General features: G+C 60.6%; 44 protein-coding genes (2 of these 44 running past the window's edge). 16 read left to right on the top strand and 28 right to left on the bottom strand.

Annotated features, from left to right (window positions below):
- From ACXAC3_RS20355 to ACXAC3_RS20340, 4 genes are all read right to left on the bottom strand, one after another.
- Positions 1-8588 carry the 5' portion of a Tc toxin subunit A-related protein gene (locus ACXAC3_RS20355; protein ID WP_475164260.1) on the bottom strand. 295 nt of this gene lie to the left of the window's left edge, so the window shows 8588 of its 8883 coding nt (coding positions 1-8588); its start codon is at positions 8586-8588; its stop codon lies beyond the left edge, outside the window.
- 196 nt (positions 8589-8784) lie between these two features.
- Positions 8785-17025 carry a SpvB/TcaC N-terminal domain-containing protein gene (locus ACXAC3_RS20350; RefSeq protein ID WP_475164258.1) on the bottom strand — a complete coding sequence of 2747 codons (8241 nt, stop codon included), beginning with the start codon at positions 17023-17025 and terminating at the stop codon, positions 8785-8787.
- 350 nt (positions 17026-17375) lie between these two features.
- The gene (locus tag ACXAC3_RS20345; RefSeq protein WP_475164255.1) at positions 17376-18614 is read right to left on the bottom strand and encodes a S41 family peptidase; all 1239 of its coding nucleotides are present in this window, start codon (positions 18612-18614) and stop codon (positions 17376-17378) included.
- A gap of 205 nt (positions 18615-18819) precedes the next feature.
- Positions 18820-20415, bottom strand: coding sequence for a GMC family oxidoreductase (locus tag ACXAC3_RS20340; RefSeq protein WP_475164253.1), 1596 nt, complete (start codon positions 20413-20415; stop codon positions 18820-18822).
- Between the two features lie 108 nt (positions 20416-20523).
- On the opposite strand from ACXAC3_RS20340, the gene ACXAC3_RS20335 reads away from it, so the two are divergent.
- The 4 genes from ACXAC3_RS20335 (at position 20524) to ACXAC3_RS20320 (ending at position 24643) form a co-directional block, all read left to right on the top strand.
- A complete protein-coding gene (locus ACXAC3_RS20335; RefSeq protein ID WP_475164252.1) occupies positions 20524-21762 on the top strand; it encodes a TRAP transporter substrate-binding protein in 1239 nt (412 codons plus the stop codon).
- A gap of 66 nt (positions 21763-21828) precedes the next feature.
- Positions 21829-22494 (top strand): TRAP transporter small permease, encoded by a 666-nt coding sequence (locus ACXAC3_RS20330; protein ID WP_475164249.1) that lies wholly within the window; start codon positions 21829-21831, stop codon positions 22492-22494.
- Positions 22494-23852: a TRAP transporter large permease gene (locus ACXAC3_RS20325; protein ID WP_475164247.1), complete on the top strand. Its 1359-nt coding sequence runs from the start codon at positions 22494-22496 to the stop codon at positions 23850-23852. The genes ACXAC3_RS20330 and ACXAC3_RS20325 overlap by 1 nt, the downstream gene beginning before the upstream one ends.
- Before the next feature lie 11 nt (positions 23853-23863).
- Positions 23864-24643, top strand: a complete 780-nt coding sequence (locus ACXAC3_RS20320; RefSeq protein WP_475164246.1) for an IclR family transcriptional regulator — start codon at positions 23864-23866, stop codon at positions 24641-24643.
- Between the two features lie 52 nt (positions 24644-24695).
- On the opposite strand, the gene ACXAC3_RS20315 is transcribed toward ACXAC3_RS20320, so the two are convergent.
- From ACXAC3_RS20315 to ACXAC3_RS20280, 8 genes are all read right to left on the bottom strand, one after another.
- Positions 24696-25373: a hypothetical protein gene (locus tag ACXAC3_RS20315; RefSeq protein WP_475164242.1), complete on the bottom strand. Its 678-nt coding sequence runs from the start codon at positions 25371-25373 to the stop codon at positions 24696-24698.
- 6 nt (positions 25374-25379) lie between these two features.
- Positions 25380-26780: a selenium-binding protein SBP56-related protein gene (locus tag ACXAC3_RS20310; RefSeq protein WP_475164240.1), complete on the bottom strand. Its 1401-nt coding sequence runs from the start codon at positions 26778-26780 to the stop codon at positions 25380-25382.
- A 72-nt stretch (positions 26781-26852) separates the two neighbouring features.
- On the bottom strand, positions 26853-27611 hold the full coding sequence (locus ACXAC3_RS20305; protein WP_475164238.1) for an IclR family transcriptional regulator: 759 nt from the start codon (positions 27609-27611) through the stop codon (positions 26853-26855).
- A 169-nt stretch (positions 27612-27780) separates the two neighbouring features.
- The gene (locus tag ACXAC3_RS20300) at positions 27781-28458 is read right to left on the bottom strand and encodes a DUF1194 domain-containing protein (protein WP_475164236.1); all 678 of its coding nucleotides are present in this window, start codon (positions 28456-28458) and stop codon (positions 27781-27783) included.
- 37 nt (positions 28459-28495) lie between these two features.
- A complete protein-coding gene (locus tag ACXAC3_RS20295) occupies positions 28496-29353 on the bottom strand; it encodes an SDR family oxidoreductase (RefSeq protein WP_475164233.1) in 858 nt (285 codons plus the stop codon).
- Between the two features lie 72 nt (positions 29354-29425).
- Complete coding sequence (locus ACXAC3_RS20290) at positions 29426-29989, bottom strand: TetR/AcrR family transcriptional regulator (protein WP_475164231.1); 564 nt, start codon at positions 29987-29989, stop codon at positions 29426-29428.
- 218 nt (positions 29990-30207) lie between these two features.
- Positions 30208-30876 carry a cupin domain-containing protein gene (locus tag ACXAC3_RS20285; protein WP_475164228.1) on the bottom strand — a complete coding sequence of 223 codons (669 nt, stop codon included), beginning with the start codon at positions 30874-30876 and terminating at the stop codon, positions 30208-30210.
- A 39-nt stretch (positions 30877-30915) separates the two neighbouring features.
- On the bottom strand, positions 30916-31536 hold the full coding sequence (locus ACXAC3_RS20280) for a glutathione S-transferase family protein (protein WP_475164226.1): 621 nt from the start codon (positions 31534-31536) through the stop codon (positions 30916-30918).
- A gap of 294 nt (positions 31537-31830) precedes the next feature.
- Here ACXAC3_RS20280 and cysK point away from each other — a divergent pair, with 294 nt between their 5' ends.
- A complete protein-coding gene (gene cysK, locus ACXAC3_RS20275) occupies positions 31831-32910 on the top strand; it encodes a cysteine synthase A (RefSeq protein ID WP_475164225.1) in 1080 nt (359 codons plus the stop codon).
- An 89-nt stretch (positions 32911-32999) separates the two neighbouring features.
- Here cysK and ACXAC3_RS20270 read toward each other — a convergent pair whose 3' ends face one another.
- Complete coding sequence (locus ACXAC3_RS20270) at positions 33000-33638, bottom strand: glutathione S-transferase (RefSeq protein WP_475164224.1); 639 nt, start codon at positions 33636-33638, stop codon at positions 33000-33002.
- A 113-nt stretch (positions 33639-33751) separates the two neighbouring features.
- Complete coding sequence (locus ACXAC3_RS20265; RefSeq protein WP_475164222.1) at positions 33752-34642, bottom strand: LysR family transcriptional regulator; 891 nt, start codon at positions 34640-34642, stop codon at positions 33752-33754.
- A 113-nt stretch (positions 34643-34755) separates the two neighbouring features.
- On the opposite strand from ACXAC3_RS20265, the gene ACXAC3_RS20260 reads away from it, so the two are divergent.
- Entirely contained in the window at positions 34756-36306 is a 1551-nt protein-coding gene (locus tag ACXAC3_RS20260; RefSeq protein ID WP_475164221.1) for a proton-conducting transporter transmembrane domain-containing protein, read from the top strand.
- A gap of 13 nt (positions 36307-36319) precedes the next feature.
- A complete protein-coding gene (locus ACXAC3_RS20255; protein WP_475164220.1) occupies positions 36320-38728 on the top strand; it encodes a YbcC family protein in 2409 nt (802 codons plus the stop codon).
- An 82-nt stretch (positions 38729-38810) separates the two neighbouring features.
- On the opposite strand, the gene ACXAC3_RS20250 is transcribed toward ACXAC3_RS20255, so the two are convergent.
- The 3 genes from ACXAC3_RS20250 to ACXAC3_RS20240 all read right to left on the bottom strand — a co-directional run bounded on the left by ACXAC3_RS20250 (position 38811) and on the right by ACXAC3_RS20240 (position 40181).
- Positions 38811-39323: an outer membrane beta-barrel protein gene (locus ACXAC3_RS20250; RefSeq protein WP_475164219.1), complete on the bottom strand. Its 513-nt coding sequence runs from the start codon at positions 39321-39323 to the stop codon at positions 38811-38813.
- Between the two features lie 136 nt (positions 39324-39459).
- Positions 39460-39957, bottom strand: coding sequence for a hypothetical protein (locus ACXAC3_RS20245; RefSeq protein WP_475164217.1), 498 nt, complete (start codon positions 39955-39957; stop codon positions 39460-39462).
- 62 nt (positions 39958-40019) lie between these two features.
- On the bottom strand, positions 40020-40181 hold the full coding sequence (locus ACXAC3_RS20240) for a hypothetical protein (RefSeq protein WP_475164216.1): 162 nt from the start codon (positions 40179-40181) through the stop codon (positions 40020-40022).
- A gap of 195 nt (positions 40182-40376) precedes the next feature.
- Between ACXAC3_RS20240 and ACXAC3_RS20235 the strand changes: the two genes are divergently transcribed.
- Entirely contained in the window at positions 40377-41102 is a 726-nt protein-coding gene (locus tag ACXAC3_RS20235; protein WP_475164215.1) for a TetR/AcrR family transcriptional regulator, read from the top strand.
- An 83-nt stretch (positions 41103-41185) separates the two neighbouring features.
- Here ACXAC3_RS20235 and ACXAC3_RS20230 read toward each other — a convergent pair whose 3' ends face one another.
- On the bottom strand, positions 41186-41386 hold the full coding sequence (locus ACXAC3_RS20230) for a hypothetical protein (protein WP_475164214.1): 201 nt from the start codon (positions 41384-41386) through the stop codon (positions 41186-41188).
- A 472-nt stretch (positions 41387-41858) separates the two neighbouring features.
- Between ACXAC3_RS20230 and mscL the strand changes: the two genes are divergently transcribed.
- Positions 41859-42293, top strand: coding sequence for a large conductance mechanosensitive channel protein MscL (gene mscL / locus ACXAC3_RS20225; RefSeq protein WP_475164212.1), 435 nt, complete (start codon positions 41859-41861; stop codon positions 42291-42293).
- A gap of 134 nt (positions 42294-42427) precedes the next feature.
- Here the strand turns inward: mscL and ACXAC3_RS20220 are convergent, their stop codons facing one another.
- Positions 42428-43339: a PhzF family phenazine biosynthesis protein gene (locus tag ACXAC3_RS20220; RefSeq protein WP_475164211.1), complete on the bottom strand. Its 912-nt coding sequence runs from the start codon at positions 43337-43339 to the stop codon at positions 42428-42430.
- 138 nt (positions 43340-43477) lie between these two features.
- Here ACXAC3_RS20220 and ACXAC3_RS20215 point away from each other — a divergent pair, with 138 nt between their 5' ends.
- The 4 genes from ACXAC3_RS20215 (at position 43478) to ACXAC3_RS20200 (ending at position 47909) form a co-directional block, all read left to right on the top strand.
- Positions 43478-44380: a LysR family transcriptional regulator gene (locus ACXAC3_RS20215; RefSeq protein ID WP_475164210.1), complete on the top strand. Its 903-nt coding sequence runs from the start codon at positions 43478-43480 to the stop codon at positions 44378-44380.
- Positions 44381-44515: 135 nt separating this feature from the next.
- Entirely contained in the window at positions 44516-44848 is a 333-nt protein-coding gene (locus ACXAC3_RS20210; RefSeq protein ID WP_475164208.1) for a YegP family protein, read from the top strand.
- Positions 44849-45207: 359 nt separating this feature from the next.
- Entirely contained in the window at positions 45208-46182 is a 975-nt protein-coding gene (locus ACXAC3_RS20205) for an adenylate/guanylate cyclase domain-containing protein (RefSeq protein ID WP_475164206.1), read from the top strand.
- 41 nt (positions 46183-46223) lie between these two features.
- Positions 46224-47909, top strand: coding sequence for an alkaline phosphatase family protein (locus tag ACXAC3_RS20200; protein ID WP_475164205.1), 1686 nt, complete (start codon positions 46224-46226; stop codon positions 47907-47909).
- 58 nt (positions 47910-47967) lie between these two features.
- On the opposite strand, the gene ACXAC3_RS20195 is transcribed toward ACXAC3_RS20200, so the two are convergent.
- The 4 genes from ACXAC3_RS20195 to ACXAC3_RS20180 form a co-directional block, all read right to left on the bottom strand.
- Complete coding sequence (locus tag ACXAC3_RS20195; protein ID WP_475164204.1) at positions 47968-48858, bottom strand: sigma-70 family RNA polymerase sigma factor; 891 nt, start codon at positions 48856-48858, stop codon at positions 47968-47970.
- Positions 48855-49316: a carboxymuconolactone decarboxylase family protein gene (locus ACXAC3_RS20190; protein ID WP_475164202.1), complete on the bottom strand. Its 462-nt coding sequence runs from the start codon at positions 49314-49316 to the stop codon at positions 48855-48857. Before ACXAC3_RS20190 ends, ACXAC3_RS20195 begins: the two co-directional genes overlap by 4 nt.
- Positions 49317-49768: 452 nt before the next feature.
- Entirely contained in the window at positions 49769-51097 is a 1329-nt protein-coding gene (locus ACXAC3_RS20185) for an MATE family efflux transporter (RefSeq protein ID WP_475164200.1), read from the bottom strand.
- A 221-nt stretch (positions 51098-51318) separates the two neighbouring features.
- Positions 51319-52083, bottom strand: a complete 765-nt coding sequence (locus ACXAC3_RS20180) for a helix-turn-helix domain-containing protein (RefSeq protein WP_475164198.1) — start codon at positions 52081-52083, stop codon at positions 51319-51321.
- Positions 52084-52188: 105 nt separating this feature from the next.
- On the opposite strand from ACXAC3_RS20180, the gene ACXAC3_RS20175 reads away from it, so the two are divergent.
- Positions 52189-52617 carry a hypothetical protein gene (locus ACXAC3_RS20175; RefSeq protein WP_475164197.1) on the top strand — a complete coding sequence of 143 codons (429 nt, stop codon included), beginning with the start codon at positions 52189-52191 and terminating at the stop codon, positions 52615-52617.
- Between the two features lie 39 nt (positions 52618-52656).
- Here ACXAC3_RS20175 and ACXAC3_RS20170 read toward each other — a convergent pair whose 3' ends face one another.
- Together ACXAC3_RS20170 and ACXAC3_RS20165 are read right to left on the bottom strand one after the other, a co-directional pair.
- On the bottom strand, positions 52657-52887 hold the full coding sequence (locus ACXAC3_RS20170; RefSeq protein WP_475164196.1) for a hypothetical protein: 231 nt from the start codon (positions 52885-52887) through the stop codon (positions 52657-52659).
- Positions 52888-52984: 97 nt separating this feature from the next.
- On the bottom strand, positions 52985-54577 hold the full coding sequence (locus ACXAC3_RS20165; RefSeq protein WP_475164195.1) for a tetratricopeptide repeat protein: 1593 nt from the start codon (positions 54575-54577) through the stop codon (positions 52985-52987).
- Between the two features lie 163 nt (positions 54578-54740).
- Here ACXAC3_RS20165 and ACXAC3_RS20160 point away from each other — a divergent pair, with 163 nt between their 5' ends.
- Together ACXAC3_RS20160 and ACXAC3_RS20155 are read left to right on the top strand one after the other, a co-directional pair.
- Entirely contained in the window at positions 54741-55052 is a 312-nt protein-coding gene (locus tag ACXAC3_RS20160; protein ID WP_475164194.1) for a hypothetical protein, read from the top strand.
- Between the two features lie 20 nt (positions 55053-55072).
- Positions 55073-55672, top strand: coding sequence for an HdeD family acid-resistance protein (locus ACXAC3_RS20155; RefSeq protein ID WP_475164193.1), 600 nt, complete (start codon positions 55073-55075; stop codon positions 55670-55672).
- Here ACXAC3_RS20155 and ACXAC3_RS20150 read toward each other — a convergent pair.
- The 3 genes from ACXAC3_RS20150 to ACXAC3_RS20140 form a co-directional block, all read right to left on the bottom strand.
- Positions 55669-56235 (bottom strand): DUF6653 family protein, encoded by a 567-nt coding sequence (locus ACXAC3_RS20150; RefSeq protein ID WP_475164191.1) that lies wholly within the window; start codon positions 56233-56235, stop codon positions 55669-55671. The genes ACXAC3_RS20155 and ACXAC3_RS20150 overlap by 4 nt on opposite strands.
- A gap of 93 nt (positions 56236-56328) precedes the next feature.
- On the bottom strand, positions 56329-56706 hold the full coding sequence (locus tag ACXAC3_RS20145; RefSeq protein ID WP_475164190.1) for a nuclear transport factor 2 family protein: 378 nt from the start codon (positions 56704-56706) through the stop codon (positions 56329-56331).
- A gap of 39 nt (positions 56707-56745) precedes the next feature.
- Positions 56746-57671: the 3' portion of a DMT family transporter gene (locus ACXAC3_RS20140; RefSeq protein ID WP_475164188.1), read on the bottom strand. Its footprint extends 4 nt past the window's final position; only the last 926 of its 930 coding nucleotides appear in the window; its start codon lies beyond the right edge, outside the window — the gene reads right to left on this strand; its stop codon occupies positions 56746-56748.

Here is a 57671-nt window from a genome sequence, read left to right as displayed (position 1 = left end):
CCGCGCAGCGGGAAGGGCAAGGCGCGCTCGTCCAGGGTGACAACCGCGTCCACATTCGCAGGTCCGGTGGTCAGTTGATGGAACGCAGTGCCAAACTCCTGTCGCAGACTGTAAGCCCGTGGCAGGCCAGTGTTTTCCAGCACACCGATCAGCGCCCCTTCGAGGGCGGCGTTTTCGGCTTCGACCCGTTCCCGCAGGACCCCATCGTTCTCGGCGGTGTAGGACAGGTGCAGAACGACATCCGTTATCGTGTCATAGTCGAACGGCGCAAAGGTCTTGGGCAGGGTCAGCTTCCATGTGCTGTCCACGGCCCCGGCTCCTTCGAATGGCATGTAACGCGGGTCCGAGAAGCTGAAGTCGAACGTGCCCGAGTCATTCTGCGCGGTGCTGGTTGCAATCTGCACCGTGTGTCGCAGCACTGAATCCGACAGTCCGGCTGCACCGTCAAGCGTTGGCTCGACCCGTATTTTTGCCCCGGTCAGCGTCAGCGTCACCGGAATGTTGACATACGGCCCCGTGACACAGGCGACCGACAGGCGCGCCGACCGGATGCGACGGCGGTACTGGCCGGGATAAAGCAGGTCAAAGGCAAGCTCGGGTACGGTGAATTCACATTCGCCGTCTTCGCGCAACGCCATCAAAGCAGCCGGATTCAGCTGGTTCAACGAGAAGGGCTGAGTGATTTCCAGCGTCCTGTAGTTGGTTTCGAGATAGCGTTTTTCCATCTCGATCAGGTCGATGGCCAGTTTTTCACCTGACAGCAGCCCGGCCTGTCCGGGTTCCCAATATGTCAGCTCCAGCAGCTGCGCCTGATCGCTGGGTCGCTCAAAGCGATAGGCCTGTTCCGCCAGCCGCGCCATCGACATGGCCGCGTTGAAGGCCTGCCGGAAAATGGTCTGGAGCGTGGACGCCATCCAGGAATACAGCGCCTCGCCGGCGAACTTGGATTCGTAGAATTCAAGCAGTTCTTCCTGATCTTCTATAGCCTGCTTATGGTTGGAAAGCGCCTTTTCGGTAATCTCGACACGGATTTTCGCGGCCTTGATACGCTTTTCGATCTGCTTGAGTTCAAAGCCTTCAAGCTTGAGCCCGTGCTTCCACTCCTTGCGCAGTTTGGCGTATTTGGCCTCAAGCGATGCGGATTTGGCGGCGATCATCAGCAGATCGCCGGTGTCCTTGAACACCTTGGCCCATTTCTCGCCCGAAAGGCCCAGTTCCTGACCACCATATTTCATCGCAAACGGCGATCCGAGCTGCGGGATCAGGTGCAGAATGCCCGAGGTTCCGTTCAAAATGGCCGCCAGAATTTTGCTGACGCCGGCACCGTGGGTCAGGACCTGTTCAGCCCGATCCCAGGGCAGCAGATCATCGTCGATCTTTTGCTGGAAATGGCTTTCGCGGTATTCGAACATCTCTTTGCGTTTTTCCAGCTCTGCCAGACTTTCCTTGGCGCTCTTGACCTCGTTTTCACGGATCTTTGTCACCAGATTCTGCATGTTGATCGCCTGGGTGAGCCTCAGCTTGGCCAGTTCCTCGGCATCGCGTTTTTCCAGCGCCGACTGAAGTTTGGAGCCAAACCCCTGAACCAGCCCCACATAGTCGCGCGCCTTGGCGACCAGATAGGTAAAGCGGTAGGGGGGCAGGTTGCCCGCAGATGCGCCCAGAATGTCGCTCAGGCTCAGCCCGGCCGCGCGGGCGCGAACCAGCGCCATGGGGTCGATCTCGGGCGCGAACAGGGCCAGATCGACGCGCTCGCCCTCGATATTGCGGCAATTATGGATCTTGTAGAGCCGGTCTTCGACCCGGTTCCAAAGCTCCAGCAGGTCCTTGTTGCGCGGGATGCAAAAGACGGGACCGACCTGGCGCACGACGTGCCAGGTAAACCGGTCGGGCCGTATGCGCCCCCAGACGCGGCCGTTGCGCCCGCCGCCCCCGATATAGCGAAGGTTGGCGCGTTCGGCATCGACGCGCCCGGTCCGCTTCCAGTCAAGCTGCTGTCCGGGCCGGCCATCGGTGGCAACCGCAAATTCGAACCGCTGCGCCTCGGCGACATGGGCCGACACGGCCTTGGGCGCGGGCTTGGCGGTTGCGGAATCCGGCAGGTTGGCGACCGTCTTGTCGTCGCCCAGCATCAGCTCGGTCGCGCCCAGGCTGGCCATTTCGACCTTGTCTGCCGCCAGCGGGGGCCGCGATTGGTCAAAGCGCATATCCAGATTGGCGGCGGATTCGACCTTGCCGCGCAGTTCGGCCCCCAGTGAATCGGATCTTTCGTAGTTCACATAAGTGCGGTTCGCGATGACAAGATCATTGGAGCCGACCCAGTAGGGCCGGTTCGGGATGATCCAGTTTTCGACTTCGATCAGGAAGTCCTGACCCTTTTCCATATGCGGTTTGATGCGTTCGTAGGTGCGGGGGCGCACGATGCCCTCGCCACAATCCCCTGCATCCGCGGGGCGCGGCCCCAGAATCTGGCGGACCAGATCGTAAAGGATATGGGCCTCGTCCACCGTTTCGCGCGTGAATTGCCGGAACAGGCCGTCCGCCCAGTCCAGAATGTTGTCGCAGTAGCGCATGACGATATTTTTCTGGAACGCCGACAACCTGAGCCGTCCGATTGCATAGGGATTGAACGGATCCTTGCGATACGCCTCCTGTGCGTCCTCGTCCGTGAGAATGGCGCGCAGGCTTGGCGGTGCGACGCCCTGAAACTCGTAGTACTGCCAGACGCGATCCCGCTCGGCCTGCAACCGGGCAGAATCCGACAGGCTGCCAAGGTCCACGCCGCTGTCGAACTTGGCGGTGGGATCAAAGATCGTCTGATACCATCCCTGTGCGGCGGCAAAATCCCCCCGGCTGTTCTGATGTGCGGCCAGAAGGGCGGGGATGTGAAAGAAGAGCTCGCGGAAATAGACCCCAAGAGGCCCGGTGAAATCCAGACGTGTGGTCGGCCCGACCACGCGGGTGCGGTTGTTTGCGCTGGTGATCAGGTGGGATTTCTCGGCGTAATCCGCCTGTGCTTTCTTGTCCAGAAGACCATCGACCCCGCCATAGAACAGCGTCCGGCTCAGGTCACCCAGCACGGTCGTTCCCAGCCGCCGCGCCTCGTACGGGCGCCCGGACCAGTCAAAGGACCAGTGAAAGAAGCTGACATCCGAATCCTTCTGAACCAACGCGGCGGGAAAGCCCCAGTCTGACACGGGAACCACCACATGCGGTTCCTCATCGTTGACCCGGGCCACCGAGGCACCAAGGTCACTGGAATCGAGGTTCCAGGAATCATCTGCCACATCCACGCTGCCCTGGCTGTAGGACAGGCCATAGATGTTGCTTTCGAAATTCCACCGCGCAGTGGTGAAATCCTGTCTTGCGGCCGTCGAACCGGGCAACCAGAAAGCGCTCCCCTCAACCGATTGTTCATAGATACGCCGCGCGTTGCGAGACCCGGCGATGTGCATGATCGTCGGATCCTGGTTCCAGTAGATGTCCAGCCCGCTGCGCTCGGCCGCGGTCGGCGGATAGCCGATGCGTTCGAACATATCGATGCGGTAGGGAACATGATGCCCGCCCACGCTGAGGTACAGGTCACCGTCCCGAAGGCCCGGATACACCTTGTTCCAGGCCGGCGTCACCAGCGTGTGACCGTCCTGGGCCTCGGTATGGCTGGTCGAGAAATCATCCGACCAGGCCGGTACGTCCCAGGATGTCCCGCGTTCGTACACGCCTTCGAAAAGGACGCCCTGATCATGCATCGTGAAGTAGCGGCCCTTCAGTTCGATGGTTTGTGGCGTGCTCCAGGTGCCATCCAGTTTAAGGAAGGAGAAGCGCGGGCGCAGCGTGTGTTTATAGCCCCGGAACTCGTTTTCGCCGTCGCGGACGCGGGTCCAGGGGTTGGTGCTGACCTCCAGCCAGAAGACGTGCAGCCGGTTGTTGTAGATGATGGGCGACACGTCGCGCACAGGGATGGCGATCCCCAGCTTTTGCCGGGCCGAATAGGAAACGCGCCGGTCATCCCTGAGCTTCGAAAAGGTCAGGTTCTCGACGGTCCAGTAGTAGTAAGTTGGCGGGTCATCAGACGTGCACCCGAACATGTGCAGCACATCGCGCCCGTCGCTCCAGACATGTTCGTGATAAGCCCCGGCGATCCGCAGGCCGGCAACCTCTTCGAAGCCACGCAGATAGGTGGCATAGGCATCCAGCACCGTTTGTTCGGTAATGTCCTGCTGCAGAAGTGTTTTTTCCAGTTCCTCGAACTGCGGCGTCTTGTTGTCGCGCAATTCCGGCAGCATGTAATTCTCGGGCCACAAAAAGACCTTCCGATTTGCTTCCCAGACCCGGTAATTCTTGCGCCATTCCCATTCATCGGCGGGAATGCGGGTTGGGCTGACATGGACATGGTTGCCCGCATCCGGGTCGCGCCTGTCCTGTTCAAGGTTCAGTACCACCCGATGCACATAGCTTTGCAGCGATCCGATCGCCGAAACCACGCGCGAGGTGCGGGCGCAGCCCTCCATATCGGGGTCGATCAGGTAGTAGTTGTAAAGGTCGCCGCGGTCCTCGAACCGACCATTGCTGTCGCGGATGATATAGTCGGTCAACGCGTCCCGCCGCCGCCCGCGCAGGGCGTCTTCGTGCACCTCCATCGCTTTGCTAAAGCTTTCGGCGTCGACCAGCCGCAGTTGCAGGGCGGCCTTCAGGCTTTCGGCGGCTTCACCCAGTGCTACGGGATCGGGCGAAGACAGCAGCGCAATGGCGTCGGCGGCCAGGCCGCGGTCGTCAGCGAATGAGACGATCCGGCGCAACCGGTCCAGCGCACCAAGGGCGTTTGCCGGCAGGTCGGCCCCGGCCTCGAACACGCGGATCGTGGCGACATCGCCCCCGGCTGCGCGTGCGAATTGATCTGTATCTGCGGCCGCGAACCCGCCGACTGGCGTATGGGCGAGCAGAACCGTTTCAACCGTTTCGGCATGATCCGGCAGATCGTCATCGTCCAGCAGCGCGTCCAAATAGGCCGCAAGCGACAGGATGGCGTCGCGCGAATAAGGCGCGACCGGATCAGCCAGATCAAACAGTCCGCGGTTGGCATCGACAAAGACCACACGATCTGCGGTCAGAACCTCGTGCTGGAACGCGGCCAGCGCCCGGACCATCGGGGCCACCGCATCCCTAAGCGGAATGTGGTCCGACACAATGATGCCGTCAATCACGGCTTGCGCGACGATGTCCGCACCGGTCAGCGTCGCGATTGCGTTCAGCTTTTCGGTGGTCATGTCCAGTGCGGCGGCTGTGACTTCGGGGATGACAAGGCGCAGATTGTAGGGGTCAAGCACACCCTGAAGGTCCGCCTCGGCAATGCCGCTGGGGAAACCGCCCGCGGGGGCGGCGATGGCAGGTGCCAATCCCACATCGGCGGCCAGCCGCAGCATGTCGCGCGGTGCCGCGTCGAACAACGCCGGGTTTGCCGCGACGATGGCGCGTGACTGGTCTTCGCTTACGCCGTCGAGGAAGGCAAAGACCGTCGGGGCGAAGATCGTGCGCTCTTCGGTGGCGATCTGGTCGGTTACATCAAGCGCAAGGACGTCCGCATCGGCGAACAACCCGTCTTCGACGGGATCATCCAGCAACCCCATCAGGGCCGCCGCCACTTCGAGATCGACGGAAAGCTGGCCGAACCGTTCGTGAAGGATCACAAGCTGCAACAATTCCGCAGCGTTGGTCACGGCGCTGCCGCCTGTGGCGATGCGAATGGCAAGCCAAAGCTCGCCGAAACTCAGCCGCAGTGCATCCGCCAGCAACGCGTGACGATAGAGCAGGCTCAGCGCATCGCCGGACAGCAGAAACCCGCGGTCCTCTTCGGCTGCGGCCTCGGGGTCGATACCAAGATCTGTTGCAAGCATCAGGATCAGTTCCAGAAGGTCCTCATCCGAAATGCCAAAGGCGACCCGCAGACGCTGTGAGACAAAGACGCCCGCATTCGGGCCGGTTTCCGGCAGAGCGGCATCGTCGCGCAGCGCCGGATGCACGAAGCGCAGCGCCGGGGCCGGGAAGGGGGCCGCGCCAACGCCGGCGGCCGCGCCGTTGAACAGCCGGTCCATCAATCCCGGCTCGTCGGGGTCCGGTCCGACCGGATCGGTTGGAATTGGGCCCGACAAGGACAGGACCTCATCGGTATCCAGGCCGAGGCTTTGACCCAGGCGCGCGATTGCCACGATGCGTGACAGCGTTGCATCGTTCAGTGTTCCGCCAAGCCGTTCCAGAACGACCCCCAGCGTGCGCGGATGCCAGCCAACCGCGCGCGCCAGCCGCCAGAACCGATGCATCCGGTCCAGCGCATCCCGGGTCATGCCGGTCACGCGTTCTATGTCGTTCTGAACACTGTCTATCGACCGTTTCTGCGCCACGATGCGAATATTGTCGCTGCCCTGCACAAAGTCCGTCTCGATCATCGCACCCAGCGTTTCCCGGTCGACCTCCATGACGGGCAGCAGCTCCTGTACGTCGAAGGGATCGGCGGTGTTGCCCGATCTGGGGAAGCTGTTGCGGTAGAGCGCGCGCAGATAGGCCCATTGGCTGCGGCGCGTCGTGATCATCTCGTAGGACGCAACCGACAGGCCGAGGGCGGCGCTGTTTCTGGCCGCCGGACCGGCATCCGGGTCCGTCAGCAACACGATTTCCGCGCGGTCCGTATCGAAATCCCTGAGATTGAGGTCGGCCGAAGCGACACGGCGGTCGAACGGCGTCACGAAGGATCGGATCGCTGTGGGCAGAAGATCGCCATAGACCTTGTCCAGTATGGCCGGAACGTCGGTACCGCCAATGGTGGCATCCGCACGTGTGGCGATTGCGGCCTCAAGTATCTCGTTGATGATTTCCAGCGTCGGAACGAGATCATGTGTGGCGTCGCAGGTCAGCGGAACCGTCCAAAGGTCGGGCCGCCGGTTCTGCAGCTTCAGGGCGTGATCCGTCTTGGCGCCGGTGAATTCCTTTTGAGTGACCTTCTCATCTACAAAGGTCATCAGATCCACGAAATAAGCTGCGGGGCTAAGGATCGAGTCACAATGCGCGCAATCGCAATAGCTTTGATCGCCAAACAGGTCGGCATATCCCGGCAGGTCCTTCAGGCCGTCGGTGACATCTTCCAGAAGCGGTCCGATCCAGGTCCAGTCCGGCCGTTCCCACCGCAACTCGTCGGCCAGGGCTCCGACAATGTTGCTGACGCCCAGCCGCATGTCGCGGGCTGACGAGATGATGATGCTCGCCTCGGCATCGGTAACGCCGGCCTTGGCAACAAGCTCGTCGGTGTGCATGTCCGCAATGTTCAGCCCGGAATGCAGGCCACTTTTCATCAGCGCGGCACTGGTGCGGACCGACCCGCCGACACTCAGGGTCCGCGCGCGTGCTTTCAGAACGCCGACAACAGCATCCTGATCGGCGGCTGACATGGTGCCGAATTCCAGCGTCTTCATGTCTTTCGAACCGGGCGTGAAATCCATGCTGCGCAGGTCAATCGAGTCGTTGGTTTTGGCAAAGTCCTCGAATACGGCAACCCTTTGATTCAGTTTGGTTACCGTGGACTGAACCGCCGCGCCCTGTGCCACGATCTCGCGCATGCCAAGACCGGGATACGCGTTGACCGTCGCGCGGACCTCCGACAGCCTCCGGGCGGTGGCCTCGTCCGTGCCGGGAGGTGTGGTGTCCAGCGCCGCGGGATCGTCCTTGAGCAGCGCGCGTACGCTGCCATATGCTTGCCGAAGCTGGTCGGTGGGCGGGGTCTTTAGCCGCGCCGCCAGACCTTCGGTGGGGTATCTCTCTTCGATCCTGACCTTGATCGACTGGGCGCGGGCCACCGCTTCGGCCCGGTCGCTGGCGGCCAGTTTCGGGTCCACGGATTTGGCAAGTTCTTCGTCCTCAACGCGCAGAACATCCGTCAGTTTCTTGATCCGCCCGCGCAGGGCGGAATAGTCGGTTCCGATCACCCGTTCCACGGCGTCGGTGTCATCGCCCAGAACCTTGGCCATTCCGGCAACCAATCCAATCCGTTCCCCTTCCGCCTGCGTCAGCGCCTGATCGATGACCAGCGTGCCCACCCGCTGATCGGTCAGCAATTCGCTGTTCGGCACGGCCGCCACAAGCGCCTTGGCCGCGCCGTCGCGCAGCCCGGCAATGCCGGTCAGTTTCGCAACGTTGGCGCGCGCGATCTCGGCCTTTAGTTCCGGCAAATCGGCAATCGCCACAGCCGCGGGATCGGTGATTTCAGGGCCGAACACACCGGCCAGCCTGCCACCGTCCAGCAAGACAGATTCGGCCCTTGCCCGTGCTTCCTCTTCAAGGCCCACGGTATCCAGAACGGTGCGCGCAATCTTTTCGGGGGTGCTGTTTGCCAGGTCTTTGGGCTTGATTTTTTTCAGCGCATCGCGAACGGCGTCCTCATTCCCGGGTGTCGCGTCGGTCATGGCCTGCAACAGCCCGTTGAGCCGGATCCCCGCCAATGCAGCGATCACTGTTTTTTCATCCTTCAACTCGTGCAGCGTGCGGTCGCGAAGTCCGGCCAGCGTACGAAGGTTCTTAAGATCTAGGATGGGATCGGGCATGAGGAGTCCTCCGTCTGGAAATCAGGTTCAGCCGCCGAAATCCGGGCACTGAACGAAAAGCACCGCAGCGAATGGCCGCTGTGGCGTGGGCCGGTGAATTGGGTAAGGGTCACGCAACTCACGATTTGCCCCCAATGTTCCGGCGCTGTTGTCGCCGGAGTGATGATCCGCCGGGCGCGTGCCGACCGGCAGAGTTTTAAAACGGTGCGCCGCCCCGGAAATTCAGCCCCAGCGCCCGCAAAACGCGGCGCGTGCTTTCCGAATGGCACCAAGCAAGTACAACGTCGTCAGAATGTTCCAGTATTGCCGTCAGCTGGCTGTCGGTCAGGCGCGTGACGTCGTGAATATCAATGCGTGCGCTGGACGGCAGATTGACGAGGTCATCCACAAAGAATTTCATCTCGCGCTGCGCCAGATCGAACCCTGCCGGCGTGCCGTGCCGGCCTGTCAGAACATTGATCACCCCGTTTCCGGGCATGTTGTCCAGATGCCGGACAAGGTCGTCCACGTGGGAATGGGCAACGGTTTCTGCCGAAGTCCAGATACGGCTGCCCGTGGGGCTGGAGAATGCGCGCCAGTTCACGACCTTGCTTTTGACCATCGACCAGAGTCGCGGAATGATGTCGATGCGATATGCGCCCGGCGAAAGCCGGCTGGCCACCTGTGGAAAGAACTCGCGCAGCATCCGGCTGCGGAAGGGGTTCCAGTTGATGCCGGAACGTAAACCCGTGCGCATCGCCAATTGGCGCAGATTCTTGAGGCTGAGCGCAGCCATGGCCCGGCGGCCTGCTGATGCCAGCGCCCGCATGCCCGCCTTGAGCGCCAGTTTCAGACTGACCTTGAGCGCTGCCAGACTGCCGAAGGATGCCACCGTCAACACGATGTCGACGACGGTCAGCGCCAGAAATGCCGCCTGACCCCAGGACCCCAGATTCAGGCTGCCCATTCCGCCCGGGATGCCGCCGGACTCGCCGGGTTCGTCCGATCCGAATTCAAGGTGCCACCAACCGGCGGCCCGCACGACGTGGTCCATCACCGTTGCGGGCTCCTGACCGCCGGGGCCATCGCCGCTGCCCGGACCTTCCTGATCCGGCGGCCGGTTGCCGCCCGGATTACCCGAGCCGCGGTTGCCGTTCTGCCCACCCGAGTTTTCGGGCGGCGCGTCGCCGGGCGGGGCGCTGCGGTCGCCACCGTTGCCACCGGATCCGTTGCCTTCCTCGCCGGCTGGCGCGGTTGTTCCGTCGGGGTCACCCGAGGCGCTGCCTTCGCTGCCGCCACCGGGACCACCGCCCTCACCACCGCCCGGTCCGCCTCCGGGGCCGCCGCCCGGTTCAGTTCCGGTCCCGCCTTCGGCGCCACCGGGTGCGGTGCCGGTCGCATCGGGGTTTGTTCCGGTCGCGTCGGGATTGGTGCCGCCGCCCTCGGTCGCAGTACCGCCCTCGGTTCCACCCGGTTCGGTTCCGGTGCCACGACCGGTGCCGCCTTCGCGATGTGCGGGGCTGTCTTCGTGGCCGGTGCCGTGGCTTTGCGGATCACCGGTTCCACCACCGCGGCCCGCGCCTGTGTCGCCGCGGCCCAAGGCGTTGGGGTCTTCGGAATCGCCGCCACCGCCGGGGCCCTGCTGGTCCGAGCCCTGCACCGTTCCGGTGCCGTCGGGATCGCCATCCTCGGCACCAAGCTCGTTCTCACCGGTTCCATCAGGGCTGGTTCCGGTGTCAGAGCCTCCGTCCTGCCCGCCGGTGTCCGATGGGGGCGTGTCGGTATCCGTATCGGTTCCGGTGCCGTCGGCCTGTGCACTTCCGGTTCCGCCGCCGGGGTCGGGCGGCGCATCCGGTGTGTCGCTTGCCGGATCGCCGGTCGGTGCCTCGGGATCGCCGCCGCCCGGGCCGCCACCGCCCGCCTGACCCCCTTCGCCGCTGTCGCCTTCGCCCCTGCGACCGGCCGCACCCAGCACAAGGATATCGGCCCCGTTGGCCTGATCGCGCGAGACAATTCTTTCCAGATCGGCACGGGTTCCGAAATGAACCGCTCCTTCGCTGTCTATATACCAGGTGATCTGCCCCATCGCGTATTTCAGCTGAACCGCCGCGGATTGTCGTCCAAGCGCTGCGGTCACGACCGGGGGATCGGGCCGCGCCGGAGCCGCGATGCGCCGCCCGCGACGGGTGCGCGTTGTCTGCAGCCCCGATCGGTCAAAATGCGAAACCGGGTTGGCGCGCGCGTAGATATACAGGTTGAGGCCATCAATCGCGCCTCCGGGATCGGGCGAGATCCATCGACAGAGCCAGCTTGCATAATAGCGCTGTCCGATATGGTGGAACCCAGTGGTCCCGTCCTGTTCGCGCTGAATGAAGCCATAGGCCTTCAACGCGGTTTCGCGGGCGCTGTCGGCTGCGGCAAAAGCGGTTTGCCCATAGGGCATGAATTCTTCATAGCTGACGACCCGCGCGGCCTCATCCAGCCGAAGGGTTGCTGACCCTAAATGATCGCTCAACGTATAGCGCAGCCGGACGGCGTTGGGGTCAGCGGTTTCGCGGGCAGTTGAATCAATGGTCCAGCGATGCAGTTCGGCAAACTCGGATATTCCATCTGACAGGCGGGTGACCAGCCGTTCCAGGATCAGAGTGTTGCCGCGATAAATCCTGCGACGCTCTGCCCCGCCCAGATAGGTCACCTCGATCCGCTCAACACTGCCGTCACCCAGCATCCTGCGGGTGATCTTGCGCAGGCGTGTGCCGCCACCGTCATACAGGTATATCTCGTCATCATCGGGTTGCGACTGGGCGCTGCGGTCAATGATGACGGCGCGTCGCAAGCGCTGATCGTGCCGCCAGCTGAGGCTTTGCAGATGATCGACCACCAGAAGTTCCCCGCCCGCACCGAACTCGGCAGCGGCAGCAGCGGGGCTGACGGGCGTACCATCGGGGCGCGTTGTTGCACGGGACCGGTTGCTGGCGGGGTCGATCCAGAAATCGGTGGTGAAATTGGCGATCGTCCCGACATGGCGCAGGCGCGTCAGATTTCCGGCCGCGTCGTAGGAATAGGTCTGCACAAAGCGTTCGGTGCCGGTTCCGTCCGACAGCGGCAATACGGGTCTTGGCCCCGGGTTTGCCGTCAGGGCGCCATGCGCGCGCCCTTCGGCCCGGGTCAGGCGGTATTGCGCATCGTAAGTATAGCTGCGCGCCGCATCCGCGCCGGCCGTGGCCGAGAACACAGCCCTTGTGCCGGTGGTGTGCGCCAGATCGGCGCTGCCGGTGACATTGCCGACCGGATCGTAGGTCAGGCGAAGATCCTGAAGCACGGGTGGCCGGCCCCCGGCGGCGGATCGGGTTGCGTGGATGCGCCGGACCAGCCGCGTTCCACCGTCGAATTCCCGCGCGACAGTGACGCCATTGCCGTATTCGACCCGCTCGCGCTCGCCATAAATGGAATGTCGGACGTCGCTCAGAACCTGAGTCTCGCTGATCTGCCCGTCTGCTGTTTCAACGCTGAGCCGGGCAATCGCGCCGCCTTCGGAATAGGCCGTGCGCACCACCGACCCGTCGGCGTTGCGCAACTGCACCTGCCGGCCCTGTGCGTCGTGGCGCGCGGAAATCTCGAAGACTTCACCATCCAGCGCCACCCCGCCGGTCCAGTCCACATCCGCGACCGGGTCGGACACCAGTTCCCATGCGGTTCGGTTGACCTGACCAGTGGGTAGGGCATCAAGAATGCGGTGCCGACCGCCCTCGTCACGCGTCTCGACCGCCAACCCGTAAAGGTTGCGCCTGATGGCATCCACATCGGCGGGATCGTCCGCATAGTCGATCCCTTCGATCCGGCGCACACCCGTACCGGTATCGACGGTAACGAAAAGCGGGCGGTCCAGCGCGTCATATTCGGTGGTTCGCGTGATGTTCCCCGGTGTTATGGTTTCCACCGGGTTGTCGCGGGCATCGAACAGCACGCGCGTCTCACCGGCATCGGCGGACCATTCGACGACTTTCCGGCCTGCCATGTCATAGACATGCCGGGCCAACTCGATGCCCCGGGCATCAATGTCACGCGCGCTTTCACCGGTTTCCAGCAGGATTGACCGGGTTTCATGCACCCCACCCAGCCCGTCCGCCTCGCGGACCCGGACCTGCCGTCCTTCGCTGTCGAAGATGCGTTCAACAGGTGTGTCCGCATGGGGCAGGGTGACGTCCAGCGCATGCCGGTCCGGATCGCCAATGGGCAGGATTCCCCGCGAAAGACGCCAGGCCGAGGTCGCAACCGTATCGTTGGCGTCGAAAAAACGTTCGACCCATGCGCCGTGATCCACCCGTTCGACCGTACCGCCGGGCAGCAGGGTCTGCGCCAGACGCCCCGCCGCATCGTAAAAGCGGTGCGTGGCGCGGCCATGGGTGCGCAGGGCGTCATCATCTTCGTAGTCCGGGCCTTCGCCAAAATAGGGTTCAAAGCTTTCGATAGGCTCGCCCTTGGCATTTCGCCGTGACCAGCCAGAGCTTCGCCAGCGCGTCGCGGCAGGTCGCGTCGCCGGTGCGCCATCCGGGCCCATGGACAACGCCCCTGTTCCGTCGCGGAAGAACGCGTCTCCGGCTTCGGCGCGGATCTTGGACAGGGCGCTCTGGCCGAACCCGTCGAAATAGGTCACTTCGACCGCAGCGTGCCCTCCGGTCTGGTTGCCGCCGGTGCCATCATGCGCAAGATCGGAAGCCAAAACGCTCACGACAGCGGGCGGGCTGCCATCGCGCTGGAACGCGTCGATGTCATGGGCGACGATCTGGCTCTGCGCCGCCAGTGCGGCGTCCGGGTCCGCTATTGTCGCGGCAAAGGTTGGGGCCGCCCCCGGTGCCAGAGGGTCGAACCCCCACGGTTGATCGATGCCACCCGCGTCCAGCACGGTTCCGCCATGGCTGGCTCGCACGGGAAGGCCCAAAGGATCATAGGCGGTCTCCGTCCACGCGCCTGTCGGGCTTTCGGTGCGCCGGGGCGCAAGGGAAACATAATCTATTTCCGTTGTAGCAATTGCGCCAAATGCGTCCGTAACACGAGTGGGATAGAAGGCGGAAACATCATAGGCGATATCGACTGTGCGTCCGTCCGACAGCCGGTGTCCCGCAGGCAGGAAAAACCGGTCGGCGGCATGATAAAGCTGGACTTCGGACGCGTTCCACCAATAGCCGTCATCAAAGCTGTACCCCAAGCCCGGCAGCCGGACGCTGATCCCGGCTCCGAATTGGTTCGAAGCGAAGGCATCCGTAAAACAGGCGGTTTCCGTATGGTGCAAACGCGCAGGCTGCGCGGCATCACCCAATGGCGCGGGATCAACGCCGTTTGCGCCCACATATATCCAGCGGGACCGGCTGGTGCGGATGGCCCGTCCGGGCACTGGCGCGGCGTCGTGGTTCAGCGGTGACACAAGCGCGCCGTTTACGATGGGCGCAATCTCGTCAAACAGGAACCAACCGCGACCCGGGGCCGAAAGCCCGGTTATGGCAAATTCCTCTTGCGACACCGGCCGATTCAAAGCCCATAGATCGGTATCCGTGTCGTGGGCCATTTCAACCCGCTTGATCAGGCAGCCCAGACGATCCTGCCCGGGGTCCTCGCGCGCGTGGCCCGGACGGCGTGGATAGGATATCTGCGCGGCCAGTTGCATGGCACCGTGCGCATCGCTGTCCAAAACTATGTCATGAGAAACGCGCGGATCGACCGCGACGCCCTCGTAGAGCGACCGGGTGGATTCGCGGTCGATCACGGAAAACGCCACCCTGTCCAAAGGATGCCGAATGCCGTCGCTGCCCGCAGGCCCCGCCGCCTGTTCGATCCGGACAACATACCCCTTCTGTTCCACAACGATCGGAGCCGGTTCCGGCCCGGTTTCCGTCATCGCGAACAGTTCGGTCCGAACCTCGCGTCCGCGCAGCGCGGTTCTTGCATCAAGGGCGCTGTCCGAATCCAGCGGCATCGCGATGCCACTGGCGTCAAGCGTATGAACATCCAACGAAATCGCTTCGCTGTCGCCCTGCCAGAACCGGCCTTGGACATCCTGACCTGTCCCGTGATCAAAAAACGTACGGGTCAAAAGCGGGGCGGTCGCAACCATCCCGGTTGATGCGTCCTCAAGGTATTCGGCGTCAATCGCATCAACTTCGCCAAAACCTGCGAACACGCGTTGCCGCCCGTCGAACGCACCGTTGCGGTATTCCAGCCGCGTGTCGACCGTAAGGCCGGTGATCAGATCTTCCCGCGCGATACTGTCGACCGTAACCACATGCCGGGGCAAGGCGGTGGTCCAGCGACGGGCAGAGCCCTGATCGCGCAGATAATGCGCAGCCGAGTTGCCATAAGTCACGCTCTCACGCCGGCCCATGCCGTTCTCAATCGTTTGCATCAGGCCCGGCGGAACGGGTCCTGACAAAGCAAGGGATTGATAACTGGCAATGCGGCCCGCCCGTTTTTCAGCCCACACCAGGGACAAACGCCCGTCGCCCTGTACATCCCGGATGTCGAGAACCCCGGTGGTGTCGATCATGGGCAGGCCGCTCAGGACACGGGGCTGGGAAAACCGGTTTCCGGATTTATTGTAAAAGATGCTGATTTCGCCCGCGCCGATATGGATCAGATCGGCGGTTCCGCTTCCGGTCAGATCCGCAAACAGAATCCTGTCGATTGCGAAACGCCCCTGCGTCGACGTCCGTGGCGCATTCTCCATCGTGACCGGTGCCCCGAACCGGCCGTGCCCAAGCCCGGGCCAATAGACGACGGATCCGTCCCGAACCATCACGTGATCGGACAAGCCATCGCCCGTCATGTCGGCAAACAGGAAGTCCGTTTCCGTGTCCGTCTGCAAAGGCGGCGCACCGCCGGGCCCCCGGGCCGAACTGGCGGCCAGATGCACGTCTTTCGACCGGGGCGCGAAGCCCTGTGCGCCGCGGGATTCGTATATCCTGAGGCCGTTATCAGTCCGGCGCACCAGATCCGAGCGCCCGTCGCCGGTCAGGTCCAGCCGCTCGCCGCCGCCAAGCGCGGCCTCGGCTGGCATTGCCTCGAACGGGTGAAAGGCGCTCCAACTGTCCGTCTCGGCATCAAAGCGGTAATGCCCGGCACCCTGACCCGACATGACAACCGCATCCATCGACCCATCGCCGTCAAAATCACCAATCGAAACCGCAGCAAGGCTGTGGGCCGGACGGGTCTGGAGGCTGCGCGGCGCGGCAAAGCGACCGCCGCCCAGATTGCGCTGAAAATTCCAGCCAGTGCGGTCCTCGTGCAGAATGCCCGGCAGACCCTCGCCATAGAGATCCACCAGACGTGCCCCGGCCGGGGCGACGCCCTCGGGGGCGGTGGCCTGGAGTTCTGCCGTAACTGGGGTGAATACTTCGGCCAGATCAGGTTGGGTATAGGTGAATGTCAGCGGCGGAACGGACCGCTCCTCGCGCGCGGGACCTGTGCCCCGGTACCCGGTCTTGGTGACCGAGAGCAGCCGGGTGCCATCGGTGCGTTCATCATAGTTCAGCCCTATCGCGCGGGTCAGGACCGGGTCTGGTCCCAGCGCATCAAACCGGTGGAATACAAGCAGCCGGCGGCACAATCGCCAGGTGCGCAATTCGAATCCGGCTGCCCCGTTGGAAAACGGGTCGGGTCGGGCCGGCCAGGCACCGTCAGGTGCAACCCCGGGCGCAACAGGATCATGGTCGCCAAAGTCGAACACGGCGGTAAAGGCCCAGTCGATTGCATTCGGGTCCGTCGCAGCGGCATCGGCAACCGGGACCGCATTGCCCCAGCGCAGGCTTTTGGGGTGACGTTGCGCGCCCGTGGGTCGGCCAGCCTCGTAGACGCGGCTGTTATCCCGATTGCGGGTGTCCTCGGCGGCATATTCATAGGCCAGCGCGTCGCCGCGACCATTGGCGGTGATTTCAGGCAACCACTGATAGACCCGTCCGGGCGTATCCGGGTCGGCCACTCGGGTGGCACCGGACCGGCCATAAATCGTCAGGACATTGCCGGTATCGCGTGAGCGCCAGTGCACATCGCGTGTGGCTGTCTCAGTCCATTTTTCAAAGCGCATCCGAACGCTGTCATTACGCGCCCGGAACCGCTCGACCACGAACCCGCCGTCGGTTCGGCGCACCGGATTGCCCGCGCCGTCCCGCTCGCGCACCAGTGATCCTGCGACCGAGGATGCAAACCCATCCCGCCCATCATAGGTTGGCAACCCTTCTGAAGTATCAACGCCGATGACCGGCAAGCCGCCCAGTGACCAGCCGCGTCCAAAAATACCCTGCCGCCGCGCCGACCCGTAAATCAGGGACAGAGCAGGCCCAAAACCGTTTCTGGAGGACGGAAGATCCAGTGTCACGCTGACCGACGCCGCCCCGGAAAACCTGTCAGCGGCAATCGTGTAATCCACCGCAGCACTCAGCGGTGAGGCTTCCTGGACCTGCGACACTTTGAAAAACTCCCAGGGGTAGGGGCTGGCTGAGAGACTCGCTTGACAAGTGTGCGCCTGAATTGACGTTGAGTAAAGTTCTTATCTGGGATCGGCGGAAGCGTGCTGTTTTGTTGCGAAAATTCGGACGGGTTTGGATGGTCAATGCGCGTTCCTGCATGATCCAGCCCAGCGATCCGGGCATGCCAGATTGCCCCATCGTGTGAACCGATTGGGAAACGAGCATTGTGAAGACAGTCGCTCCAAGGTTCCGGGTTGTCTTGGGTCCGTAAGGTTGTTCCTGCCCATCCTCCGAATGGAAATTCGAACGTGGGATCCGGAGGCGGAGTTCACCCGCCAAAAGGTGAAACTTATTCAAACAACCCGATTGCGGCGGCCAGAACCCTGTCCTGCCCGGACAGCAGGTTGGCGCCATCCGTCGCGATCCACTTATCCGGCGGGATGCCCGTGCCTTCAAACTGGTCGCCGTCCACTGAACGGTATTCCTGAAAAGACAGGCCAAGCGTCCATCCGTTCGGCAAGGTAAATTCCAGAATGTCGGACAAGCCGCCGGATGTGCGGCTACCCATGGTCGTGACCTGTGGCAGGCTGCGCATCGCGAGGGTGAATATCTCAGCCCCGCTTCCGGTCAGCTCGCTGGTCAAAAGAACGACCGGCTGCTTTAAACGGCGATCTGGCGCAGGCGTCAGAACATAATCGAACGGCTCTGTAAGCCCCTGCGGTGTCCAGACGGCTTTGTGAAACGCGGCGGTGGGCGAGGCGGCGAAATGCCCGGCAATAGCCATTGCGACGCTGTCTGATCCCCCGGGATTGTACCGCACGTCCACGATAACTGACCCGGCAGTTTCAATCTGTTCGGCAATCAACGCCATTGCCTCAGACGCGACATCGCCAAGCATCCGTCCCGGGCGCGTCTGCACTTCCATCTCTCTGATCTGAATATAGCCGATGCCGTCCGCGCGAAGCCCGTACCAGAACGGGGTGCCTTCGACATTCGTCAAGTCCACCCCAATCGTATCCGCGGCCACGTCCCACAGCGCGTGGCGGTTGAGGCCGGGGTTTTCCTGCCACCATCCGGGGGAACGTTCGGGCGAATGAAACCCTTCTGCCCCCATGGTCAGTTGCACATGGCCGTCATCCAGGCCCTGCATGGCCGCGACAAGTGTCGCCGCCAGTTCGGCATCACTGATGTCATCCGCCTTGGGTGCCAGCGAACGCCGATCAGGCCAATTGACCCCGTGCAGGTCGAAAAACGGATAATGTTCGGCCATCGCTGTCCAGAAAACATCGAACGTGTGCCGTGCCCCGCCGTCTGAATGGTCGGGATTTTCGCACAGGCGTGGAAATTCGGCGCGGTCATGATTGATGGGTTCCAGCGCGCCATCCACGCGAAGGGTCAGAGTTCCTCCTTCCCGCTTCAGGGTCGCCCCGGCCAATAGCTGAACCAGACCAAGATGGGCGGGGAATGTAAGCTCGCGAAAGCAGCTGACAGATGTCACCCGGTAAAGCTCGGCGCGCAGTCCCGATATGCGAAGGACCTGCCCGTATGCCGGGGCTGCCCAGACACCGCGCATGGCTTTTGTGGGCATGAAAATCACCCAGGTCACGGCGAAAATCAAAACAAGGACAGCGACGCCTGCGGCGCACTTTCTCAACAGCCGGAACCCCATTGTGTTGCCCTTGTTGGTGATGATCGATTCGACGCATCCTGACGCCGTCGGGCGAAGACAAGCCTGCCGGACGAGGGCCGTCAAGCCAGCGGATTACCGGAGTGGCGAACGCGGTCACCTGTAATCAGGGTTTTGCCAGAACCAGATCGCTCGCCTTTTCCCCGATCATGATCGCGGGTGCATTGGTGTTCCCGCTGACGATCTCGGGCATGATCGAGCAATCGGCAACCCGCAGGCCATTGATGCCGATCACTTTCAGGCCGGGATCGACAACAGCGGCATCGGACGTGCCCATCGCACATGTTCCGGTGGGGTGGTAGATCGAAACGGAGTTTGATCGCGCCCAGTCCAGCGTGCCCTCGTAATCAGAGCTGGACAGTTCGGCATTAGGCCGGAACTCCTCGGAAATCTTGGAGGCAAGCGGATTATGCCGCGCGATATCCCGCGCGATGTTCACGCCGTCGACGATGGTCCGGCAATCTGTCTCGGTCGACAGGTAGTTGGGGAAAATCCTGACATATTGGGACGGGTCTGGCCCGTTCAGGCGCAGATCGCCGCGGCTTTCCGGGCGGAGTTGGCACACGGACATTGTGAACGCCGAAAACGGGTGCACGCCTTCGCCGGGGCTGTCGGCCGACCAGGGCTGGACGTGGAACTGAATATCCGGGGTTTCCATTTCGGGGCGGGTCTTGAGAAAACCGGTCGCAAGGCTGGCTGCCATCGTCATCGGACCGGCGCGGAACAGCGCGTATTTCAGGGCGATCCTTGCCTGATTGAACAGGCTGCGCACTTCGTCATTCAGCGTTGGTTCGTTGCATTTGAAGACAAGACGGGCCTGCAGATGGTCCTGCAACCCTTTCCCTACGCCGGGCAGGGCATGGCGCGGTTCGATGCCGTTGTCTTTCAGGTGATCGGGGTCGCCGATTCCCGACAACATCAGAATCTGCGGCGAGTTTATTGCGCCGCCCGACAGGATGATCTCGCGCCGGACGCGGATCGTCTTCTGCTCGCCCGAGCGGTCGCGATAGACGACCCCTGTGGCCTGTTTGCCGTCCAGCTCAATCCGGGTCACCAGCGCGTGCGTAATGATATTCAGGTTCTGCCGGTTGCGGATCGGCTTGAGATAGGCAACCGCCGCACTGCATCGGCGGCCGTTTCGTGTGGTCAGCTGAAAGTAACCCACACCTTCCTGATTGGCCCCGTTGTAATCGGGGTTGAACGGATAGCCTGCCGCCTGTGCCGCTGCGACCCACGCGTCGCAGATTGGTCGTTGAATGCGCATGTTGGAAACGGAAAGCGGGCCGCCGATACCGTGAAAATCGTCTTCGCCGCGTTCCTGATCTTCGCTGCGTTTGAACAGGGGCAGCACATCGTCCCAGCCCCAGCCGACATTGCCCATCTGCCGCCAGCGGTCATAGTCTTCTTTCTGGCCGCGCACGTACAGAAGGCCGTTCAGGGAAGAGGACCCGCCCAGAACCTTGCCGCGCGGCCAGTCGATCGAACGCCCGTTCAAACCCGGGTCGGGTTCGGTGCGATAGCACCAGTCGACTGACGGGTTATGCATGGTTTTGAAATACCCGACGGGGATGTGAATCCATGGGTTGGTGTCGCGGCCGCCGGCCTCAAGCAAGGCCACCGAAGTGTTGGGGTCCGCGCTCAGTCGATTAGCAATGACACAGCCCGATGAACCGGCCCCGACGACTGCATAATCTACCTCCATGACGGTCTCCTTCCGCGATTTGTAAAAAAAACCTATGCAAATTGCTCGAACTATACTAGCTTTTTTTGATACAAAACGTCTCAATAATAGCGAACTGGGAGGAAAGCAATGGAGATCGGTCGAAAACTAAGCGGGATTTCGCGGCGGGATTTTTTCCGCGTCGCCGGACGCTATGGCATGAGTTCAACTCTGCTGGCGGCGGGTGGATTTGGCGGTGCGATGAGCCTGGCAAATCTGGCGCAAGCCGCTGAATCAACGTATGAAAAGAGATTCTCGAAAGAACCGAAGCATACTCTGAAATTCGGCGCATCGGGGTTCAATACACGCAACCTGCTGATCGAACGGGCAGGGGCCATCGAATTCGCCCGCGACCTGGAAGAACGGACAGACGGTGAGATTCGCATCGAGTTCATCGGCGACAACCAGATCTGCGGTCAGCTGAGCTGTGTTGAGAAGACTCAGCAGGGAATCGTCGATATCTATGCCGCCTCGACCCAGAACTCGGCCGGGGGCGCGCCCTATCTGAACGTGCTGGACTACGCCTACATGTTCCCCAGCCGCGCGGCGCAGTATCACTTCTTCTACAGCCCCGCAAGCCAGCGGATTCTGCGAGAGCCGTTGGAAAAGCGGCACGGTCTAAAATTCCTGTTTACGCATTGCGAACTGCGCGGTCTGCAAATGGGGTCGACCTTTGCCGACAAACCCACAGTGACCAAACTGGAAGAGCTTTTCGGCACCAAAAACCGCGTGACGGGCACGCAGCTTGGTCGTATCGCCATGCAGTTGCTGAACCTGAACCCGGTTCCGGTCGCGTGGGAAGAAACGCTGGACGCGCTTAAAACCGGTCTGATTGACGGTGCCGAAACCTGGGCGTCTGCCGTGGCTTATGCCAACATGTCGCCGGTGGTGTCGCAATCGGTGAACCTGAAATTCTTCTGTGGCACCGAACATACCTCAATGTCGGCCAAGGTCTTCGACAGCCTTGGTGGCGAGTTGCAGGATGCAGTCATGGAGTCGTCCTACTTCACGCAGGCCCTGATTCAGGGTGCCAACGAAGCGGCGCTGCTGAACACGGTCGGTTTCTCGAATCCGCAACTGCCGGGCACGATCTTTGCCGAAAACGGTGTGCGACCGGCCTTCCTGGCGGACGATCAGATCAAGCTGGCCGAAGAGATGTGCGCCCCGAACTTCAACCCCGAGCCCTGGGCACAGTGGCGCGAGCGGCTTAACAAATGGGCTGGCGGCATCGACACGTATCAGGAAATCTATGATATTGCGCGGGAAATTCCGGCAGATACCCTGCCGGAAAACGTCGAGCCGCGCCGCTGGTGGATGGGTCAGGCCTGATAAACAAAACGAACCGGCCCCGCGTGGGCCGGTTCACCAAGAACACCGACTGGGAGGACGGGATTCATGTCATTTTGGGCCGATATCGGCGCGATCTTCAGCGCGTTGCTCAGCCAGGATTTATTTGAAATTCAACTGGCATTGGAGTCCGACGCCGCATGGGTTGTTGGCACTGTTGTCGCCGCGCTTGGCGGTCTTCTGGTCATGCTGATCTATCGCAAGGTGCCTTTGATCGAGCGGCATCTGGAACGCTCGGTCATGGTGTATTCGTATCTGGCGATTGCTCTGATCATCTTCTGGGGCGTGATCGACCGTTTTGTCTTCAATGATCAGGAACCCTGGTCCACTACCATTCCTCCGCTTCTGTTCATGGTGATGGCCTGGTTTGGCGCCTCATATAACGTTCGCCTTCGCACCCATCTGAGTTTCAGCGAATTCCGCACTTCGATGCCGCGTGGCGGGCAGTTGGCCTGCCTGATCCTGGATGCAGTGCTGTGGTTCATCTTTGCTGTCATTGTCATCGTTACGACAACGCGGCTGGTGGCCCTGTCGGCATCGAACTTTCAGATCGTGCTGGGGACCGACAATATCATGCAGTGGTGGTTCCTGCTGGCGGCGCCGCTGTCCTTCTTTCTGATGGTCGGGCGCGTGTTTCAGAATCTGGCAGACGACCTGCACAACTGGAAAACCGGAGAGCCGCTGATCCAGCAGGCCGTGATAGGGGCAGACTGATGGCAGACGGAACGCTGGTTACATTGATTTCGCTGGGCGTCACGTTCCTGTTCATGCTGGGCGTACCTGTGCTGCTGGTCATCGGCTATTGGGTCATCGGCTGCTCGTTCGTTCTGGGCCTGACGCTGGACAACATGGGCGCTGAACTGCTGAACGTTTTCAACAAGGGTTTCGCGCTGCTGGCGATGCCGCTGTTCATTCTGACCGGGGACCTGATCAACAAGTCGGGCATAGCGCGCCGCCTGAGCGACTTTGCCTATGCCTGTCTGGGCTGGATTCGCGGCGGGCTGGCGATGGCCTCGCTGGGGGCCTGTGGCCTGTTTGCGGCGATCTCGGGGTCGAACTCTGCCACCACGGCCACTATCGGGTCGATGCTGCACCCCGAAATGGTCAAGGGCGGCTATGACGAACGGTTCAGCGCGGCGACCGCCGCTGCCGGCGGTACCGTCGGGATCATCATCCCGCCTTCGATCATATTCATCGTTTACGGCTTCCTGATGAACCTGCCTATTTCCGAACTGTTCGTCGCGGGCATTCTGCCCGGTGCGCTGATGGTTTTCGGCATGCAGTTTGCCTGCTGGGTCATTTGCCGCATGAATGGTTGGGGTCACCTGATCCCGTTGCAGTTGAACCGCATCCTAAAAACCGCTTTTGGAGCGTGGCTTGGCTTTTTCGCCATCGGGCTGGTGCTCTGGGGTATCTATACGGGCAAATTCTCTCCGACCGAAGCCGCAGGCGTCACTGTCGGGTTCTGTGTCATCGCAGGGCTTGTCAGCTATCCCATCAACCGGATCATGGGCGCACGCGATGACATTTCGCCTACGGACAAGAGCTATGCTGAAATGCTGGTTGTCGAAGGATTCACGATCCCGGAGATACCGTCGATTGTCATCCGCTCGGCCCAAATCACCGGTATTCTTGCGCCTCTGATCGCAATATCCGTTGTGATGCAGCAGATCCTGTCGCTGCTGGGCGCCCAGCAGACAATCGGCGATTTCGTGACGTCGATGGGCGGGTATTATGCGGTGCTGTTTACATCAATGGTGATCGTCTTTTTCTCGGGCATGGTGTTAGAGAGCTTACCGGTGACAATCATCCTTGCGCCGATCCTTGCGCCGATTGCGGCCTCGGTCGGGGTTGATCCGATCCATTTCTCGGTGATCTTCCTTGTTGGCGCTTCGATCGGGTTCATCACGCCACCTTACGGCCTGAATCTGTATGTGGCTTCGGGTGTGACCGGCGTGCCGTATTTCCGCCTTCTGCGCTATACCGTGCCGTATCTGGCTGCGCTGCTGTCGGTCTGGATTTTGGTGTCACTGGTTCCTGATCTGGCCTTGATCCTGCTGCCAAACAGCTAGAATGTAGCGGGATGGCCCATACGGACGCATCAGTCAAAGAAACTCAGATACCGACAAACCTGCGCCTGTTGCTGATCCTGGAAGAGGTCGCCCAGCGCGGGGTCGCCGTAAAACCGTCAGACCTGATTGATGCGTTGGGTCTGGCAAAGCCCACGGTCCATCGTCTGCTGCAAACCGCTGAGGCCGAAGGGTTCCTGCAACGCGATCTGGACGGGCGGTCCTATGGTCCCGGCCCGCGCCTGCGCAAGCTGTCCGTTGATACCGTGTCTTCGGAACATCTGCGCACTGCGCGCCTTGCGATCCTGCGTGGCGTCGCGGATGAAATCGGAGAGACGTGCAACCTGGCCATTCCGGACCGCGAAGGCATGATCTATCTCGACCGCGTGGAAACCAAGTGGCCGCTGCGGATTCAGTTGCCCATAGGCACGCAGGTCCCCTTTCACTGTACGGCAAGCGGTAAGATGTATCTGTCGACGCTGCGCCCGCAAACGCTGAGCGGGTATCTGTCGGCGCGCAGGCTGCACGCCCATACCGAGCGGACCCTGACCGATCCATCAGGGCTACGCGACGAAATCGGGCGCATTGCACAAGTTGGCCATTCGACAGATGACGAGGAATTCATGCCCGGGATGACGGCGATCGCGGTTCCGGTCGTCGACGGGCAAGACAGGCTGGTCGCCACGCTATCCGTGCATGCGCCGACCCAGCGCCACGATTTACGCAGTCTGATGCAGTTTCTGAGTGTTTTGCAGGATGGGGCAAAAAAACTTTCGAGCCTGCTTGCCTCCTGAACCCGGTTGATCTTCTGCTTCCGGCAAAAGGCGCATGGCCCGTCGTGTGGGGTCAGTGCCCGGCATAGGCGGAATACATGCCGAATCCTCCGACGATGATCAGGCTGAGCGCCCAGACTACATCCAGATTGAACCAGCTTTTCGAGATGAACTTCAGCCCCAGCCAGTGGTAGACGATCACCGCGATGGCGGCACCGGCGACTGTCATGGCCAGCGTGTGAACGGCAGCGACGCGGAACGCGGTCATGACATCGCTGTTCATCAGGGTCTGCGCCGCGGCGTGTCCCGTGGCGGCGACACCGTCCAGCGTCAGCACGCCGCAAATTCCAAGATAGATCGGCACCAGCATCAGCCCGGCCCCATGGGCCATGGCCGCAAGAAACGACCACAGGACCAGCCGCGCCGGGTGGATGCGGGCCAGTATTCTAGGATGTTTGCGGTTGATCAGCAGATAGACGCCCATGGCGACAACTATGAAACCTGCCCCCAGCCGGATTTCTGCCTCGCGCTCGACCAGTAGGATCATCATCGAGAACGGCAACAGGATGCCGATCATCGCCAGAAAATGCCCCAGCGCCAGCATTGCCAGCGCCCTGACCATGGCCGCCGGCCTGCGTTCCATCAGAGCGGCGGATACGGCCAGTGGCCATCCCATGCCGGGATTGATGCCGTGATAGAACCCAGAAAAAATGACGGCCCACCAAAGGGCCGTCAGGGACAGTCCATCCATCACGTGTCAGACCGAAGGATAGCAGAAACTGTCGGTCGAGCAGTCACCTCCCTCCAGACGGATCTGGTGGGCGCGGGTGCCTTCGGGGAAGTTGATGTAGAAATCGGGGTCCAGCGCGAAGCTGCCGTCTTCGCCGACATTGGCCATCACCATTTGCCCGCCTTCCTGATGCGGGTAGAACTGGTTGTCCCAGGTCGAGTACAGCGAGTTTGTCCAGTAGACCCGCTTGCCGTCACGGCTGATCTCGACCATTTGCGGGCCATAGACGAAATCCTCGCCGTTGGGGTGTTTGGTCTCACGCGCGATGCCTCCCAGATCAACCTTGCCATTCAGCACCGGGTTGAACGGGTCCGAGACGTCATACTGGTGCATCTCGCCCAGACCCCAGCAGGCGACGTAAAGGTATTTGTCGTCGAGGCTCAGGTCGATATCCGTCACCAGCGGCGGCACCGCGCTGAACCCCTTGAGCAACTCTGGCAGGTTTTCCGGATCTTCGGGGCGCGGGTCGATTGTGATGACCTTTTTCGACTGCCATTTGCCGTCATCGTCGCGCCACCATGTAAAGATCGCGCCCTGCAGATTGGTGGTATCGACGACGACGCCACAGAACCCGTAGGATTTGGTCGGGTCGTGCGCCGGACGGATCTCCAGCGCCATCTGGTAGTTGTCACCGAAATCTATGGTCTGGATGTTCTTGCGCGCGCGCAGGTCCCAGAAATGGATCGAGTGACCGTATTTGTTGCTGAGCAGATCCTCGGGTACAACGCCGTTTTCGAATTGTGGCGGCAGGCCCCACTCCGAACTGACCATGTAGTCCTGCGGCAGGTTCCACCAGAAATCGTAATGCTTGTCTTGTTTGCCCCGGTCCATTTCGTACTGGCCAATGATCTCGAAGCTTTCGCAATCCATGATGAAAATGCCCGGAGGGCCGTCAGTCCCGTCCGGTCCGCGCCCGCCCAGCGTGGACACATATATACCCTCGGGGCCACAGTGGATCGTGTGGGGGCGGGAATACCCGGTCTTTGCAAAGACTTCTTCGGGCTCGATGATCTTGTGGATCTTGGCCTGCAGCGGGTCCTTGACGTCAAAAATGTAGACCCGGCTCGACCGGATGCCCGGCACGATCAGATAGCGGCGTTCCAGAAACGCGTGGCCTGACAACGGGGACAGGGATGACGAACATGCATTCCAGCCGAAATGGTGAAACTCGTCGCCGGTTGTGGGGGTCATGACCGTGTGCACGATCTGGCCCCTGGTATCGGAATCAGGGCGCAGGTCGATAACGGCCAGCCCGTCGTGGTGGCTGGCGTCCTTGCCCAGCATCACGGTGAAGGCAAAGTTCTCGACCGGCGCTTCCATTGCCAGTTTGGGCGACGCGTGAAACGTCGGATCTGGTCGTAAATTCATTGCATTCCTCCCTAAGGTGATTTTGCCCCACCTCCCTGGGGCGCGCCTGCAAGCGTCGCAAAGATGTCTCTGCTACACGTTCCCGACGTTGCAAAGTTGTATAGCCCCGCTGACCTTGGTCGCCAGTTCCTTCAGCTGGGTGCCGATTTCCTTTCTGTATTCGGTTCCAAAACGCCGCACCGGGCCGACGGCTCCGACGCTGAATGTCACTCCGATCCTGCCAACTGCGACAGGCGCGGCAACGCTTGAGATGCCGATGTCGATCTCCTGATCGCAATCGGCATATCCCTGGGCCTGTATCCGGCTGAACTCGGCCTCCAGCTCCTCACGCGTGGTTTTCGTGTGCTCCGTAAACGCCCTGAGCGTACCGTTCAAAATCGTATCCCGGAACCCGGGTTCGGCAAAGGCGGCAATCGCCTTTGAGCAGGAGCAGGCGTGCATCGGGCGTTCGCCGATGCCGGGATGGATGAATGCGCGACCCGGATCCTCGGGTGTTTCGACATGGATGATCTCGATCCTGCTTTCCCGGAAGCGGGCCAGAAACACAGTCTCGTTGAACGTGGTGGCCGCGGCCTTCAGCAAGGGCGCCGAGACTCGTCTGACATCAACATCGGACTTTCCCAGCAGCGCTATGCGGATCAACCGGTCGCCGATCACATATCGCCCATCGCCATTCGGGTCTTCGACCAGCCCCTGATCCAGCAATGTCTGCACCAGCCGGTAGCAGGTAGGTTTTGGAAGGCCGCTGGCCGCCTGAACCTCGCCCGCAGTTACCGGCCGCCCGACGACGGCGATGACTTCGAGAATGGTTATCAGGCGCTCAAGGTGCATCGTGACGAGAATCCGTCATATTCATGAGACGATATCTCATAGGATGAGAATGTATGAGCAAAGATCAAGTGTTATTCTTCGCATGGGCGACAAAGCGCGTGCTCTGGAGATTTGTTGGTGGGTTGGCCGCGAACCGGTCAAGTCGCGGAACCGCGCGCGAAAAAGGTTGTCAAAACAGGGGCGTGCCGGAAATCTCGCGTTCCAGCTTGAGCCGAATGGCCCAGGCGAAGTCTGCGTAAGAATTGACGACCAGCACGAAGTTACCCGGTCCACCGATCACGGACTCTCGAAAATAGGTTTCCAGGTCCTGAGCGTCATCGAGTATAGCCAGCCCGTTGATCGTCACACCAGCGGCTACAAGATCCCTGCGGACAGAGCGGGGATGCGGGCCGGAATTTGAACGCTCATCCGAGGTGATGTCGATCACCCGGCGTTTTCCGGAAAAGCCATTAGCGCCCATGCTTTGAAACCCGTAGATAAGGGCGCTGCCGGTTGCTGTCCCAAAGCTGAAGACCTGCCGGGCCTGCGATTCTATTGCCGACGCGAATTCCTGTGCGCTGGACGTGTCGTAAACGCGGCGCCATGGAACGATGTCAAATTGCTGAAACAGTGCGCTCCACTGAATGAAAGTGACCGCGATGCCGTTTCCGCCAAGGTTCCGGACGGCCTCAATGACTTCGGGGTCCCGGAACGCGCTTGAATACCCGTTGATCTGCAATTCGAACTCATCGCCCTTGATGCTGGAGGAGGCGTCCGCCAGCAGAACAAGCTCCAGTTCAACCTCGGTTTGTGCCGCTGCGGCGAACGCTGTCAGGCCGGATAGCAGGACCAGGGCAAGGAAGCGCATTCGAAACTCCTGCAGGCCGTGTTCAGGGTCGGGCTGGTCAACTGAGAAACTGCTCGATGACCGCGGCCTGCTGTTTTTTGCCATCAGGGTCCAGTTGGGTTTTCAACTTCGTAAAATCCTCGGCCCAATTGGACGTGCGCAGGCGAATGGGCGGGTCGGCGGCATCGACCACGCTCATGACAACGGCAGCCACCTGTTCGGCGGTCTGGTAGATATCACCTCCGCCCATCCGGCTCTGCGCGCCACCAACATATTTCTGAAGAATGGGCAGGTACTCGTCGTCCAGCATCCCACCGGTCGCTTCGACATGTTTCATGACATTGGCGGCAAAATCCGACTGAATCCCGCCCGGCTCGACAGCGGTGAAGTTGATGCCGAAATGCGGGGTCACATAACAGGCCAAAGCCTCGGTATATCCTTCGACCGCAAATTTCGCGGCGCAGTAGACCTCGTTAAACGGCTGGCCGACCAGCCCGCCAACCGATGAGATTGTTATCACATGCCCGGCGCGCGCCTGGCGCATATGAGGCATCACCGCCTTGGTGCAGCGGGCCACGCCCATGAAATTCACATCCATGACCCAGGCGATGTCCGCCTCGCTGGCCTGTTCTGTCGTGCGCACAAAACCGGCACCGGCATTGTTGATCAGCGTGTCGATGCGTCCCTCGGCCGAAATGATCCGGTCAACCGCCGCGTTCACGCTGTCACTGTTCTGAACGTCCAGCTCAAGGACGTTGAGCGTCACGTTGGCTTCGCTGGCGGCGGCGTCGAGTGCGCCGCGCTTGGACAGGTTGCGCATGGTGGCATATACGCTGTGGCCGGCCTGCGCAGCCTGCACCGCGATCTGAATGCCCAGACCCGTCGACGTGCCGGTGATCAGAATGACTTTGGACATTGGAATACCTCCATGTTGCAAGGATGCGCGTTGACCGCACGCCGGTAACGATCCGATCCCTCAGGCACCGCGTCAACAGCGGGATTTCAAAACCTCAACCGCCGCGTCGAAAACCTCGCTGTCTTCCTCGGCCCGTGCCGTCAGTTGCGCCCCCTCCAGCAAGGCCAGCGCTGCGCGGGCCTCGGACGCAGGGCGCATCACGCCTGCGATGGACTGATCTTGTTTGCCTTGCTCGAATATCGCCTCGATCTGATCAATCATCATCGCACGGAAGGCTTTGATCTTTTCGATCACCATGTCTGACAGGCTTTCACGACTGCTGATCAGTGACACGCACAGGCACAGCGTTTTGCCGTTGTTCAGCGCGTCCCGGTAGACAGCGATCAAGGCCCGCAGACGTTCAGCCCCGGTTTCAGAACTGGCCGCGATGCGGTTGCATTCGCTTTCAAGGGCTGCGTGATATCGATCCATCAACGCGGCGGACAGGTCGGCCTTGGTAGGAAAATGATAATGAATCGAGGCTTTGCGGATGCCGACTGCCTGCGCCAGATCAGCATAGCTGAACCCGTCAAACCCCTGTGCCCGCGCCGCGCGTTCGGCAACATCCAGCAGGGCGGTTTTGGTGTCGGTCGTCATCGTCGTTCAACCCTTATCATTCCGGATGAGCGACAGGGCGCGTTCTGCCGCTTCCAACGCTACCTCAATAAGGCCGCCTGAGTGTTCCGCAACTTCGGTTCCGGCAAAGATCAGGCGGTTGTCCCAAATCCGCTGCAGCGCATATACCTGATGAGCATATACCGGCTGCCGATCGCTTTCGCGTCCTGAATAGCAGATACAATTCGGTCCGACATCCGCTAGACCGCCGGCGGTTGCGCAAAAGGCAGGTGGCCCGTTTTCATCCAGACCTTGGCGCCCTCGGGTCCGGCGGTGGCGGACAGCGGTTCCCCTTCGGGCAGACGCAACCAGTCGTTTCTGGCCAGATCGTCATCCCCGGTCGTGATCGACCCGTCGATGACCAGAAGTTCGATGCCGCCCACGGCATCCGATGTGAACGCCGCGCCCGGATCGATGTGGCTGTAGCTGACGATCTCGCGCGCGTCTTTGTGCAGAGTTGTGGTCGCGACACCGTTCACCGGGTCGGCAAGTTCATCCGCCATGTTCTTGCGGAACTGGGTGCGGTCCTGCATGTCGAACTGCCATAGCTTGACGAAAATTGTGCAGCCCGGCTCTGATCCGGGGGTATGTTGGGTGGTCGGTGGATTGCGCACATAGGTGCCCGCCGGGAAATCCCCGTGCTCGTCCTGAAAAACGCCGTCCAGCACAATGAATTCCTCACCGCCTGTATGGGTGTGCGCCGAAAACTGGCTGCCGGGCGCATAGCGCACAATGGTGGTGGCGCGCGCCACCTCGCCGCCAATTCGGTCCAGCATGCGCCGGTCCACGCCCTTCATGGGCGAGGCCTGCCATTCCAACTGGTCCGAGTGGACGACGACGCGGGCGGAAAAGTCCGAGTTGAGTTCCATGGGTTCATTTCCTTTTCGGCTGTGGCGGCGCGGACTTGGTCAGGCGGCAATCGATGGGCGGGCGGACATTCTTTCCCGCCATGCAAGAAGGTTCGTCAGGTTAGGCGGAATTTCAACCTTTGCGAAATCGGCGAAAATCAGCCCGGCAAACGCTGTGATGTCCGCCATCGAGAAATCGTTACCCGCCAGATATTCGTTTTCTGCCAGCACCGAGTCCAGATAGACCATTGTCTCGCCGGCGACCTCTTTCTGTTTTTGGCCCCATTCTGCACATTGAAAGGTTTCCAGATCCGGACCCAGACCAGGGGTGGCATGGTGGAAATAGGCCCCGACCGCATTCAGCAGACCGTTTTCGGCGCGCAGGTTCATCATCGAAATTTCCGCGCGCGCTCTGGCTGTTTCACCGGTCAGCGACGGGCCGTCGAACACTGCGTCGATATATTCGGTTATCGCGTTGCATTGGGAAATGTGCGAGCCATCGGCCAGTTCGAGACATGGCACAACTGCGTCGGGGTTTTTGGCTTTGAACTCGGGGCTACGATGTTCGCCGCCCATCACGTCCACGGGGACGAATTCAACCTGATCCGACGCGCCTTTTTCGGCCAGCGCAATGCGAATGCGAGCAGGATTCGGGAACCCTTCGACATCATAGATTTTCATTGAGGAACCTCCGTTAAGAATCATGTGTCAGGAAGCAACCTACTAGTAGGTAGATAAAATTGCAACCGGCAATCCCGATCTGGTTTCCAACGTTGCGGAAACGTGAAAGGCGCAGGGTTTCCAGGATTGATCCAGGCTAACCATTCAAAGGCGGTTTCGGCACAGATGCCAGCGGTAAAGGCGATCACGACTTTAGCGTGGGCGCGTGTTAAAGATGGCGGGTGAGACCTCGTATGGCTGGCGCGTCGCCGGGCATGTGACCGTTGCGATTATTCGACAAGGTAAGGAAATCCAATGACCGACCAGAAGCTCAGAACCACATCGGGAAATGGCCGCGTATTTGACAGTGTTCTCGACACAATCGGAAACACACCTGCGATCCGCGTCAATAATCTGGGTCCGAAGGATGTCGATCTCTTCGTGAAATTTGAGGCGTTCAATCCGGCCGGTTCGGTCAAGGATCGTCTGGCAGTCAATATCATCGAAGCGGCCGAGCGCAGCGGTGCGCTGAAACCGGGTCAGACTGTTGTCGAGGCCACAAGCGGCAACACCGGGATCGGGCTGGCAATGGTCTGCGCGCAGAAGGGGTATCCGCTGGTGGTGACCATGGCCGAAAGCTTTTCCACAGAACGTCGTCAGCTGATGCGGATGATGGGGGCCAAGGTTGTCCTGACCCCCAAGGCTGAAAAGGGTTTTGGGATGTATCGCAAGGCCGTTGAACTGGCCGAACAACATGGGTGGTTCCTGGCGCGTCAGTTTGAAACGCCGGCCAATGCGGAAATCCACGCCTCGACGACGGCGCAGGAAATCCTGAGTGACTTCGACGGTCGGCGGCTGGACTACTTTGTTACCGGGTATGGAACGGGCGGAACAGTGACCGGCGTCACCCGCGTTCTGCGAAACAAGCGTCCGGATACTCGCATTATCCTGTCCGAACCCGCCAACGCACAGCTCGTCGGGAGCGGTGTTGCCACCGACCGGGGCGCGGATAACGATCCGCTGTCCAGCCACCCGGCGTTCGAGCCGCATGTGATTCAGGGTTGGACGCCGGACTTTATCCCCGCGGTTTTGCAGGAGGCGATTGACGAGGATTATTTCGATGAACTGATCCCCGTGTCAGGCCCGACCGGGATTGAATGGGCCCGGAAACTGGCAAGTCAGGAGGGGATTTTGACGGGTGTTTCCGGTGGTGCCACCTTCGCGATTGCGATTGGCGTCGCCGAACAGGCCGAGGCGGGCTCTGCCGTGTTGTGCATGCTGCCTGACACCGGCGAACGATACCTCAGCACGCCGCTGTTCGACGGTATCGCCGTCGAGATGACGGACGAAGAGAACAACATCTCGCAATCGACGCCGGGCTACCACATCACCTGACTGGTGAGCTGACTTTACCTGATCTGCCTTGATCCGGACCCTGGGTTTGGGCTCGCCACCTCAGGGTCGGGGCAGGGCAGCCTGCGCCTTTAGCGGTTGCCGAACCAGATTTGAGAGTCGCCTGCCGCCCAGCGTGCGTATTTGCCCATGACCCGCCCGAATGCGTCGCTGTCCAGAAACCGATCCAGCCAGGCTATCAGGTTTGGCCAGTCCTGCGCGTCGAACCACGCCCTGTCGATATGGGCAAACTGACGCACAAACGGCAATAATGCGAGGTCAGCCAGCGTCGGGCGCTCTCCGAACAGCCAAGTCTGGCCGCGCAGGTGCTTGTCCAGCCGGGACAAATGCTCGGCGGCCTTTGCGCGCTCGGATTCGGTGTCCAGATCCGGGTAACGCGTGGCATATTTTGTATGATCCAGCGCCTCCTTGAAGGGCCCGTCATTGGTTGCAATCAGGTCCCAGCCTTCGTCCGGCATGTTCAAAAGCTGTTGCGGGTCGTTCAGTTCCAGCGCCCAGATCATGATGTCCAGGCTTTCGTCCAAAACTTGATCCGGCAGGCGCAGCGCGGGTACTGTGCCGGTCTGAGAGGTTTGCAGAAATGCGTGCGGTTTGTCTCGGAGCACAACTTCCCGCAATTCCACCCTGACCCCGGCGCTGAGGATGGCCAGGCGCGCCCGCATCGCATAGGGGCAGCGGCGAAAACTCCAGAGGATCGGGTGATGGCTCATGTCCGGATCAATCCTGTTTTTGGACAGTGAACGAAATTGGCTGTGGTATGGCCGTTGTCGCGGACAACAAAGCATATCCGCAACGCAATATCCAAGGCCCTCATGGCACCTGCTCAGGTCATGAACGCCGGATCCTGGCTGAGCGACAGCAGGTCCCGGACCAAAGGGTTGGGAAAGCGCCGCCGCAAGGTTACAGCGTAAAAGGTTTCCTTGATCTTGGGATGTTCCTTCGCCTCGACCAGCCGGCCGGAGGTCAGTTCGTCAGTCACCACAATCGGCGCAACCAGCGCCAGCCCGATATCTTCCCGCGCCATAAGCCGCATCATCGCCATGTCGTCTACTTCGGCCGCAATCTGCGGCCGTTCGGAAAGCCGGCTCGCCATCGCGTCAAAAGCCGTGCGCACGCTGCTGTCGGTTGTGGGCAGCACGAAGGGTTGCGTGCTTAGAAGTTCCTTGACCGAAAGGTCGGGGTCGAGGCGCTGTGGTGTTCCGACAATGCTGACGGCCTGCTCGGCGATCTGATGCGTCTCATATGGCGTCAGGCTGTCATCCGGTGGCAGGCGGTTCATCAGAGCGAGGTCGAGGTTCAGCGTCTCCAGACCCTCCAGCAGTTCGGTGGGACTGCCGGAACGCAGGATCACCTCGACATCCAGACGTGACAGAATTGGGCGCAGGAAACCGATCTGAAAGTTGCGCGACAGGGTGGCAAGAGCCCCCACGCGCAGCGCCTTTCGGTTCCGCACCGATTCATTCAATGTGGCGACAAGCTCCTGACCGGTGGAAAATATCGCATCCGCGTGGTCAAGGGTGATGCGCCCCGCCTCGGTCAGATACAACTGTCGGCCGCGGCGTTCGAACAGCGCGTGACCCAGCCGTTCTTCCAGTTGCTTGATCTGCACCGACAATGCCGATTGTGACAGGTTCAGACGCTGCGCCGTACGCGTCAGGTTTCCGTCATGCGCGACAGCCCAGAAATAGCGCAGGTGGTGATAGTTGAGCGGCATATCGTTTCACTTAGTAGAACGATTACTGAATAACAATGAATTTTTAATGGCATTGGTTCTGTCCTAACTGACGGTCCAGCGGCGTTTGCCCATATGACCAAGGAAACACTATCATGTACTACCTCTATCTGCCATTTCTCAGCCCACTGTTCCTGATCACGGCCGCTCTGCTTGCGGCGCGTTACCCGGGTAAGCGACCGGGCCTGGTTCCGAGGCTGACGGAAGCGGCTGCTTTTGCAGCCTTTTTGGTCGCGGCAATTTCGGGCGTCCTGATGGTTCTTCATGGTCCGGGCACATCGGGTCTGATCGGGTTCTCGGGGGTTGGGCTTTCCGTCAGGCTGGACGCAGTCAGTGCCGTCATGCTGGTTCTGGTCAGCTTCATTGGCTGGATCGTGTTGCGTTACGCGGCGACCTATATGGATGGTGAGGACAAGCAGGGGATGTTCACCGGCTGGATGGCGGCGGCGCTGGCATCGGTTCTGCTTTTGGTGATGTCCGGCAATCTGATCCAGCTGCTGGCAGCCTGGATCGCGACCAGCCTGGCTCTGCACCGGTTGCTGCTGTTCTATCCCGACCGCGCGACGGCGAGGCGGGCAGCGCGCAAAAAGGCCGTCGTGGCACGCCTGAGCGAAGTAGCGCTGGCCGGAGCGGGCCTGCTGCTGATCGCGGCCACCGGCACCACCGACATCCACACCATCCTTGCCGCCGCCGAACCCGATTGGCAATGGATGGGGGCCGCCGGGTGCCTCGCCCTTGCGGCGGTCCTGGCCTCGGCGCAGTTTCCGGTACATGGCTGGCTGACCGAAGTGATGGAGGCACCAACGCCGGTATCCGCGCTGCTGCATGCCGGTGTCATCAATGCCGGGGGATTTCTTCTGATCCGGTTTGCCGATGTGATGCTGGCGGCACCGGGCGTCATGGCCATTCTGGTCATGCTGGGCGGGTTCACGGCACTGTTCGGGGGGCTGGTCATGCTGACGCAGCCCGCGATCAAGACCTCGCTGGCATGGTCCACCATCGCGCAGATGGCGTTCATGGTGATGCAATGCGGTCTGGCCCTGTTCCCGCTGGCACTGCTGCACATCGTTGCGCATTCGCTCTACAAGGCGCATGCCTTCCTCAGTTCCGGCGAGGCGGTCAGACAGGTCGCGGCCATCCGAAGGCCCGGACCGATTGCCGTCCCCAGTGCGGGCAATGTTCTGAAGGCCTTTGCCACGGCCATCGTGATCTATGCGCTGGTTGGTCTTGTGCTGGGTTTTGACGGAAAGTCGGTACAGGCCATCGCGCTTGGGGTGATTCTGATCTTTGGCGTCGCATACCTGCTGGCGCAGGGCTTTGCCGATGCCGCGCCGCGCAGGTTGACGCAACGCACCGTGCTCTACGCGTTGGTGACCTCGGTCAGCTATTTCGCCCTGCAGATCATTGCGCAACAGATCACTGCGGGAACGCTGCCGGCGACCCCGGCCCCCGGGGCGCTGGAATGGGCGCTGATCCTCCTTGCCTTGCTCAGCTTTGGTATCGTTGCCGTGGCGCAGGCGACCTTCCCGCTTTGGGCGCAGCATCCGGCGGCGGCGGGTTTGCGGGTACACCTGTCCAACGGTCTTTATACCAATGCAGTTTTCGACAGGCTTCTGGACGGTTGGTCCAGGCGGTCTGCTACCTGAAAGGAGTGATCTGATGTTTGCGAAACTCGAATCCTATCCCGCGCCTCTTCTGGAACTGGTGACCGAAACCAGAGAAGCGGCCCTTGCCATCCCGCCGCTGTTTCCGCTGGCGTCAAGTGTTGCCGTCAACCCCTTCCTCGGTCAGACTGCCGAGCCGTTACCGGTTGCGGCCGCACGCCTTGCAAGGGTCGCGGGCGCGCGGATCATGCCGGCGCGGGCCGACTGGGCGCAACAGCTGGACGCCGGTGAAATCACCGACGCCGACATTCTGGGTGCGCTGTCATCGCTGAAGGGACAGTTCAACATTCCGGACCTTGCCGCGATCCAAGCTGCGGTGCGTGCCGAAGCGGATCAGCCCCGCGCCTTGCCTACGGTGGCTGAACTGGCGGCCGAGGTTTCGGGTGTCGACTGGCCGGGGCTGATCGAAGACCGGATCGGGCAATGGGCCGCCAGCCATTTCGATCAGGGTCAGGCCCTGTGGCAACCGGCGCGCGCTGGCGGCGCGTTTGCGTCCTGGCGCGAGTTCGCATCGCGCGATCTGACCCCGGAAATCCACGGGCTGGCCGGCTTTGGCGCGTTTGTCGCCGCCACCAGCCGGTCGCATTGGCGGGCACTGGGACGCGCGTCAGAGGCGTTGGGGCTGACCACCAGGGGCGCGACAACCGCATTCCATCGCTGGCTGATCACGATGAGAGGATGGGCGCAATACGCACGCTACCTGCAATGGCAGGCCGAGCTGGGTGGTGAACAGGACAATACGGTGACCGAACTTTTGGCCATTCGCATGGTGTTCGACGAGGCGCTTTTCCACCTGTATCGCGATCAGATCGCGGCGCGCTGGGCCGATGTGGTCGCGGCCCACGAAGCGCCCCTTGCACCATCACCTGATCTGGTGATTGATGCTGTGCTGCAAGAGGCCGCCGAACGCGCGCAACAGCGCCGATTGTCTCAGAAGTTGGCGCAGGTCGCACCGCGAGGGGCCAATGGGCGCCCGGCCCTGCAAGCCGCCTTTTGCATCGATGTACGGTCCGAGATTTTCCGCCGCGCGCTTGAGGCGCAGGACAGCGCCATTGAAACCATCGGTTTCGCCGGGTTCTTTGGCCTTGCCAGCGCGCATCGGACCGCAGGCTCGGACATGGTGGAACTGCGCGGTCCGGTGCTGTTGCAGCCGGGGGTGACCTCGCAGGCGGCTGAACCGGTAAAAGCCGATCTTGACCGTCGATACGCGGCCCGCGCCGGTCGCGCATGGGGACGGTTCAAGCAGGCGGCCGTCTCGTCCTTTGCCTTTGTCGAAGCGACGGGACCGGTCTATGCTGGCAAACTTGTCCGGGACGCGATGGGATTGGGTGGAACGGCCGGAACCGATCCTAAGCCGCGACTGGATATGGATGTCGATCTTGAGACTCGCGTTGGATTGGCCCGGTCCGTTTTGACGGCGATGTCCCTCACCAACAATTTTGCTCCTGTCGTACTGCTCGCCGGGCATGGTGCGGATGTGACAAACAACCCGCATGAGAGTGCATTGCAATGCGGGGCCTGTGGCGGCCATGCAGGCGACGTGAACGCGCGTTTACTGGCCGGTTTGCTGAATGACGGCGAGGTGCGGAAAGGGTTGCGGCAAAACGGGATCACGATCCCGGAAGACACGGTTATTCTGCCAGCGATGCACCACACGACAACCGACCGGATCACCCTTTACGATCAGGACCTGCCGAAATATCGGCCCACGCCGGATCTTGCCCGTCTGAAGTCCTGGCTGGATGCCGCGGGGAGGTTGGCGCGCGCTGAACGTGCGGAGCGCCTGCCGCGCGCCGATGCCGCATCTGACATCGCCCGGCGCGCGCGGAACTGGGCCGAAACCCGCCCGGAATGGGGTCTTGCCGGGTGCCGGGCTTTCGTGGCAGCCCCTCGCCATCGGACGCAGGGGGCCTACCTGTCCGGTCAGGCGTTCCTGCACGACTATGATTGGCATTGCGATGAAGACTTTGGCGTTCTCGAACTGATAATGACGGCTCCGGTGGTCGTCGCCAGCTGGATCAGCCTGCAATATTACGGATCGACCGTGGCTCCGGACCTTTGGGGCGGGGGCAACAAGTTGCTGCACAATGTCGTCGGAGGCATCGGCGTGCTGGAAGGCAACAACGGAGCCCCGCGCCCCGGTCTGCCATGGCAATCCGTTCATGACGGTGACGGGTTTCAGCACGACCCGCTGCGCCTGTCGGTCATTATCGAAGCGCCACATCAGGCAATGTCCGACATCCTGAAACGCCACCCCTCCGTGCGCGCGTTGTTTGACAACAATTGGTTGCATCTGATTGCAATGGATGGCGACGGCAGGCTGTCCTGGCGCTATCGGGGCAACCTCACATGGGAAAGGATGGTTGCAGAAACCTGCGAAACCGGTGCAATCGCGGCTGAATAAAGGGGGCGCGTGGCGCATTCTGTCGCCGCAAGGGAAGGGCGCGGGTCCGCCGCTCCCTTTCCTTACCATCATGCAATCAGGGTCAAAACCGGTAAGTCGCCCGTAACGCAACAGAGTCGGCGGTTACGTCATTATCGGATGAGTTGTAGGAGTCCCGCAGGTATTCCAGCCCCAGCAGTATCCTGTCCGTTGCGCGGAAGGTGGCACCGATACCTGCGGAATACCCGCCCTCATCTATCGAGCCACCGTCAATTCTTGCGTAACCGATCACCCCGTAGAGGTAGGTTCTGCCGATCACGTGGCCGCCTTTGAATTTCAGGCGGACGGTGTCCACCTTCTCGGTTTCGTTATAGGCGACAAGCTCGGCACCCGCGTCATAAGTCAGTTCGCCACCAAACACGTAACCATTGAAGTCGTGAAGATATCCCACGTGAAGGCCCAGCGACGCGTTTCCGTTGTCGTCATCGCGTTGAGAGACATCTATGGACGACAGCTGCATCCCTGCGTTGAACCCTGTCCAGCTTTCATCTGCAAGGGCCAGAGAGGGCACCATCGCAGCCAGCATGATCATCGTGATCGTTTTCATTGTTTTCATTCGCTTTCTTGTTTGTGGACAAAGGGGGTCCGTTCGCTGGCCGTACGTGACGTGCCAGCGGTAGTGATCAGGGGTCGAGGGTGTCAGTGGGCTGGCCGTGGTCCCGTTGCGGGCCGCCAACTTCACGGGATTCCGATCAGAGGATGGGCTTCGGTTTGCTGGTCATCTGAAGCAGGTTTCCCGCCTGATCATATCTGGCGGTAACCAGCACCCTTCGCGCATGTGCCATTTCCGCCGGGCCACCAACAACTTCCCACAGCCCGAAGGTAAACAGATCAAGCGTTCCGTGACCCGCAGCGCGTGCCAGGCTTGGTTTCGTCCTGGGTTCGACCTCATAGACCGCCACCCAATCTCCGTTGGCTTGTTGCTGCAGCTTTTCGGGTGAACCCAGGCTGCGTTCGACGTTCAGACGGGTGGTCTCTTGCCCCACAACGTTCAGGTCTGGCCCGTTGCTGCCGGTCGCGGCCATGTTGGCGGCGCATCCGCTCAGCGCGGCACCACAGGCAAGTGCCGCGACCATCCTGCGTAAATGCCGGAAACAGGTCCGGACCGGTTGGTCCGCGCGATGGTGCAAAGGGTTGATTTCGGCGGCTTCGACATAGGCCGCCACCGTTGGTATTCTGTTCCGTTTCATGGGTTTTCCACAAATTTTGAGAGTTGTGTTTTGGTCAATGGGGCATGGAGTGAGAATGGCAGTCAGACACGCCGCTGCACCTTTACCGAGGTCACCGCATGCGAAACTCCGACCTGTTTCAGCGACCCTGCGCGCATAAGCTGCAGCAGGTCCCACAGTCCGTTCAGCCGAGACATGCGCCGCAGTTGCGACGGCGAAACGGGTCCAAAAGCAAGCGCATACATGGCATTCCATCCTGTTTGGTGGACACAACCCGACCGGGTCCGTAAAGCATGGAGCCTACGGTTTCGGGCTGCGTCAGCGCGTCGTATTAATCGGGTCGGCAGGGGAATTGCGTTGCCCTGCCCGGTGAGTCGGAGTATAAACCGACCGTGGGTCTGTATTTACAGACTGTCGGTCGGTTTTCAAGAGGAAAGTGGATGAAAACTACGAAGCGCAAGAACATGCAACCCGAAGAACGGCGCGCCCAGTTGCTTGGTTGCGCGCAAATGCTGTTCTTTTCCAAAGGCTTCGAGGATACAACCATTCAGGATGTGCTTGACCTGGCCAGCGTGTCGAAAGGCGGGTTCTACCATCACTTCAAATCCAAGGACGAGTTGCTGTTCGGTGTTTTGGATGGAATGGCCGAAGCTGTCTTGTCGCAGATGACGGTTGTCGCCGCTGATGAGACGTCCTCGGCACTGGATCTGCTTTTCAACTTTATACACCTGCGGGCGAACTACCTGCGCGAACATGATTACCCGGGTCAGGTCGAGTTTTTCCGGGTCATGAATCAGGACAAGAACCTGGTCCTGATGGAACAGTTCAAGCGCCGGGTCAGGGCGGGCGCGACGCCCGTGCTGACCAAAATAGTGCAGAAGGGCTGTGATGACGGGACGTTTACCGTCGCCGATATCGATACCGCCGTTGAACTGATCCTGTTTCTGAGCACCTTCCTGGATCTTGCGCTGATCCGGGCGATTGACGCACGGGGCACCGATGCGGCGGATCATGCCGCAAAAAAACTGCAGGCCGCAATCGACATGCAGTTCCTAACCCTCGACCGTATTCTGGGCTTGCCCGATGGCACGACAAATTTCGGATGGCCCGAAGCGGTAGAGGTCACGATGGCGACGGAACCTCCTGCTTCTCCGCCGGAAGGTTAGGCGGCAACCGGCCAGAGCCGAAACTCTGGCCGGGCTTTATTTTCCCGTATTTGGTCGACGCCAGTACGGCTGGACCGAGGGAATTAGTACCTCCACCATAGTTCGCGATCTTCTGGGGCCGGCGCGATCAGGCCGACGTCACGGTGCAGGTGGTCGGGCAGGTTGGCGGTGATCTTGGGGTCTCTCGCCGTTCGGCCCGATGCCGGCCACAGCCTTACCCGACCAAAGTTGAAGGTGCCAAATGCAAGGATCAGGCGCGGTGCGCGAATGGTTTCACGAAGCATGATTCAATCCTTTTCTGTCAGGCGCAGTTGGACACTCCTCGGGGTGGTGTTCGTAGAGAGGCTGATGCGCAAAAGATGGGCGGTTCACGGCAGGAGAACACAGTCAAACCCGGTCGGCCGCAGCAAATCCGCCGATAACAGACCGGAAGTCGGTAATTAGAGACCGCTGGTCGGTTTGTAAAGAGGGATGCGGTGAATTTGTCGGGAAAAGAAACAAAGGAAGGTCGACGTGGGTCGGCGGGTCCGGAAGACGGCTCGTCTATTGTACAGGCGAGTTCTTGCCCATTGCCGCGAGCGTCACTCGCCCGGACCGGGAATTTGGTAAAACTAACCAATGGGGCAGGGGTGTCCACTCCCGCCGGGCAGAAACCCATTGTTTCTCAGACGTTACACATCTCTGATTTCGCGCTATATTGACGGAAATTCGAAAGATAACGAACCAATGAAAAAGTAAATCGAGGGAGAATTACGTATGCTGAACGAATTCAAGGATTTCATCGCCAAGGGCAATGTCATGGACATGGCCGTCGGCATTATCATCGGTGCGGCCTTTACCGCCATTGTAACCTCGCTGGTCGGAGATCTGATCAACCCCATAATCGGGCTGGTTTCCGGCGGCGTGGATTTTACCAACAATTATGCGGTGCTTGCGGGTGACGTTCCCGAAGGAGCTTCATTGGAAGCAGCGCGGGAATCCGGTGCGTCCGTATTCGCCTATGGTGCCTTTATCATGGCGGTTATCAACTTTTTGATCATTGCCTGGGTGGTGTTCATGCTGGTCAAGTCCGTCAACCGCATTAAGGATGCCGCCATGAAGAAGGAAGAAGAGGCGCCCGAGGAACCCAAAGGTCCCGGCACCGAAGAGCTTCTTGCAGAAATTCGGGACCTGCTGAAGTCACAGGCCTAATTCCGGCCCCTACGTTTTCTCTGGCAGTTTACCGCCATCCGGCCCGGGTGCGTGAATTGCATCGACAATCTGCAATTGTTTTCAAATTGGGGCGGCATCCGTGTTTTGTGATGTCGCCCCAAACGCAGTTTTAGTCACACCGACAATTGAAAGGATCGCATGACTTTGCCATGACCGCCGGCCATCAGGCCGGCAATTGCACCGTTGCGAACCTCCAGTTCCACCTGAATCAAACTGGGCGAGGGGGGGTCCATGAACACGCCCTGTTCTATCAGAAATTCACTTTGCCGGCGGTGGCCCAGGTCATGCAGCACACAGGCCAACGGTCCCGCGGCCATTCCTGTCGCGGCCTCTTCCTGAATCGCGTATCGGGGGGCAAACATGCGCGTGGTGGCATCGCGCCCGTCGGTGCATTGGGCCGTTGTGAATACATAGTATCCGATCAGGTCCAGACGATCGCTGATTTCTGTGATCCGCTCGAAGTCGGGATTGATCGAAGCCAGGATTTCCCTGTCGGCCACTCCGATCACGACAAAACTGTTGCCGGTATTGACCAGCACCGGCGGCAGGTCAGGGTCCAGGTCATCCGTGGACAAACCAAGTGATCCCAACACGTCCTGCAGCCCAACACCTTTGGCGGCCCAGTTCTCAGGCGGTTCATATTTGGGGGCCAACTGTTCCATAAACGCGGCGCCATCCTTCATCTTGATCCGCCGTGGGCCATCCACGGTTTCCTTAGAAGTTTCGGGTTCGGGAATGCGGCCGAGCGCATCCAGATGCGAAAACGCCGCGATGGTCGCGTGACCGCAATGGGCGATCCTCCGGTTCGGGGTGAAGAAATCCAGCTTGAAGCCCTCGGTCGCGGATTGCGAGACAAAGGCGGTTTCGGACAGGCCAACCTGTGACGCCACTTTCAGCATCTGCGCCTCGGTCAAGCCGTCGGCATCCAGAACGACCCCGGCAGGATTGCCACCCTGTCCGTTGTCCACAAATCCGTGCACGATCTGAACGGTCACGTTTCGGCCGATGGGTTTGTTTACGTTCATTGCATATCTCCCAAATCCCGCAGGCGTTTTGTGCCTTGGTGGCGTGTTCGCTGCCGTCTGCTGCAACATAGGCCGTTTCACAAATTGGCGGAATGGTGGTAATGATAAATTCATTATTCAGAGTTTTGGAATAATGACATGGACAAATTTCACGCGCTTCTGGTCTTTTCGAAAGTGGCCGATCTGGGTGGCTTTGCCGTCGCGGCGCGCAATCTGAACATGTCGCCGCCGTCCGTGACGCGCACCATCTCGATGCTGGAGAGCGATCTGGGCGTTCGGTTGTTCGTGCGTACAACGCGGTCTGTCATGCTGACCGAGAGCGGGCGCAGATTTTTGGAAGATGCCAAGCGCATTCTCGTTGATCTGGAACAGGCGGAAAGCGCGGCACTCGGGACATATAAGGAACCCAAAGGGCTGCTTAACCTCACTGCGTCTGTTCTGTTTGGCAAGATGTTCATCACGCCAATTCTGGCCGAGTTTCTGGCGCAGCATCCAAGCATCGAGGCGCGAACGCTATACGTGGACCGGGTTGTCAACCTGATAGACGAGGGCGTTGATGTTGGCGTCAGGATAGGTCCGCTTGCGGATTCTGGCCTTATGGCGGTGCGCTGCGGTTCGGTCAGGCAGGTTGTGTTTGCCGCACCCGAATATCTGGAGCAGGCTGGCGAACCCGAATGCCCGGAAGACCTGAGCCGGCACGCCCTGATCAACTCGCAAGCCCTGTCACCGTCAGGCCAGTGGCAGTTTCAGAAGCAGGGCAAGCGGGTATCTGTGCGCGTTCATCCACGGATCAGCATGAACACCAATGATGCGGTGATCGAAATGGCGCTTCGGGGTCAGGGTCTGGCAAGGCTGTTGTCCTATCAAGTCGCACCTTATCTGGCTGACGGGCGTCTGCGGGCTGTTCTATCCGCTTACAACCCGCCCCCGGCGCCGGTTCACATCGTGCATCACGAAGGGCGGATGGTGTCCGCAAAGGTTCGCGCGTTCGTCGATTTTGCCGCGAACTGCCTGAAACGCGAGGCGGCACTGGAATACTGACGCCCTCGGACGCGGGCTTACCGCTTCGGGGTGTCGGCAGTCGAACACCGGATTCATCTTTTTTCTTGAGACATTTGCGCAATTATAGGAACGTCTTTGGAAAAACCGATAGTAGAACAGAGGAGATGGCGTCTTATGGCCGGGAAGTTCGAAATATACAAAGACAAGGCCGGCGAGTTCCGGTTTCGCCTCAAAGCCGGAAATGGTGAAACCATTCTGGCCAGCGAAGGATATGCGCAGAAAGCAGGAGCCACGAACGGCATCGAGTTGGTCAAGAACAATGCGCCGAATGATGACAGGTATGAGCGCAAAGAAACCAAGTCCGGTGGTCATATGTTCAACCTGAAGGCCAGCAACGGTCAGGTCATCGGCACCAGCGAAAGCTATACCAGCACGTCAGGGCGGGATAACGGGATCGAGTCCGTCAAGCGAAATGCGCCAGACGCGCGTGTCGACGATCTTTCCTGAATTGACGCGGTAATTCCAAACCGCGTGGCATTGGACCAAATGCGGCGGGCGAACTGCGTGGACAAGCTTCACGTTTTTGCCCGCCCTAAGTTCGCCGCCGAAACACCCGGGATTTGGTTGTCAGGGACGGCGTATTTGGCGGCCTCACCATCTTCTTTGTATAAACGCGAACGGGCGCGCAGCGGTCGTTTCATTTGAATTCAGGCCTTGTCAGCCCGTCAAAACGCACGCCTGACTTGATCGGTCCGAACGGGGCGGGCAGTGTTGGTCTACTTAGCTTCTTCGTTGGCAGGTGTATCGCATTGCAGTCGCCGCCTGAAAGGAGACCGGGATTTGAGAACTGGCAGGCCGATACAGTAATGGCAAACATACCCACCGCGTCGCCCGAACTGGTTGCCGTCGTTCGCCGATGGAACGAAGCGATGCGGCGCAAGGACGGCCGAACCCTGACAAACATGCTGTCGACGTCGGAACACCTCTGTTATCAGGGCAGCGCCGAGGGCGAGACCTGGTGGGGCAAGGTTCTGCGCGACGGGTTTGCAGCCCATGCGCGTGAAATTCCCGAGTTCGATTGGGAGGAGGCCAGTCTGCGCGCCTTTGAACTGGGCGAGGTGGGATGGGCGCATTGCCTGGCCAACCTGAGGTTTCACAGCAACGGCAAACTGGTTCCGTGCCGCTTCACATTCGTTCTGGTGATCGAGGACGGAATGTGGCGGATGATTCAGTTTCATGGCTCGAATGCCATGCCCAATATCGAGAAGATGGGGATCGAACAAACCGCGATGGATGCCCTGGTCCGGGCGGCACGCGAAAATTTCACGATCGGCCAAAAGGAGGGCATGGCTTCGGTCATGTTCAGCGATATCGTCGGCTCGTCCGCATTGGCCGACGCGATGGGTGATCAGAGCTGGGCGGCAACCGTAAGACGGCATCTTGCGCTGGTTGAGCGTATCGTGACCGATGCTGGAGGGGTTTTTGTCAAATCCCTCGGGGACGGCACGATGTCGACCTTTTCGTCGGCCCACGCTGCCCTGACGGCGGCACAGATGATCCAGCAACAGAACGCGGCCGAGGTTCACGAGCCGCCGCTATCGCTGCGGATCGGTATCCACAGCGGCGATGTGGTCCAGACAGAGGACGACTTTTTCGGCCATGTGGTGAACAAGGCCGCCCGCGTCACAAGCGCGGCCGCACCGGATGAAATCCGCCTGTCGGACATCACGCGCCTGATGGCGGGGACCAACCGCGGATTTGACTTCGACGATCCGGTCGACGTTCAATTGAAGGGGTTTGACGGGACGCACATGCTGTTTCGGTTGGGCTGGGCGAATTGATACCCGCCGTGGCCTATGAGGGAGGAAAGAAGGGGGAATTCATGACACGACTTGTTCCGGCTTTTGCCCTGCTTGCCGCTGCGATGGTCCAACCGCCCTTACAGGCACGCGCCGAGGGGCCGTCGGACATCCGGTTGATCGTGCAGATCACGGTGGACGGGCTGCGCGGCGATCTTCTTTCGCGCTACGGGTCCAGCTTCGGACCGGACGGTTTTCGGCGGATGATGGATGGCGGTGTCTGGTATACGGATGCCCACCATCTTCACGCCAATACCGAAACCATCGTCGGCCATGCAACGCTGGCCACCGGTGCGCATCCGTCGGTACACGGGATGATCGGCAATGCGTGGTACAACCGCAAATCCGGCCGGATCGGATACAATATCGAAGACCCCGATTTCCCCCTGTTGCCGGTGCAGGGATTTGCCGGAGAAGCGGATCAGACTGACCCGGCGCAGGCCGCAGCCGAAGCGGGTGGACGGTCGCCGCGCAACCTGTTGGTGACCACTTTTGGCGACGAGCTTTATAAGTCAAACAATGGCCGGTCCAAGATCATTGCCCTTTCCGGCAAGGACCGGTCCGCAGTGTCCATGGCCGGGCATTTCGGCAAGGCGTTCTGGATGTCGGCTGCGACCGGTGCGTTTGAAACCAGTGTCTATTATTACGACGCCTACCCTGAATGGGTGGCGAACTGGAACATGGTCCGGCCCGCGGACGCGGCCATCGGCACCAGTTGGGAACTGGCAGACCCGGTGGAAAGCTATCTTCTGGCCGACAATGATGACCGCCCTTATGAGGCGGATCTGAAGGGATTTGGCCGGACCTTCCCGCACCCCTATGGAGCGCCCGAGGATGGGCTGTATTACACGCAGGTCCTGCTGTCGCCTCTGGGCGACCAACTGGTTGCATCGCTGGCCAAAGAGGCGGTTCTGGCCGAAAGCCTGGGGCAGGATGCGTATCCCGACTATCTTAGCGTTAGCTTTTCAGGCGTGGATGCGACCAACCATTTCTTTGGCCCCTCCAGCCTGGAAAACGAAGAGATGGTCCGCGCGCTGGACCGGACCCTTGCGGAGTTTTTTGCCTTCATGGATACCGAAATTGGGGCGGAAAACGTGCTTTTTGTGCTGTCCGCCGATCACGGAATGCCCGAATTTGCCGAGTTCATGATCGATCAGGGTTTTGAAAGCGCGCGCAATCAGCCCTCGGTGTTGCTGGAAGAACTTAATCAGGAACTGGCGGAGAAGTTCGGCGTGGGAAAGGCGATCAAAGCCTTCTTTCGCCCCTATATCTATCTGGATCATGAAGTCATCGCACAGGCCGGGGCGGACCTACGGGACATTGAAACACTGGTGGCCGAAAGCCTGATGGCCCGGTCGGGCATTGCAATGGCGATGCCGCGCGACCCGCTTGCGGTTCAGGCTGGAAGCTATTTCGAGGCCCCGATCAGAAACAACCTTCACCCGGGCCGGTCCGGCGATATCTATGTGGTTCAGTCCCCTTATGCGTTCCTGCTGGATCAGGGCGTGGTGGCGGTCATGCACGGCTCGCCCTGGCGGTACGACACCCATGTGCCGATCCTGTTCTCGGGTCCCGGGATCACACCGCGCCGCGTCCATGACCGGGTTGCCACAACCGACGTTGCCGTCACGCTGAGCCGAATCTTCCGCACCACGTTGCCAAGCGGTGCCGCAGGCACCGTTCTGCACGAGGCGCTGCCAGCGGAGTGATGCCGGCGTCGCCCGGTCCGCGTGCGATCTGCATATGTTCAACACGCAGCAGCGTGTTTCATGGGTGTTCTGGCAGAACTCCGGCCAGATGGCGCGTCTTGTCCGGATTGCGGATGCTGTAGATCGCTGTGATCTGTCCTTGGTTGATGTCCAGCGATGTGGCTTGCAGAATGTCCCCCGGTTCCAGACTCAATACGGCAGGCAAGCCATTCAGCCGACAGAACTGCCAGGGCCGGGCGCGTTGATCAGACCGCTTGCGGGCCAGCCCCTGAAACAGCCGGATCACCTTGTCGCGCCCGAATATCGGGTTGAGTGTCGCCGGCACCTTCCCTCCGCCGTCCGTATACAATTCGACATCCTGCGCCAGCATTTGGGTCAGCGCAGCGGTGTCACCGCTTTTGGATGCGACAAAAAAGGCCCGGGTCAGGGCTTCGCCCCGGTCTGGTTCCACTGGTGCGCGCGGTTTGTTGCGCTGTACGTGTTTGCGGGCGCGGCTGACCAGTTGCCGGCAGGTGTCAGGCCCGCGATCCAGAGCTTGCGCCAGTTCGCCATAGGAATGTTCGAACACGTCGTGCAGCAGAAAAGCCGCCCGTTCGAGCGGGGTCAGACGTTCCAGTGCCAGCAGCAGCGCCACCGAAACGTCGCGGTCCAGCCGTTCCGTGGCGTCGTCAGTCATCAAAGGCTCTGGTAGCCATTCTCCGGGATAGGTCTCGCGCCGGGACCGGGCCGCGCGCAGGTGATCCAGACACAGACGGGTCGTGACGCGGATCAGATACCCGACGGGATCTTTGACCTGCCCCTGATCAACCCGCTGCCAGCGCAGAAATGCGTCCTGCACCACGTCTTCGGCATCACTGACGGCTCCCAGCATCCGATAGGCAACCGCGAACAGGCGCGGTTGCAGATCGACAAAAGTCAGGTCCTCAAGATCGGGGGTCTTGGTGTTCACGCGGCAGAGGCCTCCTTGGTGGCAGGATGTGGGATGGCAAAGCCGATGGCAATGCGATTCCAGGCGTTGATCGCAGTGATGACCAGCGTCAGCGCAACCTTTTCCGGGTCCGAGAACTGCGCCGAAATTGCCTGATAAGCGTCATCCGGGGCCCCTTCATCCGCGATGCGGGTCAGGGTTTCCGCCCAGACCAGCGCGGCGCGCTCACGCTCGGAATAAAGCGACAACTCGCGCCATGCATTCAAAAGGTGCATCCTGTCCTCGCTCTCGCCATGCGCCCGGACGTCATGGGTGTGCATATGGATGCAAAAAGCACAGCCGTTGATCTGCGACACGCGCAGTTTGACAAGCTCGATCAGGCTGTGTTCCAGGCCCGACTTTTTCAGGGTTTCTTCCATATCGAGCATTGGTTGCATTAGTTGCGGGGCAACGGCGAAATGATTGAGACGGGGTTGCATTCATAGCTCCTGTTTCTGTGGTGTTCGAATACAGGACGCGGCAGAGGGGCGATGTGTGACATGCAGGCGAAAATATTTTGGTACCACCCATGTCGCCTTTCACTTTTCTACTCCGGATGAATGTTATGCGCCGCCTTCAGTTCTGCCCGGGTTCTTTCTTTAAATCGCGTGAAAATGACAGGCAAATTCGTACAGCTCCGTTGGCAAAATCGACGACTCAGCGGCCAGTTCCGGGATGTAGCCGGCGAGGCCGATATCCTAGCTCTGGCCTGGCATCAGGCGATAGACGCCCTCGGAACTTATCGACACATTATCAGTGCGAATGCTCTTGGCCCATGCTGGGTCCTTTGAGATCCGGTCCGAAAGATTTTGAGGGTTGCCGTCTTCGCCGGCCGAAGTCGGCACAAAAGTTTCAAGGCGGTCTTTGCGGAACGAAACCACCGCCTCCAAACTCAGGGCCGTGTCAGCGCCCAGAACCGCAGGGGCAGGGCGATCGCCGCTGCCACCAGACCCAGAGTATAGCCAATCCAGACGCCGACCGCTCCGAGATCAAAAAGGAATCCCAGCGCATAGCTGGCCGGCAAAGCAAGCGGCCAATAGGCTGTCAGGGTAATGATCGTCGGCAGATTCATGTCCGACATCCCCCTGAGCGCACCCAGCGCGGTGCCCTGAACGCCATCTGCGACCTGCAGCAGTGCCACGATGAAAAACAGCGTGACCGCAAGGTCAATGACGGCCGGATCATCCGACATGGTTTCCGCCATCACACGGCCAGCGGTAATGAAGACGATGGCGGCAACCGCCTGCCAGAGCGTGACCATCACAAAAGACGCCTTCAGGATCGGTCTGAGCCTCTCCTGACTTCCTGCGCCGACCGCAAGACCGACACGGATCGAGGCCGCGCCCGCCATGCCAAGCGGGATCATATAGGCCAGCCCCGCAAGCGCGTTGACGATCTGATGGGCGGCCAGCGCCTCGGCCCCCAACCAGCCCATCATCAGGCCCACCACGGCATAGGCCCCGCCCTCACCTGCGTATCCAAGGCACAGCGGCAGGGCGTCCTTGGCCTGTGACCAGACATCCGCCCAGGCAACGCTCACCCGCTGACGAAAGGCGGCAAGCCCGGGCGCGCGCATCAGCACGTAAATCCCGGCAGCCAGCGATGTACATTGTGAGAGTATGCTGGCCAGACCTGCGCCCAGAATTCCAAGATCAAGGATATGTATGAAGGCATAGTTTGCGGGTACGTTGAACAGGACCCCCAGATACGACAGCGCCACAGCCGTCCAGGGCCGTCCGACGGCGTCGAACAGGGCCTTCAGGCCGAAAAACAGCGTAAATGGCACGATCCAGATCGCCATCGACATCCAGTACGGCAGCAGGATCGCCAGAACCTCCTTCGGTTGTCCCAAAGGTCCCAGCAGCGGATAGAGTGCCATCATCACCAAGGCTGCTCCGCCGCCGCCCAGAAGGCACAACAACAACCCGCTGCGCAACGCCAGCGCAACCCGCGCGGCATCGCGCGCGCCCTCAGCCTGGCTGATCTGAACGGAAATTGCGGTGATCACGCCCCAGAGGGCGGAAATCAGGATGATCAGAACGGCCGTGGTCACGCCTGCCGCCGCCAGCGGGACCGTCCCGAGCGGAGAAATCATCGCCGTATCTACGACACCGATCAAAAGCGCGGCGGCCAGCCCGACCATCAGCGGAACGGCCAGCCGGATCAGCGGCATGAACTCGGCGCGGGTGGGCGCCTGCGAAATCAGGATTTGGTCTGTCATGGGTCACCTGCCGGACAAGGTCCGGCGAAAAAGTCGCGGTAAGGAGCTTTATGCTCGGAAGGAAGAGGGGCTGCTCAGCCCTGCGACGGGAACACCATGAGATTGGTCCTTTTGGGGACAAGTTAACGTGTAAGGTTCTAAGGGAATAATTGACCGGCGTCCAGATCGCTTTTGCAGGGCTGTTTGCCGGTATGTTGTGGGGGCACTGGCCAGACCGGCCTCTAATTGGCAGCCGCGTGCGCAAGGTCACGCAGGAATTTCGCACTTTGGTCGTCGGCAGGAAAAAACAGTTCAATCTTCATATCGTCCAGCGTGACATCCGTGATCGTACTGAATTGCGCAATGGTTCCAAACAGGGAAAGCCGCTGACCACCAAAGCGGTAGATCGTAGAAATTGTCGGCCCGATCACCGCATCGCTGCGGGCATGTCCCTGTTGCGACAACGCGCGCGCCGCCGCATCCAGTTCGGGTATGCCGCCCGCATTGGCGCTTTCGGCGCGCAGGCGCAACATCGTGTGATGCGCGACCTCGGGCCAGTTTTCGACAAGTTCAGCCATCAGCGGGCTGGTCACCAATTCCAGCAGGCTTTGCCCCTCGCCGATCCCCAGCGGCTTGAAAAGCCTTTGCGCACCGCTGTTGAGCATTACAACCGTCCAGAGCCGGTCCAGCACCATTCCCGGGTAAGGGTCATGTTGCCGAAGCGTCCATTCGACCGCATCCCGGATTGGCGACATGGCCGCGTCATCAATCGGCGTTGCCGCAAAACGTGGCGCAAACCCTTCGGCGCGCATCATCTGATTGCGGGTATCGACCGGAAGGTTCATGACCTCGGACAGGTGAAGGATCATGTCCGGGCTGGGCCGGGACCGTCCGGTTTCAAGAAATGAGATATGGCGCGCGCTGACCTCAGCTTCGACCGCAAGGTCCAGCTGGCTCATCCTGCGTCGCTTTCGCCACTCTTTCAGCATGCCGGGGTAGGGTGTCATGGACCAAGCTTAGCAAGGGACCGGACAGAAATCACTTACCTCTGAGGTAATTGATTTGCATCCGCCGCGCGTCGCATGAAGGACGCATATCGAAAGGAGACGATCATGACCCAACAACAGTCCGCGATGCGGATATCTGGCGGTGTTCTTGTCGCGACCGGGGTGCTCTTTGCGCTGGCGGCGCTGCCGTTTCTGCACCCCGTCGCGCATATCTTTCTGCAAATTGCGTATTGGCCAATTCACGACATTCCCCCGGAATTGACGGTTCCGTCGCCCTTGTTGCTGGTCATCTCCGGCGGCCTTACGGTTGGTCTGGGGGGCATGCAGTGGGCGCTGGGAACCTATGTTGCCCCGGTTTCGGCGGTGGCCGCGGCCAGGACTGCACAGATTGCGGCATGGTCCTGGTTTTGCGTCGACAGCTCAGGCTCCGTTTTGGTGGGCGCGCCCTTTAACGTCGTTCTGAACCTGTCATTTCTGGTCTTGATCCTGATGTCCTGCCGCCCCCGGACGGCAAGCGAACACGCAACATCCTGATGCGATGCGGCTTCCATTGGGATAGAAAAGAAGGACCGGCTATTCCAGAAAACCGTCGATGGTCGAGGCGACATCAACCGCGGTTTTTACATCGGACATGCTGGTGTTCTCAAAGGCGCTGCCGCTTTCGACGCTTGGCCTGAGCCGCTCATATATGGACAGGATATCCTCTTCCAGTTTGGCCGGCTTGTCTTCGGACCAGCCGGCCTTGGTTTTTGCGATATCCGTCGCAAGTTTCATCAGATCAAGGCGCTGAGGCAGAGTTAGCATGGGTCGTTTCCGGGTTTTGCTGCGAAGTCAGGACCTTCCTACGCGCATCGGTGGAACGGGCAGAGTGAGTCACCGTTAAATTCCTGACGGCCGGACCTCAGTCCAGCGCCCCGGTTCTGCGCAGCGCCTCGGTCATTTTCTGTGAGATGTCCGATGGCACATGCCAGATCGCGTAGAGCGTTCGGATAAACCGGTCTACATCGGGAATGTTGGTCTTCAGGGCCGACAGGGTTGAACCCAGGTCAGCGTCCGGTTCCGTGTAAGCGACGCACATAAGCTCAAGCACTTCAGAGCCATTCCACATGCCACCACCGACCTTGCGCGCCGCTGACCGCGCGCCGCTGTAGTCACCGTTCATGAAACAGATCAGGAACGTGCCTGCGTGGTACCAGCCGGGCGGGTTGGGGCTCAGCTCGATTGCCCGGGCGCTCAGTCTTGCGGCCTGTTCGAGATCGCTGCGCAGGGCAAAGCAGGCCGCCAGATCGGCCAGCATGTCCGGGTAATTCGGATTGGCGCGCAAGGCTTTTTCAGCCGCGTCTTCAAAGCTTTCGAACTCGCCGCGATGAAAATGTGTCAGAAACAATGCGTGCTGGCCGGTGGCATTCAGCGGATCCAAAGCGACCGAACGCTGCGCGGCCTCCAGCGCGCGATCGAAGGGCGGGGGGGACTTGCGAAAATTGAACCCACCGCGCACTTCGTCGCCGTAGACAATCGCAAGCATCCCCCAGGCCCCGGCATATTCGGGATCAATCTCAACGGCGCGCTCCAGAAGGTCGCGGACCTTCTTGTGTTTCTCAGCCGTAGGCTCACGCCAGTATTCGGTGGCCAGTAACCGGCACTGATAGGCATCCAGCGTGTGCGTCTGCGCCCTGCGTTGCACGGCACCCGTTCGGTGGATAACGCCATGGGGTTCCGCGATTTCCGTGGCGATCCGCGCGGCGATGTCGTCCTGAATTTCAATCAGGCTGTCCGCGCTCAGGTCGCGGTCATAAGTGTCCGCGGAAACCTGTTGGCCGGTTTCCGCATCAATCAGCTGGGCGGTCACCCGCAGCTTGTTGTCCCAATGGCGCACGCTGCCTTCGACCAGATACTGAACATCCAGTTCGCCTCCGACCACGCGCGGATCACGGCCGCGCCCGCGAAAGCGAAAGGTGACGTGCCGGGACAGCACGCTCACCTCGCGAAATCGGGCGATGGCCGAGATGATTTCCTCGGTGAACCCGTCGGCCAGGTATTCCTGCGACGGGTCTCCGCTCAGGTTGTCAAAAGGCATCACCGCAACCGCAACCCGGCCTGTTGCCGCCGGGGGCGTTTCGGCATCGGTCCGGCGTTCGGGGTCAAACGCGATCTCAAAAACCGGGGCGTAGGACCCCTTGGGAATATGGATCCTCACCGGGTCCTCGCGCCCTTCCTGAGCGTAATAGAGATCCAGCCGGCTGCGCATTTTATTGGCCTGAACCCGAACGATCGTGTCGATGGTGGGGTCGAAATCCTCGGGCTTGTCGAAAACGTCAATGCCGATTGCATAGCCTTTCAGCTTCTCGGACCGGCCCGCCAGCGCTTCGCCGACAATATGCGACAGAAAGCGGTTCAGGCGCGTGGTATCCGCGAAATGCGGACTGACGAGGACGCGCTTCAACTGTTCCTGAATGGCGCGCGGATCTATGGCAGAGCTTACTTCGGCAAGCATGTTTCCCTCCGTCGCTCAACTTTGTCCGATGACGGGCCGCGTCACAAGGCAGCGCGGCGGTTTAACCGTGACTCACTCGGACGCCCGCCGGGGATTTGCGAGGGTCCGGGTCATGGCGCTCAAACGGGCCCAGCAAACACATGACCCATGAAAGGACTGAACCATGACAACATTTTCCGAATTCGTACAGAAAGCCAAAGACGACTATGCCCGTGTCGAGGACGAGCTGAAATCGTTCGAACAGAAGGTCAGGGACGCGGGCGACGCGACCGACAAGTGGACCCAGGAGCAGGTGACAAAGCTGCAATCGGATCTGCAGGAAGCAAAAGACAAGGTCACCGACCTTGCCGACCGCATCCAGAAAGAAGGCGAAGACGCCGTTACGGACGCGCATGATCAGGCGAAGAACCATTGGGAGGCCCTGCACGCCGCAGTTGCCGCCTATCGCGATCATCTCGACAAGTCGGTCGCCTGACCCTGATCCCGGAGGTCGACATGACTGATTCAGTTAATGAAACCGTGCCGAAACCCGCGCTCATGGAAGAGGCCCTCGGTTGGCAGCCTCGACCAGTCTGGCTGATCGTGCTCGGCATCGCCATGCTCTGTGTCGGGCTTTGCGCTGTAGCCTTCCCGCTGATGTCCACGCTGGCCGTCGAAGCATTTGTCGGCGTGGCCCTGCTGGGCGGAGGCATCGTCACAGCGATTCAGGCATTTGCGGAAAAGGCGTGGAAAGGGTTCTTCTGGCTGTTGGCTATCGGTGTTCTGAACGTGCTTGCAGGGCTTGTCCTGTTGCTTGATCCCTTCGGCGGCGTTCTGGCACTGACCCTTGCGCTTGGCATGGTTTTTCTGGCCGAAGGCGTGTTGAGGATCGTAATTGCCATTAGGTCGCGTCAGGAGCGGCCCATGGCGCTGATGATTGCGTCCGGCGCGATGGCTATCCTGCTTGGCGGGCTGATCCTGACCGGTATCGTCAATGGCGCGTCCCTTGTTCTGCTGGGGGTTCTTGCCGGCCTGAACCTGATATTCGCCGGTGTGTCCTTGATGTCTTTGGGGCTGTCGCAGCGGTCCTCAGCGCATGGGGGGCCACAAGCTTAAGCGTGTCCCGGCGGACCCGGAATGGCAGGGGCATCTGATGCTCCTGCTTTCTGTTTTTGTCGGGCTGCGCTGCTATTTACCTTGCCCTCCGCCCGGGTGTCTTCAAACAACCAGACCATGCGGTCCAGAAACCACAGCTTGCCACCCATAACCAGCAGCAACCCCAGAAGCGTCGGCCAGATTTGAAGCTGCCAAAGCCCCCAGACCAAGGGGACGATACCGACCGCGCTGACTGCGGCCAGAATAAGAGGCATCCGGCGGTGCCTTGCAGGGATCGGCGATTTCGCGCGCGCAAGCCAAATCCGTTCCCCAAGAACACCTTTGGACATCCAGTTATCCGGGTTGTCCGTTTCGCGGAAGGCGCGCGGGTTCCACCAAGTCCAAAAGACAACAACAACGATCGGAACAAGGCACCACCAGCCCAGCCAAACCCGGCTCCAGACGGCCAGAACGAACAGGGGCGGGATGCTCAGGCGGCTCCAGCCGCTCCACGGGTTGGTGTGCCGATCCCAGACGTCGTCGGACATCGTCATGAGCTGTTCCAGAATGCTGCGATCGGTCATCGAACCCTCTTCCGAAGCTGGATCGCAATTATGGCTGTTTCTGCCCGTGTCGGCCAGAGCGGCAGGCAACGCGCGCCGCCCCGGCCACAGGCATCAAAGACCTGAGATATCCACATACACCCGGTAATCCGCGATCCTGTCCTCGCGAAAGTTGAACCGTGCAGCAAAGCGCACGTCGTGCGTGCTTTGGTCCTTGCGCGTGTAGTGAACGGTGCCGTCGCAGAACGCGGTATCGCCGCTGGACCAGATGCCGGTGATGGTATGTTGCATACCCTGTATCGTGGCAAAGAAGCCCGCGTTCGCGGCTTGCACTGCTATGCGGCCGTCAATCTGTTCAAAATTGCCAAGCTGGAATTGCACATCTTCGGTGACATGCTCGACAACGCCGGCTTCGTCGAGCGCGTCAACCGCGGTGTAAAGGGACGCGATCCGGGGCGCGTGGGCCGCTGTGGTGGGGGCCGTGATTTGCATGTTTTGGTTTCCTTTTCGGTTTGAAAGTTATCGGTGGGTCTAAGTCTGGTTGGCCTGTGACCGTCGGTGCAGGATCGGCGGGAGTTTCAGGTGGCCGTTGGTGACGGCTAGCCCAAGGAACAGGATTGCGAGGGAACCCAGCAGTCCGAGGCCAAGAGGTTCCCGAAAGACAATTGCCCCGATTGCGATGCCGGAAAGCGTGGCAAAATAGCCGACCTGCGCGAACCCAACGCCATCCGTGCGCCGCTGTACTTCGAAGGTCAGCGCATAGCTGAGCGCGGTGATGGATCCGATGCCGAAGATTGCGCCAAGCAGGGCAGGGGGCACCGAGACGTCGCTGATTGTGCTGCCGCGTCCCAGTATCAGGGCGGAAATCAGCAACAGCTGTGACAGAAGCGTTCCGGTCGCCAGCCCCAACGGATCGCCGCCGGGCGGGTAGGCATAGCTGCGAAAGACGTTGCCGCAGGCCAGAAACAAGGGCCCCAAAAGCGACAGGGCAATCCACGCCGGCTCAACACCCGACAGGTCAAACCCACCCATGGTGGCAAGGCTGACCCCGGCAAGGCCGATCAGAATACCAAACAGGCGGTGCAACGGCAGCATCCTGCGCGCGATCAGTGCCGTTATCGCGAAGGTAAACAGCGGTGACAGCGTGACGAGGGCGGAATAGAACCCAAGGCTCACGTGCTCCAGCACCAGAAACCCGATCACAGCGGGGCCGCTGACACCGAAAACTCCGGCACCGACATAATAGGGGATGTGCCGCGTGTTGAGCGCCACGCGCTTCTGCGACAGCAAACACAACGCCAACAGCGCGATGCTTGCCAGCAAAACCTGCCAGAACAACGCGGTCAGAGCTGATATTCCCGCCATCGAGACGAATTTGGACAAAGTGAAACTGACCCCCACCAGGACGCCGATGGCCATGATCAGCGCTGATACAGGGGATCTTCTGACAATATCAG

Source organism: Ruegeria sp. ABV4_181, assembly GCF_056158465.1.
This window is presented reverse-complemented; position numbering and strand designations above follow the sequence as displayed.

Bases quoted from the DNA above. Each gene is read 5' to 3' on its own strand.
- ACXAC3_RS20345 (WP_475164255.1), bottom strand. From the start codon at position 18,614: ATGCCCACAAAAGCCATGCGCGGTGTCTGGGCAGCCCCGGCATACGGG.
- ACXAC3_RS20340 (WP_475164253.1), bottom strand. From the start codon at position 20,415: ATGGAGGTAGATTATGCAGTCGTCGGGGCCGGTTCATCGGGCTGTGTC.
- ACXAC3_RS20335 (WP_475164252.1), top strand. From the start codon at position 20,524: ATGGAGATCGGTCGAAAACTAAGCGGGATTTCGCGGCGGGATTTTTTC.
- ACXAC3_RS20330 (WP_475164249.1), top strand. From the start codon at position 21,829: ATGTCATTTTGGGCCGATATCGGCGCGATCTTCAGCGCGTTGCTCAGC.
- ACXAC3_RS20325 (WP_475164247.1), top strand. From the start codon at position 22,494: ATGGCAGACGGAACGCTGGTTACATTGATTTCGCTGGGCGTCACGTTC.
- ACXAC3_RS20320 (WP_475164246.1), top strand. From the start codon at position 23,864: ATGGCCCATACGGACGCATCAGTCAAAGAAACTCAGATACCGACAAAC.
- ACXAC3_RS20315 (WP_475164242.1), bottom strand. From the start codon at position 25,373: ATGGATGGACTGTCCCTGACGGCCCTTTGGTGGGCCGTCATTTTTTCT.
- ACXAC3_RS20310 (WP_475164240.1), bottom strand. From the start codon at position 26,780: ATGAATTTACGACCAGATCCGACGTTTCACGCGTCGCCCAAACTGGCA.
- ACXAC3_RS20305 (WP_475164238.1), bottom strand. From the start codon at position 27,611: ATGCACCTTGAGCGCCTGATAACCATTCTCGAAGTCATCGCCGTCGTC.
- ACXAC3_RS20300 (WP_475164236.1), bottom strand. From the start codon at position 28,458: ATGCGCTTCCTTGCCCTGGTCCTGCTATCCGGCCTGACAGCGTTCGCC.
- ACXAC3_RS20295 (WP_475164233.1), bottom strand. From the start codon at position 29,353: ATGTCCAAAGTCATTCTGATCACCGGCACGTCGACGGGTCTGGGCATT.
- ACXAC3_RS20290 (WP_475164231.1), bottom strand. From the start codon at position 29,989: ATGACGACCGACACCAAAACCGCCCTGCTGGATGTTGCCGAACGCGCG.
- ACXAC3_RS20285 (WP_475164228.1), bottom strand. From the start codon at position 30,876: ATGGAACTCAACTCGGACTTTTCCGCCCGCGTCGTCGTCCACTCGGAC.
- ACXAC3_RS20280 (WP_475164226.1), bottom strand. From the start codon at position 31,536: ATGAAAATCTATGATGTCGAAGGGTTCCCGAATCCTGCTCGCATTCGC.
- cysK (WP_475164225.1), top strand. From the start codon at position 31,831: ATGACCGACCAGAAGCTCAGAACCACATCGGGAAATGGCCGCGTATTT.
- ACXAC3_RS20270 (WP_475164224.1), bottom strand. From the start codon at position 33,638: ATGAGCCATCACCCGATCCTCTGGAGTTTTCGCCGCTGCCCCTATGCG.
- ACXAC3_RS20265 (WP_475164222.1), bottom strand. From the start codon at position 34,642: ATGCCGCTCAACTATCACCACCTGCGCTATTTCTGGGCTGTCGCGCAT.
- ACXAC3_RS20260 (WP_475164221.1), top strand. From the start codon at position 34,756: ATGTACTACCTCTATCTGCCATTTCTCAGCCCACTGTTCCTGATCACG.
- ACXAC3_RS20255 (WP_475164220.1), top strand. From the start codon at position 36,320: ATGTTTGCGAAACTCGAATCCTATCCCGCGCCTCTTCTGGAACTGGTG.
- ACXAC3_RS20250 (WP_475164219.1), bottom strand. From the start codon at position 39,323: ATGAAAACAATGAAAACGATCACGATGATCATGCTGGCTGCGATGGTG.
- ACXAC3_RS20245 (WP_475164217.1), bottom strand. From the start codon at position 39,957: ATGAAACGGAACAGAATACCAACGGTGGCGGCCTATGTCGAAGCCGCC.
- ACXAC3_RS20240 (WP_475164216.1), bottom strand. From the start codon at position 40,181: ATGTATGCGCTTGCTTTTGGACCCGTTTCGCCGTCGCAACTGCGGCGC.
- ACXAC3_RS20235 (WP_475164215.1), top strand. From the start codon at position 40,377: ATGAAAACTACGAAGCGCAAGAACATGCAACCCGAAGAACGGCGCGCC.
- ACXAC3_RS20230 (WP_475164214.1), bottom strand. From the start codon at position 41,386: ATGCTTCGTGAAACCATTCGCGCACCGCGCCTGATCCTTGCATTTGGC.
- mscL (WP_475164212.1), top strand. From the start codon at position 41,859: ATGCTGAACGAATTCAAGGATTTCATCGCCAAGGGCAATGTCATGGAC.
- ACXAC3_RS20220 (WP_475164211.1), bottom strand. From the start codon at position 43,339: ATGAACGTAAACAAACCCATCGGCCGAAACGTGACCGTTCAGATCGTG.
- ACXAC3_RS20215 (WP_475164210.1), top strand. From the start codon at position 43,478: ATGGACAAATTTCACGCGCTTCTGGTCTTTTCGAAAGTGGCCGATCTG.
- ACXAC3_RS20210 (WP_475164208.1), top strand. From the start codon at position 44,516: ATGGCCGGGAAGTTCGAAATATACAAAGACAAGGCCGGCGAGTTCCGG.
- ACXAC3_RS20205 (WP_475164206.1), top strand. From the start codon at position 45,208: ATGGCAAACATACCCACCGCGTCGCCCGAACTGGTTGCCGTCGTTCGC.
- ACXAC3_RS20200 (WP_475164205.1), top strand. From the start codon at position 46,224: ATGACACGACTTGTTCCGGCTTTTGCCCTGCTTGCCGCTGCGATGGTC.
- ACXAC3_RS20190 (WP_475164202.1), bottom strand. From the start codon at position 49,316: ATGCAACCCCGTCTCAATCATTTCGCCGTTGCCCCGCAACTAATGCAA.
- ACXAC3_RS20185 (WP_475164200.1), bottom strand. From the start codon at position 51,097: ATGACAGACCAAATCCTGATTTCGCAGGCGCCCACCCGCGCCGAGTTC.
- ACXAC3_RS20180 (WP_475164198.1), bottom strand. From the start codon at position 52,083: ATGACACCCTACCCCGGCATGCTGAAAGAGTGGCGAAAGCGACGCAGG.
- ACXAC3_RS20175 (WP_475164197.1), top strand. From the start codon at position 52,189: ATGACCCAACAACAGTCCGCGATGCGGATATCTGGCGGTGTTCTTGTC.
- ACXAC3_RS20170 (WP_475164196.1), bottom strand. From the start codon at position 52,887: ATGCTAACTCTGCCTCAGCGCCTTGATCTGATGAAACTTGCGACGGAT.
- ACXAC3_RS20165 (WP_475164195.1), bottom strand. From the start codon at position 54,577: ATGCTTGCCGAAGTAAGCTCTGCCATAGATCCGCGCGCCATTCAGGAA.
- ACXAC3_RS20160 (WP_475164194.1), top strand. From the start codon at position 54,741: ATGACAACATTTTCCGAATTCGTACAGAAAGCCAAAGACGACTATGCC.
- ACXAC3_RS20155 (WP_475164193.1), top strand. From the start codon at position 55,073: ATGACTGATTCAGTTAATGAAACCGTGCCGAAACCCGCGCTCATGGAA.
- ACXAC3_RS20150 (WP_475164191.1), bottom strand. From the start codon at position 56,235: ATGACCGATCGCAGCATTCTGGAACAGCTCATGACGATGTCCGACGAC.
- ACXAC3_RS20145 (WP_475164190.1), bottom strand. From the start codon at position 56,706: ATGCAAATCACGGCCCCCACCACAGCGGCCCACGCGCCCCGGATCGCG.